General features: G+C 76.9%; 38 protein-coding genes. 6 read left to right on the top strand and 32 right to left on the bottom strand.

Translation table 11 applies throughout. From position 1 onward, the window contains the following. Positions 1 to 1,406 precede the first annotated feature (1,406 nt). The 8 genes from ACFCX4_RS02770 to ACFCX4_RS02735 form a co-directional block, all read right to left on the bottom strand. Positions 1,407 to 1,565, bottom strand: coding sequence for a DUF6760 family protein (locus tag ACFCX4_RS02770; RefSeq protein ID WP_376138285.1), 159 nt, complete (start codon positions 1,563 to 1,565; stop codon positions 1,407 to 1,409). Continuing rightward, complete coding sequence (locus tag ACFCX4_RS02765) at positions 1,562 to 2,056, bottom strand: hypothetical protein (RefSeq protein ID WP_376138283.1); 495 nt, start codon at positions 2,054 to 2,056, stop codon at positions 1,562 to 1,564. Before ACFCX4_RS02765 ends, ACFCX4_RS02770 begins: the two co-directional genes overlap by 4 nt. After that, entirely contained in the window at positions 2,053 to 2,493 is a 441-nt protein-coding gene (locus ACFCX4_RS02760; RefSeq protein ID WP_376138281.1) for a phage tail protein, read from the bottom strand. Before ACFCX4_RS02760 ends, ACFCX4_RS02765 begins: the two co-directional genes overlap by 4 nt. 62 nt (positions 2,494 to 2,555) lie before the next feature. After that, positions 2,556 to 4,115: a phage tail sheath family protein gene (locus ACFCX4_RS02755; protein ID WP_376138279.1), complete on the bottom strand. Its 1,560-nt coding sequence runs from the start codon at positions 4,113 to 4,115 to the stop codon at positions 2,556 to 2,558. A gap of 267 nt (positions 4,116 to 4,382) precedes the next feature. Then, positions 4,383 to 6,491 (bottom strand): ATP-binding protein, encoded by a 2,109-nt coding sequence (locus tag ACFCX4_RS02750; RefSeq protein ID WP_376138277.1) that lies wholly within the window; start codon positions 6,489 to 6,491, stop codon positions 4,383 to 4,385. Then, the gene (locus tag ACFCX4_RS02745) at positions 6,488 to 7,192 is read right to left on the bottom strand and encodes a DUF4255 domain-containing protein (protein WP_376138275.1); all 705 of its coding nucleotides are present in this window, start codon (positions 7,190 to 7,192) and stop codon (positions 6,488 to 6,490) included. Before ACFCX4_RS02745 ends, ACFCX4_RS02750 begins: the two co-directional genes overlap by 4 nt. Then, positions 7,189 to 10,515 (bottom strand): hypothetical protein, encoded by a 3,327-nt coding sequence (locus ACFCX4_RS02740; protein WP_376138273.1) that lies wholly within the window; start codon positions 10,513 to 10,515, stop codon positions 7,189 to 7,191. The genes ACFCX4_RS02745 and ACFCX4_RS02740 overlap by 4 nt, the downstream gene beginning before the upstream one ends. Positions 10,516 to 10,656: 141 nt before the next feature. Then, positions 10,657 to 11,412: a LuxR C-terminal-related transcriptional regulator gene (locus ACFCX4_RS02735; protein ID WP_376138271.1), complete on the bottom strand. Its 756-nt coding sequence runs from the start codon at positions 11,410 to 11,412 to the stop codon at positions 10,657 to 10,659. 167 nt (positions 11,413 to 11,579) lie between these two features. On the opposite strand from ACFCX4_RS02735, the gene ACFCX4_RS02730 reads away from it, so the two are divergent. The 3 genes from ACFCX4_RS02730 to ACFCX4_RS02720 all read left to right on the top strand — a co-directional run bounded on the left by ACFCX4_RS02730 (position 11,580) and on the right by ACFCX4_RS02720 (position 14,903). Continuing rightward, positions 11,580 to 12,992, top strand: a complete 1,413-nt coding sequence (locus tag ACFCX4_RS02730) for a hydrolytic protein (protein ID WP_376138269.1) — start codon at positions 11,580 to 11,582, stop codon at positions 12,990 to 12,992. A 394-nt stretch (positions 12,993 to 13,386) separates the two neighbouring features. Then, positions 13,387 to 13,971: a cysteine hydrolase family protein gene (locus tag ACFCX4_RS02725; RefSeq protein ID WP_376138267.1), complete on the top strand. Its 585-nt coding sequence runs from the start codon at positions 13,387 to 13,389 to the stop codon at positions 13,969 to 13,971. After that, positions 13,968 to 14,903 (top strand): GlxA family transcriptional regulator, encoded by a 936-nt coding sequence (locus ACFCX4_RS02720; RefSeq protein ID WP_376138265.1) that lies wholly within the window; start codon positions 13,968 to 13,970, stop codon positions 14,901 to 14,903. Before ACFCX4_RS02725 ends, ACFCX4_RS02720 begins: the two co-directional genes overlap by 4 nt. Before the next feature lie 346 nt (positions 14,904 to 15,249). On the opposite strand, the gene ACFCX4_RS02715 is transcribed toward ACFCX4_RS02720, so the two are convergent. From ACFCX4_RS02715 to ACFCX4_RS02700, 4 genes are all read right to left on the bottom strand, one after another. Further along, positions 15,250 to 15,759: a helix-turn-helix transcriptional regulator gene (locus ACFCX4_RS02715; protein WP_376138263.1), complete on the bottom strand. Its 510-nt coding sequence runs from the start codon at positions 15,757 to 15,759 to the stop codon at positions 15,250 to 15,252. Then, entirely contained in the window at positions 15,752 to 16,174 is a 423-nt protein-coding gene (locus tag ACFCX4_RS02710; protein ID WP_376138261.1) for a VOC family protein, read from the bottom strand. Before ACFCX4_RS02710 ends, ACFCX4_RS02715 begins: the two co-directional genes overlap by 8 nt. A 103-nt stretch (positions 16,175 to 16,277) precedes the next feature. Next, complete coding sequence (locus tag ACFCX4_RS02705; protein WP_376138259.1) at positions 16,278 to 17,432, bottom strand: hypothetical protein; 1,155 nt, start codon at positions 17,430 to 17,432, stop codon at positions 16,278 to 16,280. Between the two features lie 115 nt (positions 17,433 to 17,547). Continuing rightward, complete coding sequence (locus tag ACFCX4_RS02700) at positions 17,548 to 18,900, bottom strand: alkaline phosphatase (RefSeq protein WP_376138257.1); 1,353 nt, start codon at positions 18,898 to 18,900, stop codon at positions 17,548 to 17,550. A gap of 439 nt (positions 18,901 to 19,339) precedes the next feature. Between ACFCX4_RS02700 and ACFCX4_RS02695 the strand changes: the two genes are divergently transcribed. Then, the gene (locus ACFCX4_RS02695; protein ID WP_376138255.1) at positions 19,340 to 19,948 is read left to right on the top strand and encodes a DNA-binding response regulator; all 609 of its coding nucleotides are present in this window, start codon (positions 19,340 to 19,342) and stop codon (positions 19,946 to 19,948) included. Here ACFCX4_RS02695 and ACFCX4_RS02690 read toward each other — a convergent pair. Further along, positions 19,932 to 20,924, bottom strand: coding sequence for a Rieske 2Fe-2S domain-containing protein (locus ACFCX4_RS02690; RefSeq protein WP_376138316.1), 993 nt, complete (start codon positions 20,922 to 20,924; stop codon positions 19,932 to 19,934). The genes ACFCX4_RS02695 and ACFCX4_RS02690 overlap by 17 nt on opposite strands. A gap of 39 nt (positions 20,925 to 20,963) precedes the next feature. Between ACFCX4_RS02690 and vph the strand changes: the two genes are divergently transcribed. Next, entirely contained in the window at positions 20,964 to 21,830 is an 867-nt protein-coding gene (gene vph, locus ACFCX4_RS02685) for a viomycin phosphotransferase (protein WP_376138253.1), read from the top strand. On the opposite strand, the gene ACFCX4_RS02680 is transcribed toward vph, so the two are convergent. From ACFCX4_RS02680 to ACFCX4_RS02605, 16 genes are all read right to left on the bottom strand, one after another. Next, entirely contained in the window at positions 21,821 to 23,224 is a 1,404-nt protein-coding gene (locus tag ACFCX4_RS02680) for a KamA family radical SAM protein (RefSeq protein WP_376138251.1), read from the bottom strand. The two genes, vph and ACFCX4_RS02680, sit on opposite strands and share 10 nt — an antisense overlap. Then, positions 23,221 to 25,014: a non-ribosomal peptide synthetase gene (locus tag ACFCX4_RS02675; RefSeq protein ID WP_376138250.1), complete on the bottom strand. Its 1,794-nt coding sequence runs from the start codon at positions 25,012 to 25,014 to the stop codon at positions 23,221 to 23,223. Before ACFCX4_RS02675 ends, ACFCX4_RS02680 begins: the two co-directional genes overlap by 4 nt. A 29-nt stretch (positions 25,015 to 25,043) precedes the next feature. Then, entirely contained in the window at positions 25,044 to 25,244 is a 201-nt protein-coding gene (locus ACFCX4_RS02670; protein ID WP_376138248.1) for an MbtH family protein, read from the bottom strand. Then, a complete protein-coding gene (locus ACFCX4_RS02665) occupies positions 25,241 to 26,593 on the bottom strand; it encodes a condensation domain-containing protein (RefSeq protein WP_376138246.1) in 1,353 nt (450 codons plus the stop codon). The genes ACFCX4_RS02670 and ACFCX4_RS02665 overlap by 4 nt, the downstream gene beginning before the upstream one ends. Next, positions 26,590 to 27,510 (bottom strand): ornithine carbamoyltransferase, encoded by a 921-nt coding sequence (locus tag ACFCX4_RS02660; protein WP_376138245.1) that lies wholly within the window; start codon positions 27,508 to 27,510, stop codon positions 26,590 to 26,592. The genes ACFCX4_RS02665 and ACFCX4_RS02660 overlap by 4 nt, the downstream gene beginning before the upstream one ends. After that, positions 27,507 to 28,616: a hypothetical protein gene (locus ACFCX4_RS02655; protein WP_376138244.1), complete on the bottom strand. Its 1,110-nt coding sequence runs from the start codon at positions 28,614 to 28,616 to the stop codon at positions 27,507 to 27,509. Before ACFCX4_RS02655 ends, ACFCX4_RS02660 begins: the two co-directional genes overlap by 4 nt. A gap of 16 nt (positions 28,617 to 28,632) precedes the next feature. Further along, the gene (locus tag ACFCX4_RS02650; protein ID WP_376138243.1) at positions 28,633 to 29,787 is read right to left on the bottom strand and encodes an acyl-CoA dehydrogenase family protein; all 1,155 of its coding nucleotides are present in this window, start codon (positions 29,785 to 29,787) and stop codon (positions 28,633 to 28,635) included. Continuing rightward, positions 29,784 to 31,418 (bottom strand): condensation domain-containing protein, encoded by a 1,635-nt coding sequence (locus ACFCX4_RS02645; protein ID WP_376138242.1) that lies wholly within the window; start codon positions 31,416 to 31,418, stop codon positions 29,784 to 29,786. Before ACFCX4_RS02645 ends, ACFCX4_RS02650 begins: the two co-directional genes overlap by 4 nt. Continuing rightward, positions 31,415 to 32,230: a thioesterase II family protein gene (locus ACFCX4_RS02640; RefSeq protein ID WP_376138240.1), complete on the bottom strand. Its 816-nt coding sequence runs from the start codon at positions 32,228 to 32,230 to the stop codon at positions 31,415 to 31,417. The genes ACFCX4_RS02645 and ACFCX4_RS02640 overlap by 4 nt, the downstream gene beginning before the upstream one ends. A 15-nt stretch (positions 32,231 to 32,245) precedes the next feature. Further along, entirely contained in the window at positions 32,246 to 35,515 is a 3,270-nt protein-coding gene (locus ACFCX4_RS02635; RefSeq protein WP_376138239.1) for an amino acid adenylation domain-containing protein, read from the bottom strand. Between the two features lie 26 nt (positions 35,516 to 35,541). Further along, positions 35,542 to 38,802: an amino acid adenylation domain-containing protein gene (locus tag ACFCX4_RS02630; RefSeq protein WP_376138237.1), complete on the bottom strand. Its 3,261-nt coding sequence runs from the start codon at positions 38,800 to 38,802 to the stop codon at positions 35,542 to 35,544. Then, positions 38,799 to 40,115 (bottom strand): MFS transporter, encoded by a 1,317-nt coding sequence (locus ACFCX4_RS02625; RefSeq protein ID WP_376138236.1) that lies wholly within the window; start codon positions 40,113 to 40,115, stop codon positions 38,799 to 38,801. Before ACFCX4_RS02625 ends, ACFCX4_RS02630 begins: the two co-directional genes overlap by 4 nt. Next, positions 40,112 to 41,266, bottom strand: a complete 1,155-nt coding sequence (vioD, locus tag ACFCX4_RS02620) for a capreomycidine synthase (RefSeq protein ID WP_376138234.1) — start codon at positions 41,264 to 41,266, stop codon at positions 40,112 to 40,114. Before vioD ends, ACFCX4_RS02625 begins: the two co-directional genes overlap by 4 nt. Next, positions 41,263 to 42,348 (bottom strand): arginine beta-hydroxylase, Fe(II)/alpha-ketoglutarate-dependent, encoded by a 1,086-nt coding sequence (gene vioC, locus ACFCX4_RS02615; protein ID WP_376138232.1) that lies wholly within the window; start codon positions 42,346 to 42,348, stop codon positions 41,263 to 41,265. The genes vioD and vioC overlap by 4 nt, the downstream gene beginning before the upstream one ends. Next, a complete protein-coding gene (locus ACFCX4_RS02610; RefSeq protein WP_376138230.1) occupies positions 42,345 to 43,484 on the bottom strand; it encodes a cysteine synthase family protein in 1,140 nt (379 codons plus the stop codon). Before ACFCX4_RS02610 ends, vioC begins: the two co-directional genes overlap by 4 nt. A 72-nt stretch (positions 43,485 to 43,556) precedes the next feature. After that, positions 43,557 to 50,033, bottom strand: coding sequence for an amino acid adenylation domain-containing protein (locus ACFCX4_RS02605; protein ID WP_376138229.1), 6,477 nt, complete (start codon positions 50,031 to 50,033; stop codon positions 43,557 to 43,559). Between the two features lie 393 nt (positions 50,034 to 50,426). Here ACFCX4_RS02605 and ACFCX4_RS02600 point away from each other — a divergent pair, with 393 nt between their 5' ends. Next, positions 50,427 to 50,969 (top strand): EF-hand domain-containing protein, encoded by a 543-nt coding sequence (locus tag ACFCX4_RS02600; RefSeq protein WP_376138228.1) that lies wholly within the window; start codon positions 50,427 to 50,429, stop codon positions 50,967 to 50,969. Between the two features lie 4 nt (positions 50,970 to 50,973). On the opposite strand, the gene ACFCX4_RS02595 is transcribed toward ACFCX4_RS02600, so the two are convergent. Genes ACFCX4_RS02595 through ACFCX4_RS02585 form a run of 3 tightly spaced genes read right to left on the bottom strand, consistent with a single transcriptional unit; the run spans position 50,974 to position 57,520 of the window. After that, positions 50,974 to 54,486 (bottom strand): helicase HerA-like domain-containing protein, encoded by a 3,513-nt coding sequence (locus ACFCX4_RS02595; RefSeq protein WP_376138227.1) that lies wholly within the window; start codon positions 54,484 to 54,486, stop codon positions 50,974 to 50,976. Next, on the bottom strand, positions 54,474 to 55,730 hold the full coding sequence (locus tag ACFCX4_RS02590; RefSeq protein WP_376138226.1) for a hypothetical protein: 1,257 nt from the start codon (positions 55,728 to 55,730) through the stop codon (positions 54,474 to 54,476). Before ACFCX4_RS02590 ends, ACFCX4_RS02595 begins: the two co-directional genes overlap by 13 nt. Further along, positions 55,727 to 57,520 carry a dynamin family protein gene (locus ACFCX4_RS02585; RefSeq protein WP_376138225.1) on the bottom strand — a complete coding sequence of 598 codons (1,794 nt, stop codon included), beginning with the start codon at positions 57,518 to 57,520 and terminating at the stop codon, positions 55,727 to 55,729. The genes ACFCX4_RS02590 and ACFCX4_RS02585 overlap by 4 nt, the downstream gene beginning before the upstream one ends. Between the last annotated feature and the right edge of the window lie 151 nt (positions 57,521 to 57,671).

The following is a 57,671-nucleotide window of genomic DNA, read 5'->3' as shown; positions in this document are numbered from 1 at the left end:
GTTGCACGGGAGTCTCGTCCGCGCCCCGAACGGGTGTGCCGGGCCGGTCGGGGCCGGTCTCCGGCTGTCGCCGGACGACGGGCATGGCCGGTGCCGCTGCCGGCGTCGGTTCCGGGGCGGGCGCGGGGCCGATCAGGTCCGTGGGTGCGGCGGGTGCCGGGGCTCCGGTCGGGGGAGTGCCGAGCGGGGGTGCCTGTTCGGCCGCGCGTCGCACGGGTGCGGCCGGGGACGGTCCGCCGATGTGTGCCGGGGGGACGGCGGGGCGTACGGCGGGTACCCGGCGACGGGGAGCGGCGGGTACCCGGGCGACGGTCAGTGACCGGCCGACAGGACGGGTCCGCACCACGGTGTGCGCCGTTTCGGCGCGGTCCGCCGGAGAGTCTTCGCCGGGCCGGCCCGGACGGGTGCCGGCCGGGGCCGTCCCCCGCTCCGGTCGCCGGCCGGTGGCGGCGGGGAGGGGCGCGGCTCCGGCGGCGCTCCGCTGAACGGGCCGGCCGGCGGGGGGCGCCGCCGGGGCCCCGCCGGAGGCGCCGGGGACCACGGCGATGCGGCGGACCAGCGGGAACAGTGCGGGCGCCGGTGTGCGGCCGGGCCCGGCCGGGGACGCGGCGGTCGCTTCGGCCGGCCGGACGGCGGGAGCGGCGTCCGCGCCGAGCGCGTCCGGACCGCGCAGCACCGCGGACCGCTCGGCCGGGCGGCCCCGGGTGGCGGGCGCATCGGCCGCCTCCCCGGCCCCCGAGGGGTCCCCCGGCCCGCTGCCGGGCGGATCCGGGCGCTCGCCGGTCCTGTCGGTCCTGTCGGGCCGCGAGCCGTCGGGTCCGGTTCCGACCGCGGGCGCGGCCTGTACGGACACCCGGGCGCCGGTCGCCGGAGCGGGCGCACCCGGCACCCGCGCACCGGGCCGACCCGGCCCCGGCCGCCCGGCGGCCGGCGCGCCCGGGGCGGGAGGCGCCTCCGCCCCCGCCTCCGCCTCCGCCCCCGCCCCCGGCGCGGCGTCCGCGGCGGACGGGAGCAACGCCCTGAGCAGCAGCGGGCCGCCGCCGCCGTGGGTGGGGTGCGCGGTGGCGGTGCGGGCGATGCCCCGGACGAGGCCGGTCGGGGCGGTCGGCAGCAGGGCGTGGGCGAGGCCGGTGTCGAAGGACGGATCGCGCCAGGCGGCCAGCCCGTCCCGGAAGGCGAGTCCGTCACTGACGCCCATCGGCTCCCGGGACACGGTCAGGGGAGCCGGCGCCGTGCGGCGCCAGCCGCCGTCCCAGTCCGCGGGCAGGCCCGGACCCCGCCCGGCGGGGGCCTCCTGGGCCGCGCCCGCCGCGCCCGCACCTGTCCCGCCCGCACCCGCCCCGCCCGGGACCGCGGCGGCCGGCACGGCGGCGCGCCGACGCACCCTGTCCCGCCATGCCACCTGCTCAACCCCCCTCGTTCATCCGTGAGTTGATCCGAGCGATCTCGGTGACCCACTGCCGGCGTTCGTCGTGGGTCAGGTCGAGGATCTCGTCGCGTTGCCAGTGGAAGTGGTAGGCGACGTACGCGATCTCCTCCCTGAGCCGGGGGAGCGCGTACGTCACGATTCCCCCAGGCGCCCACCGGAGAGGTCGACCTCGAAGCCGCCCTCGCAGTGCGGGCAGGTGACCGCCGCCCGGGTGTGGCCCTCGCTGTTGACCCGCCGGTAGAAGTCCTGGAGGAACGCGACGTCGGTCGCGTACATCCGCTCCACGACCCCGGCGTGCACGTCGGTGACGGTGCCGAGCCGGGTGATGACCTGGCTGAGGAGCACCACGCTCAGGTAGGCCGGGTTCTCCTTGACCCGCAGGTCGATCTGGGGCCGGAGCTCGTCGCGGGCGGTGGCCAGGCGCATCGAGCCGTGCCGGTGCAGGGTGCCCGCCTCGTCCACGTACCCGCGCGGCAGTTCGAACTCGAACTCGGTGCGCAGCGCGTGCTCCTCGCGCCGCGCCGGAGCGCCCGCGGAGGGTGCCGCCGGCGCTGCCGGGGCCGGGGCGGGCGCCGTGACCTGGAGGATCTCCTCCAGGCTGCCCGCCGTCACCGTACGTCGCCTCATTCGACGATGATCTCCTCGAACACGATGGTCACGGACTCGGTGGCCGCGGCGGACTCGCCGGCCTTGAGGGAGGGGCCCTCCCACTTGGAGGCCCAGCCGTTCATCAGCTGGATGCGCCGGACGGTCTCGCCCGTGGAGTCCTTGATCTCGATGGTGAGGTTCTGCCGGGCGGTGTCGACGGCCCCGTTGTTCAGGGTCTCCTTGATCCACTTGGTGAACTCGCTGCTCTTGTCGAGTCCCCGGGTGATCGTGACCTCGCCGGCCTGGCGGGCGCCGGGCTGCTTGCGGATGATCTGCTTGCCGTCCTTGCTGACCTGCCGGACCTCGACGACCTCCTCCTCGACGGTCAGGCCGCTGATCTCCTGGACCGACTCGACCAGGTAGCCACCGAGCTGCACGCCGAAGATATGGGTGGAAAGAGCATCGCCCTCTGCCATGACTGCCTCTCACCTTTCCTTGCTGCTCGTGCCGGCGTCCCCGGGAGCGCCGGACCTGCGGGTCACTCGTCGATGAGGCTGGTGCTGTCGGAGAACTGCGCCAGCCGGAACACCACGAACTCGGCCGGCTTGACCGGTGCCACGCCGATCTCGCAGATCACCCGGCCCTGGTCGATCGACTCCTGCGGGTTGTTGTCCCGGTCGCACTTGACGTAGAACGCCTCCGCGGCCGTCCGCCCGAACAGCGCGCCGCCCCGCCACTCCTCGGTGAGGAACGCCGTGACGTTTCGCCGGATGCTCGACCAGAGCCGGTCGTCGTTCGGCTCGAAGACCACCCACTGGGTGCCGACGAGGATGGACTCCTCCAGGTAGTTGAAGAGGCGGCGCACGTTCAGGTAGCGCCAGGCCGGATCGGAGGAGAGGGTGCGGGCGCCCCAGATCCTGATGCCCCGGCCGGGGAAGGCCCGGACGCAGTTCACCCCGATCGGGTTGAGCAGGTCCTGCTCGCCCTTGCTCAGGCGCAGTTCGAGGTCGACCGCGCCGCGGATCACCTCGTTGGCCGGGGCCTTGTGCACCCCGCGCTCGGCGTCGCTGCGCGCCCACACGCCGGCGACGTGGCCGCTCGGCGGGACGGTGGTGTTGCGCCCGGTGGCCGGGTCGAAGATCCGGATCCACGGGTAGTAGAGGGTGGCGTAGCGCGAGTCGTAGCCCGCCTCGTCGTTGCGCCAGGTCCGCACCTGCTGCGCGGAGAGACCGGACGGGGTGTCCAGGACGGCGACCCGGTCGCCCATCTGCTCGCAGTGCGAGATCACGGCGAGCTGGACGGTGCGCGCGCCCTCGGCGTCGATCTCACCGCGCCGGTGGGAGCCCATCAGGTCCGGCACCGCGACCATGGTGATCTCGTCGATGGCCTCCAGGCCGCCGAGCCCGGTGCGGGCCGCCCCGTCGCCGATGTACTCGGCCGGGTCGAGCCGGGCCGCCGCGCCCGGTCCGGCGTCCGCGGCGGGCGCGGCGGCGGGGGCGTCCGGCAGGGCCGCCGTCCGGTTCGCGGGCCGGCTCTGGGCGGCGCCGCGCTGCTCGGTGACCTCGATCAGCGCCGAGCCGCGGGCCTGGGTGACGAGGTAGCCCTTGACGTTGCGGCGGGCCGACACCTCGAAGGTCTCGGCCACCGCCCCGTCGTGGTGGACCAGCAGCCTGAACCGGTCCTCGGGAGGGTTCTCGCCGCCCGCGTCGGCGATCTCCACCGAGACGCCGGTGACGCCGGGCCGGGCGGCGAGCAGGAACCCGCCGAGCTCGACGGGTTCCGCCGCGCCCTGCCCGGGGTCCGCGGCCGCGGCGGGCGCGGAGCCGTCCGGGTCCGGGCCGCCGATCCGGACGATGTACGCGGCGCCGCCGCCGTTGGCGAAGTACCCGTGGACCGCGTGGGGCAGGTGGGCGCCCTCGGTGAACCCGCCGAAGTGCCGGGTGTACTGGTCCCAGCCGGTGACGAGCGTCGGCTCGTGGAACGGGCCGGTCCGGGCGAACCCGAGGAACGCGGCGACGGCGGTGCCGACCCCCTCGATCGGGCGGGCACCGGACTGCACCTCCTCCACGTAGACCCCCGGGGTGAGGTACGTCGGCATGCTCGCTCCTTCGTGTCACCGGACTTCGGCGGACGTCTTCGGCGGATCTGCGGCCGGGCTGGGCGGACGGCGGACGGCGGAACGCCGTCGGCGGACCCGGCTCGCGCGCCGTCGCGCTCCGCCCCCAGCCTTTCCGGCGGGCCGTCGCCGGCGGGAGGGACCGGGGGACCTGCCCGGGGGCAAGGGCGCTGCCCTCCCCGGCCCTCCGCCCGGCGCGCGCCGGCCCCGGGCCCGACCCCCGGCGACGGTCCGCCGGGCCGTCCCGGCTCAGACCCCGGCGATCCCGCCCGCGTACGGTCCGAACTCGCCCTCCAGCACCAGCCGGTCGAGCTTGCGGTACTCCTGCATGACCGCCGCCACCGTCTGGGCCATCGTCAGCGGCCCGCCCGACTCGGCGGCGAGGTACGCGGCGGTCACCGCGCAGGCCCGGATGGAGCCTCCGGCCAGGTCGAACCGGTCCGCGCAGAACCGGAGGTCGAGGTCGTCGCCCCGGGGCAACCGGTCGCCCAGACAGCGGTCCCACAGGGCGAGTCGCTGGTCGGCGTCGGGCACCGGGAAGTCCGCGACCACGTCCAGACGGCGGGTGAAGGCCTCGTCCAGGCTGGCGCGCAGGTTGGTGGTCAGGACGGCGATGCCGTCGAAGGACTCCATCCGCTGGAGCAGGTACGCCGACTCCATGTTGGCGTGCCTGTCGTGGGCGTCCCTGACCTCCGAACGCTTGCCGAAGATCGCGTCCGCCTCGTCGAACAGCAGCACCGCGTTGACGGCGGAGGCCTCGGTGAAGATCCGCTCCAGGTTCTTCTCGGTCTCGCCGACGTACTTGTCGACCACCGTGGAGAGGTCCACCACGTACAGGTCCATGCCCAGGTCGGCCGCCACCACCTCGGCCGACATCGTCTTGCCGGTGCCGGACGGACCCGCGAACAGCGCGATCACCCCGCGCCCCCGCCCGCCGCCGGGCCGCATGCCCCACTGCCCGAGCACCTGTTCGCGGTGCCGGGCGCGCACCGAGAGCTCCCGCAGGCTGCGGTGGGTGGGGGCGGGGAGCACCAGGTCGTCCCAGCCCACCGCGGGTTCGACCCGGCGGGCCAGGCGGGCGAGCCCCGCGCCGTTCTGGGCCCGGACGGCCGTGCGCAGGTCGTCGGGGGAGACCGGGCGGCCGTCGAGCGCGGCCGTGCGCACCGCCGTGCCGGCCGCCCTCCGCAGCTGGCCGGCGTCCAGGCGGTGCGCGGCGACGGACCGGGCGAGCGCCTCGGCCCCGTCCTCGCCGGTGCCCTCGCGGCCGCTCCCGCCGGGCCGCTGGCCGGCCCGCTCCAGTGCGTGCCGCCAGCGGGCGGCCTGCCGTTCGGGGGCGGGGGCCGCCACCGGCAGGGTGACGGGCGTGTCGGCCGCCCAGGCGGGTTCCCAGCCGCCGGTCCCGTGGGTGAGGAAGGGAAGGCCGCGCAGCGCGTCGCACAGCGTGCGCAGCACCCGGGCCCGCTCGTCGGGCCGGTCGGGCAGGTCCTCCAGCGGCCCCAGCAGGACGCCCGCGCCCAGCAGCCGGGCCTCGCGGGCGACGGCCCGGGCGACGCCCGGCAGGCCCCTGAGGTCGCCGGCCAGCGCCGCCGGGGCCAGGGCCAGCGGCACCAGCCCGCCCGCCTGCAGGGCGGCGACGCCCAGCCCCTCGGGATCGCCGCCCCGGTTGCGCAGGTGGACGTGGCCGGTGCCGGTCCGGGCCGCGGCGGCGGCCAGGCGCAGCTCCGCCGGGTCGACGGCCGGATCGGCGGCCGGACGCCCGAGCACACCGGTCAGGAGGGGGTCGGGTGCGGTGTCGCCCAGCAGGTGCGCGGTGACCCGGTCCGGGACGCTCAGCACCCGGGACAGGGGCGGCCGTTCGGGCTCGGTGACCTCCAGCAGACCGCCGGCGACGAGCGGCGCGGAGGGCGCCAGCCGGAACCGGGCCGCCGCCGCCCCGCGGTGCCCGCACAGTTCGAGGGCGAGCCCGACGGTGGGCCGGCGGCGCGTCAGGTCGTCGTTGAGGTAGCCGTAGAGCCGCTCGAAGCGGGCGTCGAGGTCCGGCGCCAGCGCCACCAGCAGCAGGTCCAGGTCCAGGGGGGCCAGGGCGAAGCGGTCGGCGAGCACGGCCAGCGGCGAGCCGGGCGGCGGCGCGTCCGGACCGGGCAGGGCGGGCGGGGCGGGCCGCGGCCCCCCGTCCAGGACCCGGGCGACCGCCTCGGGGGTGAGGACCTGGCCGCGGTACGGGTCGTCCGGGTCGGGATCGAGCGCGCGCCGGGCCGCGACGGCCTCGCGCACCCGTTCCTCGACGACCCGCAGCCGCGTCCACAGGTACGCGGCCGGGGCCGGGGCCGTGGTCGCGGGTTCCAGGGTCCGGGTCACGGCTGCCGCTCCCCGCGCCGGCGGCGGGCGGGGGCCGGCCCCCGCTCCCGGGAGGCGCCGAAGCCCTCCGGACCGGGCTCCGCCACCTCCGTGTAGCGCAGGCGCCGCGCGGCCCCCGGCTCCTCCGGCGCGGTCCCGGCCGCGCCGCGGACCACGAGCCCCTCGGTGACGGGCGGGGCGACGGCGACGGCGGCGCCGGCCAGCGGCGCCCTCACCCGCAGCCCCAGCGAGGGCTTCAGCTCGCCGCCCAGCGCCGACCACACGTCGGAGGCGGCGGGCGCGTCGAGCCCGGTGCCGCCGCCGTCCAGCCCCACGATCAGGCCGAGTTCGGCGAGCGAGCCGGTGAGCAGGCGCGGGGGCAGCGCGTCGGTGGACACCAGGCACCTCAGCACCTGGGAGAGCAGCCGGTGCTCGTCCTGCGGCCGGCCCGCCCAGGCGGTGACGAGGTAGGTCAGCTCGAACCAGCGGGCCGGGGCGCGGCGCGCGGCGAGGAAGCCGTCCGCGTCGTACACCTCGCCCCCGCCGCTGGCGCGCCGGGTGTGGTCCTCCCGGACGTCGTACAGGAACGCGCACACCGTCGGGGCGGTGCGGCGGGCCGCCCAGTCGCGGGTCGGCGCGTCGAACACCACGTCGACGCCCGACGCGTCCAGGCCGGACTCCGCGAGCAGTCGGCGCAGCCCCTCGTCGACCTCGTGGATCATCGGCGGATCATCTCGTTGGGCGGCTGAACGGTGCCGCCGACCACCAGGAAGCCGGTCCGCACCGGGGAGAAGCCGGGGCCCTCCGCGATGATGACCCGGGGGCCGGTCCGGTCCTTGGCGAGGATCAGCAACTGGCCGGCGAACCGGCCGTCCGGCCCGGGGACGGTCGGCGCCGCCGCGGCCGTGATGCCCGGCTGCCAGGTGAACCGCACCGGCGCACCGGGCGGGAAGTCCTCACCGCGGACCGAGGTGACGAAACCGGGCTTGCCGATCGGTGGGACGGCGACGATCCGCGGCTGGAGGATCCGCAGCTGCTGACGGGCTTCGTTGTCCGAGGGGTCGGCGTCCGTGCCGGTGGTGGTCAGCGAACCGGTCACCGTGCCGGTGAAGGCCCGGTCGGGGCTGAGGACGACCTGGACGACGGTCCGGGCGCCCGGGGCGAGGTCGGGCAGCGCGCACACCCAGGCCCGGTCGCAGCCCGGCGGCGGCCCGTCGTGGGGCACGTCCCCGGGCAGGCCGACGCGGAGCCGCAGACCGGTGGCCAGCCCTTCACGGCCGTTGCGGACGGTGTAGGTGAGGACCACGCGGCCGCCCACGTACCCGGGGTTCGGCTGCGCCGTGAGGCTCAGTCCGGGGCCGGCGGCCGGCGGTGCGGGCGGCAGCGGCAGGGGCGGGCCGGCCGGCGGGGGAGCCGGCGGGGCGGGGGCGGGAGCCGGGGGCGGCGCCGGGAGCGGCGGCGGATCCTGCGTCGGGGGCGCCGTCGGGGTCGGAGCCGCCGTCGGGGTCGGGGTCGGGGCCGGGGTCGGGGTCGGAGCCGGGGTCGGAGTCGGCGTCGGCGTCGGGGGTGGAGTCGGCGTCGGGCTCGGGGTCGGTGCCGGACGCACCGGCACCACGGTCCGCCCGGTGTTGTCGCTGGGGCGGGGATCGAGGACGGCACCGGTGACCGACCAGTCCAGGGGCCGGTCGCCGGGCTCGACCCCGGTGACGGTGACCGTGACCGGCACGGTGGCGCCCGGGCGCACCACCCCCAGGGCGCAGACCAGCGCCGCCGCGTCGCAGGTGGTGCCGGGCGCGGCGAGGCCCGTGACGGTCAGTCCGGCCGGGGGCGCGACGGTCAGGACCGTCCCGGGCGAGGCGGCCGGACCGTGGTTGACGACCTCCACCCGGACGGTCCCGGAGTCGCCCGCGGTGAGCGGCCCGGCCGTGCCGGGCGCCCGGACCGCGAGGTCCACGGACTGCTGGACGGCCGGTTCCTTCTGGCGGCCCGGCAGCCCGGCGGTGAGCGGGGTGCGGGCCCCGGAGTCCACGTCCACCAGGGAGAGCTTCTCCGGGCTGTTGGCGGCCAGGGCGGCCCGGGAGCTGATCACCAGCGTCCCGCCGTCGGAGCTCCAGGCGGCGTCGCGGGGCTGGAAGGGCCCGGTGGAGGTGGTGTCGGGCAGCTCCCGGCCGCAGGCCCCCGGCCGGTCGCGGGCCGCGTCGGGCAGCAGCACCCGGCAGCCGCCGCCCGCCGCGGCGACCAGCAGGATCCCGTTGCGCTCGTCGGTCCGGCCGGCGCCGTTCTTGCGGTTGAAGGCGATGACGGTGCCGTCCGGGGAGAAGGCCGGGCTGTCGTCGATGACCTCGCAGGCGCCGGGGCAGTGACCGGCGCTCAGGTCGCGTTGCCGGTCCAGCTGGTCCACGGGCACGGTCCACACGTGCTTGTTGCCCCCGCCGCCGTTGATCACCTGGTTGCGGGTGAACGCCAGGGCCGATCCGTCGGAGGACCAGGTGGGCTGGGCGTCGCCGCCCCGGAGCTGTCCCTCGGGCGGGACGACCGCGCCGCGGAGCGCACCGGTGGCGGCGTCCGCGATCAGGATCCGCCCGGGCCCGGCGGCGTCGCCGGACCCGCCGGGGGAGGTCCGGGTGAAGGCCAGCAACCTGCCGTCCGGGGAGAAGGCCGGATCGGTGTCCCAGTCCCTGGGGCCGCGGCCCGCCAGCGGGAGCGCCGTCGGGTCGGAGCCGTCGGCGTCCGCGAGCCAGATCCGTTCGATCCGGCCCGCCGGCAGGCCCGGACCGGCCGGCGCGTCCTCGAAGCGGGTCACCACGATCCGGCGGCCGTCGGGCGTGTAGCTCTGTCGCTCGGTCCACGGGTCGTACCCGGCGGAGGGCCGGAAGAGCGGGTCCTTCTCCGGGTTCGTTTCGGTGTCGGCCTTCGGATCCTCCTTGAGGACGGTCCGGTTGAGGTCACGGGGGTCGGAGCCGTCCGGCCGGACGTCCTGCAGGGTCACCGTGTGCGGGCCGTCCGCCGAGACGCGTTCGACCACCGCGCCGCCGCCCTGGAGCGGGCCCAGCCAGGTGGCCGGTCCGACCTCGCGGTCCTCGCTGAGCACCACGGACGGTTCGTCCCCCGAGAGCGCCGTCACCCGGAAGACGTGGTCCCAGTCGCCCTCGCAGCTGCAGGTCCGGTCCGGGCTGAGGAAGAGCAGGCCGTACCCGTCGGGCAGCCAGCTTGCCCCGTGCGTGCGCCACTGTGCCCGCGCACCCGCCAGCAGCGGCCCGCCGGTGCGCCCGTCGGTCCACCGCAGCCGGGGCCCGGCCGCTCCGGTGGCGGTGTACGCGATCCGGTCCCTGGTCCCGTACCCGTCCACCGGGTTCCACACCGGCTCGGTGCCCGCGCCGTCGGCGGGGTCGGAGACCCGGGTGGCGGGTCCGCCCCGCAGCGGCCGGACGTAGATCTGCCGGCCGGCGGCCCGGTCGGTGTCCGAGGAGTACGCGAGCCGCGCGCCGTCGGGCGAGACGGTGGGGTGTTCCTCGTTCGCGGGGGTGTCGGTCAGGCGGGTCAGGCCGGTGCCGTCGGTGCGCACCGACCACAGGTCGCGCTGGGTGCCACCGGCCCCGGCGGGCCGGGCCGCGTCGAAGACGACCGACCGGCCGTCCGGCGCCAGCCGGGGGTTCGCCGCGTCCAGACCGCTGGTCAGGCGGTGCACCGAGCCGTCGGCGGAGCGCAGGTAGATCTGCGGGGCCTGCTCGTCGCGGCGGCTCGCGAAGACCAGCTGGTCGCCCAGGGCGGCGGGCTGGACGTCGAAGTGCGCCGGGCCCTCACCGAACAGCGGGGGGCTCGTGGTGTCCGACGCCACCCGGCCGAGGCTCCGGTGGCGGGTACCGGCGTACGCGATCCGGCTCTCCCCGGCATCGGCGGCCGCGGCCCCGGCGGCGGGGAGCCGGTCCCCGGCGCCGGCCGGGCCGGCGGCCGCCGTCACCGCGAGCAGGGGTGCCAGCAGCAGCAGCGCCGCACCGGCCCTGCCCCAGCGGTGTCGCCGACGGCCGGAGCCACCCGTGCCCATCACGGTCCACCTCACAGTCCGGTCCAGCATCCGTGTCCGACGGTGTCACCCTGGCGCCCCGTGGGCGCGGGGTGCCAGGGCCCCGGGGCCGCGCCCGGGGGAAGCACCGGCTGCGCTTTCGGGCAGCCGGTGCCGGTCCGGTCAGATCAGCCCGTTGCGCAGCGCGTAGCCGACGGCGTGCGAGCGGTTGCGCAGCTGGAGCCGGGTGATCACCTCGTGCAGGACGTTCTTGACGGTCCGTTCGGAGTACGAGGTGTTGCGCGCGATCTCCGCGGTGTCCAGGCCCTCCGACACCAGGCGCAGCATGTCCGCCTCGCGCGGGGTCAGCGTGGACAGCGACGCTGCGTGCGGGTCGAGGGCCGCCCGCTGGAGGCTGCCGACGTGGTCGAGGAGCTTCGCGAGCAGGTCGCCGGGCAGGACGCCCTCACCGTTCGCCATCGCCAGGACCAGCTGCAGCAGCCGGTCCTGGTCGGCCTCCGCGCGCCGCAGCACCGCGGTGACCCCGCACTCTATGGCGCGCTGCAGGGCGTCGCCCGAGTCGAAGGTGCCGACCACGAGCCCGGTGCGGGTGGCGGAGTTGTGGCGCAGCCGGTACAGCAGGGCGGCCGTCTCGTCGTCCACGCTGTCCACGGCGACGAGCGAGACCCGGGCCCCGTGGGCGTCGGTGTCGTCGACCAGTTCCACCTCGGGCCGCTGGCGCAGCTGTTGGACGATCCCTACGTGCAGGACCGGGTCCGAGGCGTACACGGCCACGGTGACCCGTCCGGCGGGCTCGCCGGCCGCCGGGCCGTGGGCCGGGCCGCGGCCCTGGAGCGGGACGGTCGGCCGCGTGGCGGTCGGCCGCGTGGCGCCGGTGCCGGACGGGTGGACGGTGCTGATGGGCTCGGTGTGGAGCATGAGGCATACCCGTTCCATGATGCGTCTGAGGGGTGCACGTGCGGGATTCAGGGGCAACAGGTGTTACGGACAGGGGAGTTGGAGGAGCTTGCGGGGGCATGGCGACTGCCCGGGGACTTGCCCCCGCGTCCGTGGAAGGGCGCGGGGCGGCGGCGTAGCGTCGCGGCGTGACGACTCCAGCAGCCACTCCCAGCCCTGGCGCGCCCGGCCTGGGCATCCCGTCGGTGACGGTGACGGCGGGCGGCACCGCGACCACCAGCCTGACGGTTCGCAACGACGGCGACATCGTCGAGGCGTACCGCCTGGAGGTCGTCGGCGACTGCGCCGCCTGGACGACGGTCGAGCCCGACCGCCTCTCCCTCTACCCCGGGACCTCGGAGACGGTGACCATCCGGCTGGCGCCCCCGCGTTCGTCGCGGGCGCGGGCGGGCGAGGTGCCACTGGCCGTGCGGGTCCTGCCCACCGAGCACCCCGAGGCGGTGAGGGTCCCCGAGACCACCGTCCGGGTCGAGGGGTTCCGGCAGCTCCGGGCCGAGATCGCTCCCGGGCGCCGCCGCGGCCGGCGGCGCGGCCGCTTCCGCCTCGCCGTCCACAACGAGGGCAACCGCCCCGTCCGGGTGGGGTTCACCCCGGCCCAGCCCGGTGAGGACCTGAGGTTCGACCTCCGCCCCGCGGCTCCGGAGCTGGAGCCGGGCGAGTCGGTGGAGGTGGCGCTGGGGGTCCGCGCCGGGAGGCTGCTGTGGTTCGGGAAGCCGGCCGGCCGGCCGTTCACCGTCGCCGTCGCGGAGACCGCGGCGGCGGCCGGGACGGCCGCCGGGGTGAAAGCCGGGGCCCCGGCCGACGACGCCGGTGAGGACGACCGGGAGCGACCGCGGCCGGAGGCCGAGTTCGTCCAGCTCCCGGTCTTCCCGGCCTGGCTGCCCGCGGTCCTGGCGGCGCTCCTCGCGCTGCTGCTGGCCTGGTTCCTGCTGGTGCGCCCCGCCGTGCGCAGCACCGCGAGGGAGGCCGCCGACCAGGCGGTCCAGCAGCAGGCGGCCGCCGCCGAGGCGCCGGCCGGCGGTCCGACCCAGGCGGCGGGCTCCGCGCAGCCGGGCTCCGGGCGGCCGGGCTCGGTGGCCGGGAGCACCCCGCCGCCCGGGGCGGGCGCCGGCGGTACCGGCACGGGTACCGGCACCGGCACGGGGAGCGGGACGGGAAGCGGCACCGGGACCGGTCCGGAGGGCGGGCAGCAGGGTTCGGCCACCGTCGACCTGACGGCGGCCGGCGGCGAGACCAAGGTCGGCACCTACACCGTGCCCGTGGGCAAGGCGTTCGGGATCACGGACATCGTGGTCGCCAACTTCCAGGGCGACGAGGGACTCGTGACGATCGGGTTCGGCGACCGCAAGATCACGACGATCGCGCTGGAGACGTTCCGCAACCAGGACTACCACTGGGTCACCCCCATCAGGATCACTGAGAACCAGACCGTGACGGTCCAGGTGACCTGCGCGAAGCCGGGCACCCCGGCCACCGGCGTGCAGGCCCAGGAGTGCCACGAGGTCCTCAACGTGAGCGGTGTGCTGAGCGACCTCAGGTGAACAGATGCCACACGCATGGTCCGCCAGGTTGTGCCGTGAGCAAAGGGGTACCCGAGCCGTTCCGGCCGAAACCCGATGGTTCGGAGGCCGGTTAGGCACCCTGTCCCTGACCGTACATTCTCATTTCGGCGGCCCTGGACGGCCCCGGCCCGGTGTTCGAACATGAATCTGACGGTCACTCAAATACGGCTGGATCCGTTCGCTCCCCGCGCCCGCGCGCGTGTTCGGAAGCCGGCGCGCGCACGGATCGGTGCGCCTGCGGGCCGCGTCGCCGACGGGACGCCCCGCCGTGCCGGCCCGGCGCGCCCGAGGAGGGCCACGGGTGACCGGATCGGTCCGGATCCGGGCGTGATGGGGTCTTCGTTCGGGGGCCGGGGGCGGTCAGGATCGGGGCATGACCAACGCACTCCTCGTCATCGACGTCCAGGAATCCTTCCGCCGGCGCGAGAACTGGGCGGCCGTGTCCGATCCCGGGATCGCCGGGAAGGTCGGGCGGCTCGTCGAGCACGCCCGGGCCGGGGGCGATCTCGTCGTCTGGGTCCTGCACGCCGAGCCCGGCAGCGGGACGGTGTTCGACCCGGCGCTCGGGCACGTCCGGCCCTTGGAGGGGCTGGTGCCCGCGGAGGGCGAGCCCGTCCTCACCAAGACCTCGCACAACGCGTTCACCACCACCAATCTGCAGCAACTGCTCACCCGGCGGGGGATCCGCGGGCTGGTGGTCAGCGGCATCCGCACCGAGCAGTGCTGCGAGACCACGGCCCGGGTGGCGGCCGACCTCGGCTACGACGTCACCTTCGTGGTCGACGCGACCGCCACCCATCCGATCGAGCACCGTGACGCGCCGCCCGGGCGCAGCCTCGACGAGATCCTCGCCGATCCGCGCACGCTCCCCACGGAGGCGGTCATCGCCCGCACCGAGTACGCTCTGGCGGGCCGCTTCGCCACCGTCACCACCGTGAAGGAGCTGACCGGATCGTGACCCGCGTCGTCTTCCTGCTGGTCCCGCAGCTGCACCTGCTGGACCTCGCCGGGCCCGCCCAGGTGTTCTCGACGGCGGCCGACCACGGGCTCGGCCACGAGGTCGGGTACGTGGCCGAGCAGGAGGACGTCCCCACGGCGCAGGGGCTGGTGCTGCGGGCCCGGGTCGAGTGGCCGCCGCTCGCGCCGGACGACCTGGTGGTGGTCCCCGGCTGGCGGGCCCCGGCACTGCGGGCGCACGGGGCGCTCACCCCGGCGACGCTGGAGCGGCTGGCCGCGCACCACGCGGCGGGCGGTACGGTCGCCAGCGTCTGCGCGGGCGCGGACGCGCTCGGCCGGGCGGGGCTGCTGGACGGGCGCCGCTGCACCACCCACCACGACCTGCAGGACGAACTGGCGCGCCGCCACCCGCGGGCGGTCGTGGTGCGCGACGTCCTGTACGTGGTGGACGATCGGGTGGTGACCTCGGCCGGCATCGCGAGCGGCATCGACCTCGCCCTGCACCTGGTCGCCGTCCGCCACGGGCCGGCGGCCGCCGCCCGGATCGCGCGGGAGATGGTCGTCTACGCCCGGCGCAACGGCGACGAGCAGCAGGTCGGTGCGATGCTCCGGCACCGCGCCCACCTGGTCGACGCCGTGCACCGGGTGCAGGACCTGATCGACGCCCGCTTCACCGCCAGGCTCGGCCTCGCCGAGCTCGCCGGCGCGTCGGGCGTCAGCGAGCGCACCCTGACCCGCCACTTCACCGGGGCCACCGGGCTCACCCCGCTCCGCTACCAGCAGGAGCTGCGGGTCGAGCGGGCCGAGCACCTCATGGCGCACGGCGCGACCACGGAGGCCGCCGCCCGCGCGGCCGGGTTCCAGGACGCCCGCATGCTCCGCCGCCTCCGCGCCCGCGCGGCGGCGAAGTCCGCCGCCGCGCAGGCGGGTTGAGGGGAACCGGCGTCCCGGCCGCGCCCGGCGGGGACGGGCCCGGGACGGGGACCGGGGCGGGGGCGGCGTCAGGACGGGGCGGCGGCCTCCCGGACGGATCCGTCCGCGTCGGTGAAGGCCTCGGCGGCGCCGGCCAAGCCGTCGACGGTGGCCGGCCCGGCGACCGTGGGCGCCGGGGTGGAGCCGCGGAACCCGGTGGACCCGGACCCGGACTCGCGCAGGCGCAGCTACCCGTCCACGCCGAAGGCGCCGTGGCAGCTACGGGCGGCGGCGAGGCAGGTCGCCTCCGGGGTGACGGACGAGAGGGCGGTGACGGCCGGGGCGGAAGCGGTGGCTGCCGTGGCCGTCACGCCAGGGGCCGGGCGGCGGTCCTGGCTTCTCGATTCCCGACCGGTTCCGCGGCCTGCCGCGCGACGCACGCGGGCATGCCGGACAGCGCGACCGCCCCGACCGCCCCGTCCGCCCCGTCCGGCGTGCCCACCGAATCCGCCGCCCGCTGCCGGAAGACCCCGGGCGGCACGCCGACCAGTTCGGTGAACCGGGCGGTGAAGACGCCCGGGGACGCGCAGCCGACCGCCAGGCGGACCTCGGTGACGCCGAGGCCGCCGTGGCGCAGCAGCGCCGCCGCCCGCTCGACGCGGCGCGTCGTCAGGTACGCGTACGGCGACTCGCCGTACGCGGCCCGGAACTGCCGCCCCAGCCGACCGGCGGCCAGGCCGGCGTCACGGGCGAGCGCCGCCACGTCCAGCGGCAGCGCGTACTCCCGGTCGATCCGGTCGCGGACGCGGCGCAGCCGCGCGAGGTCGGCCAGGTGCTGCGCCCGGACGAGGGCCTGCCGCCACTGCGGACTACACACCGGAGCCCCGCAGCTCCTGGATGCGGATCAGGTTGCCGGCGGGGTCGCGGAACGCGCAGTCGCGGATGCCGTAGGGCTGCTCGATCGGCTCCTGGACGACCTCGGTGCCGCCGGCCTGGACCTTCTCGAACACGGCGTCGAGGTCCGGGGCGGCCAGCAGGATCCAGCCGTAGGTGCCCTTGGCCATCATCTCGGCGATGGTCCGGCGCTCGGCCTCGGTGACGCCGGGGTCGGAGGCGGGCGGTGCCAGCAGGACGGACGTGCCCGCCCCGCCGGCCGGGCCGACCGTGATCCAGCGCATCCGGCCCTGACCGACGTCGCCGCGCACCTCGAAGCCGAGGACGTCGCGGTAGAAGGCGAGCGAGGCGTCGGGGTCGTCGTGCGGAAGGACGGCGGTGTGAACGGTGATATCCATGGCGATCAGGCTAGGGGCGGCACCGTGCCGGCGGCTTCTCGGTTCCTGACCGATCCGGGCGCGGGGCCGCCCCGGGCCCCGCGCCTCCGGTCCCGGCGCGGGTTCAGCCGGCCGCGGTGAGCAGGGACTGCCCGGTGAGCCAGCGGGCGCAGTCCGCCGCCCCGGCGGGCACGGGGAGTTCGTCGCCGGGCGCCGCGGCGGCCACGCCCTGGAGCCACCCGCGCACGGCGGAGGGGAACGCCCGGACGGCGCCGTGGGTGGCCACGTGCAGCCCCCGGTCCGCGGACAGCCACAGCAGGGGCGCCGCCGACCGGACCCGGACCCGGGCGGGTGCCCCCGCGGGCGGTGCCGCGTCCGGTGCCGCGCCCTTCATGCCCAGGGCGGACGCGCGGGCGAGCACCCGCGCGTCGTCGTGCTCCGGGCCGAGCCCGGCGAAGTCGCGGTAGCGCGCCGGCCAGTCCGCGGGGACCTCGCCCCGCGGGCCGCCCGGCAGCGCGAGGCCCGTCGTGGCGTCGTCGAAACTCCCGGTGTACGAGGCGATGTTGATGGACAGGGACGGCTCGGGCGACTCGCCGACGTGCCAGATCCCGCTGTGCCAGAAGAAGCACTGGCCCGCGCTCGCCGTGAGCCTGGTGCCGAGGGGCAGCACCTCCCGGGGGTCCAGCTCCGGCAGGTAGTGCTCCAGGGTTCCCTGGAGCGGCTCCTCGTCCCGGCGCACCCGGGTGCCGGCGGGGATCCAGTCGTCGCCGCGCCACATGTGCATGAACTTCCGGCCGGCCAGGACGAGGTGCTGGTTGCTGCAGCCCTCCCGGTGGATGCCGCCCGGGGTGACGGTGTAGTGGCCGTAGAACATCTCGCTCTCGACGTCGCCGCGGGGCAGCCCGAATCCGGTCAGCCGCGGGGCCAGGCCCTCCAGCAGGACCTCGTAGAGGCGGCGGTGGTGCTGCTGGAGGCCCCGGGCGTAGAAGAGCACGGCCGTGGCGTCCGGACCGGCCACCCTGGTCCGCCACCGCTCCGGGTCGCGGTCGGCCTCGTGGGCGCCCGGCCAGTCGTCGGGCTTCCAGAGCAGGGTCCCGTCGCAGATCACCTTCACGAGGTCGTCGGCGCCCCTGGACGCCTCCTCGCGGGAGGCCGCGATCCCGGCCTCCCAGACCAGTGCGGCGTCCAGTGCGGCGAAGTCCCACGGGAGCACGGTCCAGTCCGCTCCGGGGGCGGCGGCGATCGGGTCGGTGATCGACGGCCGCTGGGTGACGTGCATGATGGGCTGTCCTTCCTGCCGGTGCGGTGGTCGGTGTCGTGGCCGGTGTCGGCGTCGGTTCGTGGTCGGTGCCGTGGCCGCTCTCGTGGCCGGTGCCGGGGGTTCCGGCCGGGGCTCAGCGCAGGGCCAGGGCCGTACGGATCGTGGTGAACAGCTCGGTCTGGTCGGTGACGCCGAGGACGCGCCGGGCCAGCGGGCCCTGGGCCGCGATGCGGACCTGGACGCCGCTGTGCTCCTGGCCCTCCTCGCCCGCGTGGGTGCCGTAGCCGACCTTCATCAGCCCGCCCTCGTCGGTGATCAGGGTCGAGGAGAGCCCGGCGGGCCTGGCCGCCAGCGGGACGATCTGGCTGCTGTGCCCGTGGTCGGCGGTGGCGACGACCAGGGTGCCGGGGTGCCCGGCCGCGTAGTCGCGGGCCGCCCGCACGGCCCGGTCGAACGCGACGGTCTCGCCGATCTGGCCGCACGGGTCCGCGTCGTGGTCCGTCTTGTCGATGGAGGCGCCCTCGACCTGGAGGAAGAAGCCCTTCCCGGCGCGCCCCGGCCGCTCCAGCAGCCGGAGCGCCTGACGGGTCATGGTCTCCAGGTCCGGGGTGCCGGCGGAACGCCCGGGGCCGGCGGTGACGCACCGCTGGGGGGCGGTGCCGCCCTGGACGGCGGGTGCGCCGGTCCACTCCAGCGGCAGGGTCTCCGGTGCGAACAGGCCGAGCACGGGCCGGCCGGGCCGGGCCGCGGCCAGCTCCCGGGCGTCGGTGACGATCCGGTGGCCCCGGCGGAGCGCCAGCTCGGTGACGGTCCGGCCCCGGTCCGGGCCTTCGGTGACGGTCTGGTCGAACCGCTGCCGGCCGCCGCCGAGCAGCACGTCGACGTCGTGGGCCACGCTCTGTTCGGCGATGGAGCCGGCTCCGCCCCGCTCCCGGGTGTCGCCCGGGCAGTCCCGCATGTCGGCGGGGCCCTGGCAGGAGCGGTCGGCCACGTGCGCGACGAGCGCGGCCGGGGTGGCGTCGGTGAGCTCGGCGGTGGTGACGCTGCCGGTCGACAGGCCGTTGTTCCGGGCGAGTTCCAGCAGGGTGGGGAGCGGGCGGTCGGTGTCGGGGGTCTTGGAGATCCGGCCGTTCACCGTCTTGTGGCCGGTGGCCCAGCCGGTCGCGCTCGCGGCGGAGTCGGTGACGTAGTCCGGCCGGCCGTCCTTGTCGACCGCGTACGTGGTGTAGCTGCCGGTCATCGGGAACCGGTCGAGGTGGAGGCGGCCGCCGGCGCCCACGGTGTAGTTGCGGGCGAGCGTGATCTCGGAGTCCCCCATGCCGTCGCCGATCAGCAGGATGACGTTGCGGGCGGCGCCGGCCGCCTCGCCGCCGGCCGCCGCCGGGGCGGAGGTCCCCGCGGCGGCCGCGGAGGCGGCCAGCAGGAGCAGCGCGGCGCCGAGGGCGCGGTGGCGGTGCGGACGTTTGCCGGTTGCCCATGTTCGCACGGTGTTCGAACTCCTTCGCTGTGTGACGTGCCGTCAGTTGCAAGTAATGTGCTACTGCTTGGTGGTGGCAGTTATTCGCCATCCGGTGCCGGCGCGTCCGGGGGCCGGGGTGCGCCGGGGCATGCCCGCCGAGCAGGCCGTCGACCGGTGGTGGCGGGTGCGCGAGGGGCGCAGGGCGCGGCCGGGGCCGGTGTCGGTTTCCGGTCAACCGGTAACCGGGCGAACGAGTTCAAAGAGAGTTTGCGTTCTAATGAACATGTCATTGCGGTCAAATGGCGTGGGTTGTTCCGGGAAGCCGAGTGAAAGGGGAGACATGAGTGGTGCCGATGTGTCGCCCGGGACCCCGTCCCGTTCGTTCGGACGGGAACGGGTCGTTCGAATCCTCCTCGCGGAGGACAAGGACGTGTTCCGGAACGGGCTGAGTGTGCTGCTTTCCCAGATGTCCAGGGCCGAGATCGTCGGTACGGCCACCGGTCGGGACGAACTCCTGGGGAAATCGGTGTCCCTGGTGCCGGACGTTCTCGTGGTCAGTGCCTCCCTGCTGACCGCGGACGGCTTCGAGGCGGTCGGTATGCTGCCCGGTGGCATCGAAATAGTGATGGTGGCCGAGTACGACACGGACGAACTGCTGCGGGGCGCGCTCGCCGCCGGAGTGCGCGGCTACCTCCCGCTCGACTGCCCGCAGAGCGACTTCCACGCCGCCGTCCGTGCCGTCGTCAACGGCGGCGCCTTCCTGCCGGCCCGCATCACCCGCAGGCTCTTCGGGAACTTCCACCTGGTGCCGCGCCGTTCGGACGAGCCGGCCGAACTGCGCGTGCTCAGCCGGCGCGAGCGGCAGGTCCTGCTGCTCATCGGCGGCGGCCGCAACAACCGCGAGATCGCCCGCAACCTCTCGCTGAGCGAGGCCACGGTGAAGAGCCACGTCTCGCGCGTGCTGGCCAAGTTGAACCTGCGGGACCGGGTGCACGCGGCCCAGCTGGTGTGGCGGCTCGGGCTCGACGCCCCGGGCCCGCCCGGCGGCCCCGGGCGCTTCACGAGTGCTCCTTGAAGCTCTCCAGGAGCTCCCGGTAGACCTGCCGGTAGGTGAGGCTGAACCGGTCCGCGGCCGTGTGGACCTGCGAGTGGAGATCGAGGGGCGCCTCGGCCGGCCGCTGGTTCTCCACGATCGGGTGATCCTCCTCGAACACCTGTTGTTCGAAGGCGAGCACGTCGGTGATTCCGGCGCCCCCCGCGGCGGTCACCGGATCGATGCCGACGAGCCAGAACTGCCGGACGCGCATTCCGTCCGCGCTGACCGGAACGGCCAGTTGGGCCACCAGCCGGCGGCCGCCGGAAGGGGAACGGACCCTGATGGAAGCGAACATCGGAAGGGTGATGTGGTAGTCGAGCCGGTGATCGAATTCCGCCGCGAAATCCGCCGGGACGCCCTCGGAACCCAGCGGGGCGGACCAGCCCAGTTGCCAGCCGTCCCGCGATATCCGGTACGGGTCGACCACTTTGGACACCTCACCCATGGTGTCGGCGTGCACGAAGGGAAAATGGGCCTTGTCCCGGAAGTTCTCCGTCAGTTGGCGCATTCCGCAGTTCAGGGTGTACGGCTCGCCCGCGGCCAGCTGCCAGGTTTCGTCGACCTCGGCGGGCAGGGCGGGAAAGGGATGGCGGGGTTCCGCCAGACAGGTCCACACCAGGCCGTAGGCGGTGCGGGCCGGAAAGGTCCGCAGGGCGGCCCGCGGGCGGTCCTGGTCCGCCGGCAGCGAGGGCACGCGCGTGCACCGCCCGCTCCCGCCGGCGAACAGCCAGCCGTGGTACGGGCACTCCAGTGCCCCGTCGCGCGTGCGGCCCAGGCGCAGCGCGACGCCGCGATGCGGGCAGAAGCCCTCCGCGACCGTCACGTCGTGCCCGTCGCCGTACACCACCAGGTCCTCGCCCAGCAGGGCGCCGCCGGCGACCCCGTCCCGGAGGTCGGCGAGCCGGGCGACCGGGAACCACATGTGCCGCAGCATTTCGTACTCGACCGGATCCATCGTCACACCCCGTCCGTCACAAAGGAGAGTTCACCCGTCATGGAGATCCTCGACACCCACCGCGCCCTGCTCGCGAAGCTGCTGCCCGGCGACGCGCCGGACGACCTGGCCGTCCACCAGGGGCAGTTCCACCACGTGGTGATCGGCACGGAGCGCGTCGTCTGCTTCGCCCGGACGCCCGCCGCGGCCGAGCGGCTCCCCGACCGGGCGGCGCGCCTGCGCGCCCTGGCCGGGCTCGGCCTCGGCTTCCGCACCCCCGAGCCGCTGGAGGAGGCCGCCGCCGCGGGCCCGGACGAGCCGGCCTACCTGGTGCTCACCCGGGTCCCCGGGGCGCCCCTGGAGGAGGACGCCCTGGAGAGCCCCGAGGCGGCCGAGGCGGTCGCCGCCCAGTACGCCGCGCTGCTGTCGGGACTGGCCGCGGCCGGCGGCGACGACCGGGCCCGTGCGGTCCTCCCGGACGCCCCCGAGGGGGAGTGGCGGGAGTTCGCCGACGGTGTCCGGGCGGAGCTCTTCCCGCTGATGCACGACGACGGCCGGGCGCGGGCCGGGCGGGAGCTCGCCGCCCTCGACGGCCTGCCCCACCTGCGCTCCGCCGTGGTGCACGGTGACCTCGGCGGGGAGAACGTGCTGTGGGAGACCGTCGACGGCCTGCCGCGGCTCAGCGGCGTGGTCGACTGGGACGAGGTCACCCTCGGCGACCAGGCCGAGGACCTCGCCGCGATCGGCGCCAGCTACGGCGAGAAGCTGCTCGACCGGGTGCTCGCGCTCGGCGACGGCGCGCCGGGCGGTGACGTCGCCGACCGGATCAGCGCGATCCGCGGCACCTTCGCCCTCCAGCAGGCCCTCTACGCCCAGCGCGACGGCGACGAGGAGGAGCTGGCCGACGGGCTCACCGGCTACCGCTGAGCACATGCCGCCCGCTCCCGCGCCGTGACCGTCTCCTCCCACCACCGCCGGCCGCTCTCGGGCAGCGCGGACAGCGGGTCGTAGAAGGGGAACCGGCGGTTGAGCGCCTCCGGGTCGTCGAGTTCGAGCCGGGTGCGGTAGTTCTTCGTCCAGTACGAGATGCCGCGCTCCCGGTCGTACTCGACGGCCTGGTGCACCCAGCGCTTGCCCACGTACGGCACGTCGCAGACGATCCTGGGCGTGGCGTAGCCGGGCAGGTAGCCCATGACGGCGAGCTGCAGCTCCTGCGCCTCGGCCAGGGTGGTCCGCCAGTGCTCGGCGCCGGGCACCATGTCGCACATGTAGAAGTAGTAGGGCAGGATGCCGGCCTCGCCCTGGAGCGCGAAGCACAGGTCGAGCAGGTCGTCCGCCGTGTCGTTGACGGACCGCATCAGCACCCCCTGGTTGCGGACGTCGCGCACCCCGGCCGCCAGCAGCGCCCCGGCGGTCTCGGCCACCAGGGGGGTGACGGAGCGGACGTGGTTGGCGTGGGTGTGCACCGCGAGGTGCACACCCCGTCCGGCGGCCGTGCGGGCGACGCGCTCCATCCCGGCCAGCACCGCCGGCTGGAGCCAGTGCTGGGGCAGTCCGACCAGCGCCTTGGTGGCCAGCCGGACGTCGCGCACGGAGTCGATCTCCAGCAGGCGGGTGAGGAACGACTCCAGCCGGGGCCAGGGCACGTTCGCCACGTCCCCGCCGGAGACCACCACGTCGCGCACCTGGGGGGTGCGCCGCAGGTGGTCGAGGATCGCCTCCTGCCGGTCGGCCGGCCGCAGCCGCAGCCGCTGCTTGCCGACGGAGGGGGTGGAGCCGCCGACCAGGTCCATCCGGGTGCAGTGCCCGCAGTACTGGGGGCAGGTGGTGACCAGCTCGGCGAGGACCTTCGTCGGGTAGCGGCTGGTCAGGCCGTCGACGACCCACATCTCCGCCTCGTGCAGGGAGTCCCGGGAGGACATCGGGTGGCTGGGCCACCGCGGGTCGCGGTCGGAGCGGACCGGGATCATGTAGCGGCGCACCGGGTCGGCGTAGAAGTCGTCGGTGAAGCCCTCGGCCTCCGCCGCGGTCAGCGGCGCCATGGTGTTGAGCATCTGCGGCGACACCAGCATGGCCATCGTCGCGTGCCGCTCCTGGTCCTCCGCCAGGTCGGCGTAGAACTTCTCGTCGAGACCGGCGCCGACCACGGCGCGCAGCTGGCGGGCGCTCTTCACGCTGTGGGCCCGCTGCCACCGGGCGTCCCGCCACTGGGCGGCGGTGACGTCGCGCCAGCCGGGGAAGCGGCGCCAGTCGGGTTCGGTCAGCTCCCGGCGACGGTAGAGGTAGGGCTGGGCCGGGGGAGGGGGCGCGGGGACGGTCACCGGGGGTCACCCCCTTCGCCTTCGAGCAGCCGGGCCAGCTCGCGCGGGCTCCCGTGGTCGAACACGTCGAGGAAGGTCAGCTCGACGCCCGTCTCCCGGTACACCTGGGAGATCAGCCGGGTGACGGTCAGGGAGTCCCCGCCCAGCGCGAAGACGGAGTCGTCCGGACCGCACGGGCGGCCCAGGATCCGCCCGCACAGCTCGGCGATCCGCAGGACCGCCGCCGGTGCGCCGCCGTCCTCCCCCGCGGCCGCGGCCGGGGTGGCGCCGGCGGGCGGCAGGGCCTCGACGGCCGCCCGCAGCGCCGCCCGGTCGACCTTGCCGGTGCGCAGCAGCGGCAGCGCGGCGACCGCCACGACGCGGTGCGGCAGCAGGGCCCGGGACAGCCGGTCCGCGCAGTGGCCGGCGACCTCGGAACCGGTGGCCGGCGCGGACGCGGACGGCACGAACACTCCGACGAGGCGCGGCTGTCCGCGGTCCTCGCCGACGGTGAGCACGGCCGCCGCGGCGACCCCGGGGCAGGTCCCGATCACCCGTTCCACCTCCGCGGGTTCCACCCGGACCCCGCGGATCTTCAGCTGCCGGTCGGCCCGGCCCGCGTGGGCGAGCGCGCCGCCGGGCAGCGCGCGGACCAGGTCACCGGTCCGGTAGCCGCGCGCGCCGGCGCCGTCCGGCTCCGGCGGGAACGCGGCCGCGGTCAGCGCGGGCCGGTCCGCGTACCCCCAGGCCACGCCCGGGCCGCCGATCCACAGCTCGGCCGCTCCGTCGGGGCCGGGCACCAGGGCCTGGCGGACGTGCGGCAACGGGTATCCGATCGGCACCGGGTCGTCGTCGCCCAGCGCCCGCCCGGCCGCGCCCCCGATCTCGGCGGCGTGGGTGACCATCGCGGTCTCGGTCTGCCCGTAGGTGTTGAGCAGCCGGACGCCGTCCGGCACCCGCTCGGACCACCGCCGCACGGTGCGGGCCTGGGCCGCCTCGCCGCCGATGACCACCAGCCGCAGGCTCGGCGGCAAAGGCTCGTCGCCCGCCGCCAGGTGGTCCACCAGCTCGTTCCACATGGCCGTGGGCAGGTCCACCACGGTGACCCGGTGCTCCCGCAGGACGGCGAGCAGGGCCGGCACGGAGCGCGCCTCGACCCGGTCGTCGACGACGAGCGCGGCGCCGCGGCCGAGCGCGGGGTAGATCTCCTCGCCGCTGGTGTCCCAGAGCAGCGAGGTCCAGTGCAGCACCCGGTCGGCCGGGCCGATGCCGAACAGGTCGGCGAGCGAGGCGGTGGCGGCGGCCAGGGCGCGGTGCGGCACGAGGACCGCCTTGGGCGTGCCGGTCGAGCCGGAGGTGAACATCGCGTACGCGAGGTCGCCGGCGGCCGGCCCCGGCCCGGCGGCCGCGCCCGGCTCCGGCACCGCGGCGTCGGCCGGCACCGCGGGCACGCCGGGGAGGGAGAGCCGGGCCAGCGGCTCGGCCCGCCCGAGCACGGCGGCCGGGGCGATGCGGGTGACCAGGTCGTGCAGCCGCTCCGGCGGGTCGGCGGGATCGAGGGGGACGTAGGCGGCGCCGGCCCGCAGCACCGCGAGGAGGCCGGCGACGGCCTGCCAGGAGCGGTCGGCGAGCACCGCGACGAGGTCGCCCGCGCCGATGCCGCGCCCGTGCAGCGCCCCGGCCAGCCGCTCGACGTGGGCGTCGAGCCGGCCGTGGCTGATCATGCCCTCCCGGGTGACGACGGCGGGCGCGTGCGGGGTGCGCCGGGAGGCGCCCGCGAGCAGTTCGGTGACGGTGGGGGGTCCGGTCACGAGCGGGCCGGTGCCCACGGCGGCGGCGCTCATGAGCGGCGGGCGCTGAGCGGGCGGAGGTCGGTCCAGACCGTCTCGATGCGGTCCAGGCACTCCTGACGGGTGCCGGTGGTGCCCTCGGGCCGCCAGCCCCCGGGCAGGGGCCGGTCCAGGGGCCACAGCGAGTACTGCTCCTCGTCGTTGACGACGACCTGGTGGGCGGTGGTCCCGGGGCTGCTCTGGCTGGTCATGCGGGCTCCTCGGGGGAGAGGTGGGCGGGGGAGCGGGGGCTCGGGGCGGGCGGGGCCCCGCGCAGGAGGTCCCGCAGGCGGTCGAGGAAGTCGCCGGCCAGCCGGCCGGCGCCGGCCGCCGTGAAGAGGTCCGTGCTGTACTCCAGGAAGCCGGTCAACCGGTCGCCCTCCCGGCCGAGTTCGAGTTCGAGGTCGAACTTGCTGGTGCCGGCGGGGACGTCCCAGAGGGTGCCGTCCAGGCCATCGAGGGCCAGGGTGTGCTCGTCGAACTCCTGGAAGCTGAACATCACCTGGAACAGCGGGGTGCGGGAGAGGTCCCGGGCGGGCCGCAGTTCGTCCACCACGTGCTCGAAGGGCACGTGACCGTCCTGGTAGGCGGCCAGGGCCTGCTGCCGCACCCGGCCGAGCAGCACCTCGGGGCCGGGCTCGCCGGAGAGGTCCAGCCGCAGGACCACGGTGTTGGTGAAGAGCCCGATCAGGGACTCCTCGGCCGGCCCCGAACGGCCGGACACCGGTGTGCCCACGCTCAGGTCGGTCCCGCGGCCGGCCCGGCGCAGCGTCGTCGCGAACGCGGCGAGCAGCAGCATGTACGGGGTGACCCGGTGGCGGCCGGCGGCCTCCCGGACGGCCCGCAGGTCCCCGGCGGGCACCACCAGCGGCACCCGGGCGCCGCGGCCCGAACGGACCGGCGGGCGGGGGAGGTCGGTGCGCAGGTCCAGTGCGGGCGCGCCGGCCAGCCGCTCGCGCCAGCGTGCCAGCGCGGCCCGGCCCCGGGGCCCGGCGGCCCGCTCGGCGCGTTCGGCGACGACCTCGGCGTACTGCGCCGCCAGCGGCGGCAGCGCCGTCGCCGGGGGCCGGCCGGAACGGGCCGCCCGGTACAGGACGGCCAGTTCCTCGCCCAGGACGGCCAGCGAGAGGCCGTCGCAGAACATGTGGTGCACCGCGCACACCAGGACGTGGTCGTCCGGGCCGAGCCGTACCAGCAGGGTCCGCAGCGGGTCCTCGGCCGCCAGGTCGAACGGGCGCAGCGCGAAGCGGGACACCTCCGCGGCGGCGTCGCCCGGGCGGTGCGCGAGGTCCAGCCGGTGCAGGCGGGCCGGGCCCGCCGGGCCGACGATCTGCCGCGGTTCGCCGTCGACCAGGTCGACCCGGGAGCGCAGGGCCCGCTGGCGGCGGACCAGCTCCGTCAGCGCGTGCTCCAGGGCGGGCACGTCCAGCGGGCCGCGCAGCCGGTGCGCGAACGGCTGGATGTACGCGTCCGACGGCCCGTCCAGCTGCTCCAGGAACCAGAGGCCGTACTGCGCCGAGGAGAGCGGCGCGATCACCTCCGCGGTGGCCCGCCCGGTCATCCGGCGGTCCATTCCAGGACGGCCATCGCGCCGGCCGCCTTCATCCGGGCCTGGGTCCAGGCCAGCGAGGACTTCCCGTCCAGCACCTCGCCGGAGACCTCCTCGCCGCGGTGGGCCGGCAGGTCGTGCAGCAGGACGGCGCCGGGCCAGCGGCCCAGGACGGCGGCGTCCACGTGGAACGGGCGGAAGGCGTCCCGCCAGGAGGCGTCGGCCTTGCTGCTCCCGGTGGTCTGCCAGCGCGAGGTGTAGACGGCGTCCACGGGGCCGGTCACGGCCGCCGGGTTGTCGCACTGGGTGACGGAACCGCCGCCGCGCCCGGCGTCGGCCGCGGCCGCCGCGAGGACGGGGGCGGGCAGCCCGTACCCGCGGGGGCAGGCGAACACGGTGTGGCAGCCGGGCTGCCGGCTCAGCGCGCGGGCCAGCGCGACGGCGGTGTTGTTGCCCTCGCCCAGGTAGAGCACCCGCACGCCGTCGAGCCCGCCGAAGTGGTGGGTCAGCGTGGCCAGGTCGGCCAGGCCCTGGGTCGGGTGCTCCTCGGCGGACATCGCGTTGACGACGGGCAGCAGGCCCCCGCCGGAGAGCTCCCGCAGCTCGCGCACCGGGCCCGCGGTGCGCACGACGAGCACGTCCAGCATGTCGGCGAGCATCCGGCCGGTGTCGGCGGCCGACTCCCCGGTGTTGGTCTGCAGGTCGGCCGGACCGAAGGTGACCGGGTGGGCGCCGAGCCGGACGGCCCCGGTGGTGAAGGCCGTCCTGGTGCGGGTGGAGGTCTTGGTGAACAGCATCCCGGCCAGTCGGCCGGCGAGCGGCCGGTCGTGGGCGTCGCGGTCGGCGTGGAGGTCGATGGTGCGGCGGACGATGCGCCGCACGGCGCCGTCGTCGAGGTCCGCCAGCGAGTAGAGGCCCGGGCGGCTCACCGGTCCGCGCCGATCAGGTCGAGCCGGGTGCCGAGCCCCTCGGCGGACGCCCGCGCGAAGACCCGCTCCAGCAGCCCGACGTCCAGGACCGCCATGCCGAACGGATTGCTGACGACCACCCCCCGCCCGGGGCGGCGGGCGGGCACCGTGCCGGTGAGGACGTCGCCGAGGGTGCCGCTCAGCACCGTCGCACCGTCCGCCCCCGCGCCGGCGCCGGGCGGCAGGACCCGGCCCTCCGCCATCAGCCGGCCCAGGACCCGGCGCGGGTTCTCCCGCACCAGGGTGACGTCGTCGACGAACACCGCCTCCGCCCGGTCGAACACGTCCGGCCGCAGGTCGTCCAGGGACACGTGGGCGACGAAGCTGCCGGGCCGCAGGGCGGACGCGTCCAGGTAGCCCGCGTCCGAGACCGTCACCGTGATCACCACCGGGCTCGCCGCCGCGGCCCGCTCCGGCCGCTCGTGCGCGGTGACGGTGAACGGCAGGCCGCTCGCCCGGACCCAGTCGGCGAAGGCCGCGGTGCGCGCCGGGAGCAGGTCGTGGACGTGCAGGGCGCGGACGGCGGGGAAGTACCGGGCCAGCAGCTCGGCGTGGCTGCGGGCCTGCGCCCCGCAGCCGATCAGCGTCACCTCGGCGAACTCCGGCGGACCGAGGTGGCGCAGGCTCGACATGGTGTACGCGGCCGTGCGCAGCGCCGACAGGTAGGCGGCCTCGGCGAGGACGACGGGCCGGGCGGTCTCCGGGTCGAAGAGGAAGGTGCAGCCGCCCGCCCGCTCCCTGCCCAGACCGGGGTTGGAGGTCGCGGCGTTGATCAGCTTCATGCCGTACGCGGTGGACCCGGGGCCGCCCACGGCGCCGAGCATGGCGATCGAACGGCAGTACGCGCCCTCGGCGTTGGTCCAGGGCAGGTAGCCCTCGGCGGGCAGCCCGGTGTGCCCGGCGGCGTGCGCCCGCAACACGGACTCCACCGCCTCCACCGGGTCGATGGTCCCGGCGCAGGCCCGGACGGCCGCCCGGTCCAGGAACAGCAGCCCTTCGGACGGCGCGGCGGGGTCGTGGCCGGAGCCCGCCCCGGGGGCGGTCAGCGGCGGTACGTACGAGGTCATGCTCGTCGCCCTTCGGTCAGTGGTCGGTGGTCAGATAGGCCGTGATCAGGTGCAGCAGCGCCTCGTCGGCCCCGCCGGCGAGGGCGCCGGCCCGGGCGTCGCGCCAGGCGCGTTCGACGGGTCCGCCGTCCAGGTAGCCCTCGCCGCCGTGCACCCGCAGCTGCGCCTCGGCGGCCTCGCGCTCCAGCCGGGTGGCCCGCAGCTTGGCGATGCTCGCCTGCCGCAGGGCGGGCCGGTCCTCCTGGAGCAGCCGGAAGACCTCGCCCGTGTACTGCTCGACCAGCGCCAGCTCGGCGTCGAGTTCGGCCAGTGCGAAGGAGACCGCCTGGTGCTCGGCGAGCCGCCGGCCCAGCACGCCGCGCTCCCGGGCCCGGCCCAGTGCCCCGGCCAGGGCCCGTTGGGCCCGCACCGCGGCGACGGCGGCCAGGAAGGCGCGCTCCCGGGTGAACACCCGGCTCAGCCACTCGTAGCCGGTGCCGGGCTCGCCCAGCACGTACTCCCGCGGCACCCGCACCCCGGTGAACTCCAGGCTCCCGTGGTCGCAGGCGCGGTTGCCGAGCTTGGCCCCGTAGCGTTCCCGGACCACCCCGGGCAGGTCCGCGGGCACGACGACGAGCGCCAGCGAGTCGAGGCCGGTGGCGGCCGTGTCCGCCGCGGTCAGGTGGCAGAGCACCACGGCGAAGTCGGCGACGGACCCGTGGGTGATGTACGCCTTGCGGCCGTCGAGCACGACCTCGTCGCCGTCCGGAACGGCCGTGGTCCGCACGGCCGCCAGGTCCGAGCCGCCGCCCGGCTCCGTCGCCGCCAGGGCCGCCACCCGCTCACCGCGCACGGCGGGGCGCACGAACTCCTCGACGACGCGCCCGGAGCCGGCCGCGGAGAGCAGCGGCAGCACGATGTCGGTCTGGACGGACAGGCTCATCGCGGGCGAGCCGGCCGCGAGCCGGCCCAGCTCCTGCGCCCAGACGTAGGAGTAGCCGAGGTCCAGGCCGAGCCCGCCGTGCCCGGCCGGCAGCGTCAGGCCCAGCAGGCCCTCCCCGCCGAGCCCGCGGTACAGCTCGTGCACGGGCATGGCGCCCGCGCGTTCCCACTCGTCGACGGCGGCGCACTCGCGCTCCAGGACGGACCGCACGGAGGTGCGGAACAGTTCGTGCTGCCGGGTCAGCCTCATGCGACGCCTCCGGTCACCGCGCCGGTGACCCTGTCGAGGGCGAGCAGGTACTGCTCGGCCCATGCCTGTACGGTCGGGCGGCGGAAGAGCGACGGCCGGTAGGTGACGGTCAGCGACGGCCGGGCCGCGCCGCCGCCCGACAGGCCGAACGCGAGGTCGAGCTTGCTCTGCCGCTCCGCGGGGTCCTCCTCCACCCACCGGAAGCCCAGCGAGGGGTCGGGTCCGGGGCTCCCGGCGAAGTCCTGCACGGCGAGGGAGACCCGGGCCAGGGGCATCCGGGTGCCGTCCCGGGCCGCCCCCAGCAGGGACACCAGCCGGTCGAACGGATAGGTCTGGCACTCCAGCGCCTCGGCGGCCTCCAGGCGCACCCGGGCCAGCAGCTCGCGGACGTCCCGCACCCCGGCCAGCCGCACCCGGGCCACCGCCGTGTTGACGAACAGGCCCACCGTCCGCTCGTCCTCCGGCCGCACCCGGCCGGCCATCGGCACGGCGACCAGCACGTCCTCCGCGCCGCTGATCCGGTGCAGCAGCACGCCGAGGGCGGCCAGGCCCAGCGTGAGCCGGGTGTGACCGGTCTCGGCGCCGGCCCGGGCCAGTGCCCCGGCGAGGGCGCCGGGCACCGGCAGCACCACGTCGTCGCCGTCCGCGTGCGGGTCCACCGGCAGCGGGTCCTCGGGCAGCGGGAGCGTCTCGGGGCGGTCGGCGAACCGGCGGGCGACCCGCTCGGCCAGCGCGGGCCAGCGCGCCGACTCCTCCTCGCGCTCCCAGCGCACGTGGTCGGAGAACCGGGGCCCGGGGTCCGCCGGCCCGCCCGCGCCGGCGGCGGCGGCGCGGTAGGCGTCCAGGAAGTCGGCCACCAGGATGCCCAGACTCCACCCGTCGCAGACGATGTGGTGCACCACCAGTTCGAGCCGGTAGCGGGACACGGCGGTGCGCACCAGCACGACCCGGGACAGCGGCCCGGTGTCCAGCGGCAGCGGTGTGCCGCGCAGCAGCCTGACCCGCTCGGCCAGCAGCCGTCGGCCCACCTCCGCCGGCAGCGGCGCCACGTCCAGGTAGCCGAACCCGGTGAGCGGCCCGGGCTCCACGACCTGGACCGGCTCGGCGCCCTCCCCGTCCGGCAGTTCCAGCCGGACCCGCAGTGCCTCGTGCCGCTCGACGACCCGGGTCCAGGCCGCCCGGGCGAGGGCGGGATCGAAGTCGCCGGTCACGTCGAAGGAGGCGGTGACCAGGTGGTCCAGGCGGTCAGCGTCCACGGCGTGCAGCAGCCAGACGCGGCGCTGCGCCGCGGACAGCGGGAACCGGCGCGGTCCGCCGGCCGCCGTGCCCGGGTCCTCCCGCCGGCCGGCGGCGGGTGCGGGGGCGGGCCCGGCCGGCGGCCCCGCGGCCGGGCCGGTGGCCGCCAGGTGACCGGCCAGCTCCTGCGCGGTCGGGTGGTCGAGGACGGCCGTCGCGGGCACCCGCCGCCCCAGCGCCCGGCTCAGCCGCCCGGCCACCCGCACGGCGAGCAGGGAGTTCCCGCCGAGCGCGAAGAAGTTCGCCCGCGGCGGCACCTGCGGGACGTCCAGGACCTCCCGCAGGGCGGCCGTCGCGGTTCCCAGCAGGCCGTCGTCCACCGGTGCCGGGGTCATCGGCCACCCCCTTCCGCCGCCGTGCGGCGTGCGTCCAGCGCCTGTTCGAGGTCGCCGGAGAGATCGGTCAGGAGCTGATCGCGCCGCTCCCGGAGGTAGAAGTGGCCGCCCGGATAGCCGCGCCGGACACCGGCCGCCGAGGTCAGCTCCGTCCAGCCGGCGCACCCGGCCGCGGGGGCGGCGGGGTCGTCGTCGCCGCTGATCACCACGAAGGGCGTGGCGAGCGGCGGCAGTTCGCGGTACCGGTAGGCGTCGTGCAGCCGCAGGTCGCCGCGGAGCGGGCGCAGCACCATCTCCCGCCACTCCGGGTCGTCGAGCAGCTCGCCCGGCCCGTCCGCGTCGAGGCGGCGCATGTACGCCAGCAGCTCGTCCGTGCCGCGCGGCGCCGGGGCGGCGGGGAGGTCCCCGGCCGGCATCCGCTGCGGCGCGAGGTGCGCGGACGCCACGAACAGCACCGGGTCCGGCAGTCCGCGCCGGCGCAGCTCCCGCAGCAGCTCGAAGCCCGTCAGCGCGCCCATGCTGTGGCCGAACACCGCCAGCGGACGGTACGCCAGGTCGCCGAGTGCGTCGGCGATCAGGGTGACCAGGGCGGCCCAGTCGGTGACCGGCTCCTCCTCGAACCGGTCCTCGCGGCCGGGCAGCCGCACCGCCACCGGCTCGAAGCCGCCCAGCCCGTGCCACTCCCAGCCGGCGAAGGACAGGGCGCCGGCGCCCGCGTGGGGCAGGCACAGCAGCACCGGGCCCCCGCCGTCGCGCCAGTCGCCCGCACAGGGCCGCAGCCACCGCGGGTCGGTGCCCGCCGGTCCGGACATCACGGTTCCCATCCCTCAGCCCTCGTCCCCGCCGGTGCCGGCGGCCAGTTCGGCGAGCGCGGCCCGCCAGAGCGCGGCGGGTTCCGCGAGGACGGCCTCCGGCAGGTCCCAGCCCGTCAGCCGCAGCCGCAGCCCGTCGGGGCCCGCCACCACCGTGAACTGCACGGCCCCGGACATCGCCGGGTCCGGCGCGGTGGGGCTGTCGTGCTCCGTGATGCCGCCGGGGCCCGGCCCGGGCTCCGCGCCCTCCACCGCGACCACGAAGGAGCCGGTCAGCGGCGCCCGCCGCCCGGGCCAGCGCAGTGCCAGCTCCGGGCAGTGCGCCAGCACCGCCGCCGACCAGTGCGTGAACGGCTGGGCGCGGCGGGCCCATTCGCCGATCGCCGAGCGCAGCGCGGCCGGCCCGCCCGCGCCCGCCTCCACCAGCAGCGGGGCCGTGTCCGAGAGGTTGGCGACCGGATCCCCCGCACCCGGCGGGCCGGCCGGGCGGCCCTGCCGGGGCAGCGTCACGGGCACGGTCGCCAGGCCCAGCCAGCGGTGCGCCGCCAGCGCGGCGGCCGCGACCAGCCGGGGCTCCCACTCCCCGGCTGCGCCCGGCGGCAGCACCTCCGGGGGCAGGGCGCCGAGCTCCACCACGGCGACCGTGCCGTCGTGGGTGACCAGCGGGCCGAGCCGGCGCTGTGCCTCGCGCTCGGCGTCCAGGAAGGCGCCGACGTGCGGTCCGGGCCGCATCCGGCTCGCCTGCCCGGCGAGCGCCGCGAGCCGTTCCGGCAGCGGGACCGGCGGCGCGGGGGGCCCGGTCAGCGCGAGTCCGGCGGCGAGTTCGGCGGTGATCCGGCGCAGCGCCGGGCCGTCGACCAGCAGGTGCCGCACGGCCAGCAGCAGCCGCGGGCCGGTGGGCAGCCGCAGCAGCGCGGCGGCGACCGGCAGTCCGTGCCGCAGCCCGGTGCGGGCCGTCAGCAGGGGGCGCACCGCGTCGGCGAGCGCGGCCGATCCGCCCTCCAGGACGGGCAGGTCGAAGCGGTCCACCCGGATCTCCCGCAGCGCGGGCCGCGGGCCGCCGAGGTCCAGCCGGGAACGCAGCAGCGGGTGACGGGCGATCACCCCGGCCAGGGCGAGGCGCACGGCCTCCGGCTCGCAGCCGACGGGCAGCCCGAGGTCGAGCACGGCGTGGTCGCCGGTGTCCTCGGTGTCCCCGCCCAGGAGCGCGAGTTCGGTGGCCGGGGGCAGCGCGAGGAGCGGACCGCGGCCGTCCGCGAGCTCGTGCCGGGGCACCGGGAGGACCGGCGCCGCGGCGGCGGCCGGGACGGCGGGGCGGCCCCCGGCACCGGCCGGGGCGTCCGCGGCGTCCCGGGGCCCCGTCGTCGCCCGGGCGGCCAGCGCGCGCACGGTGCGGGCCTGCAGCAGGTCGGCGGCGCGCAGGACGACCCCCTGGTCCCGGAGCAGGGCCACCACCCGGAAGGCGAGCAGCGAGGAGCCGCCGCGGGCGAAGAAGTCGTCGTCGGCGTGGACCGCGGGCAGCCCGAGTACCTCCGCCCACGCGGAGGCGATCGCGGTCTCCACGGGGCCGTCCGGCTCGGCGCCCCCGGTGCCGGCGTCGTACCCGGCGACCAGCCGGACCAGGGCGCCGTCGTCCACCTTGCCGTTGCCGGTCAGTGGGACCTGCGCGACCGGGGCGATCACGTGCGGGACCATGTACGCGGGCAGCCGCTCGGCGAGTTCCGCGCGCACCCGCTCCGGCGCCAGGTCCTCGGCGACGTAGCCGCACACGAGCTGGGCCGCCGGTTCGGTGCGCAGCACCACCGCGCAGCCGGTGACCCCCGGGACGGCGGCCAGCGCGGCCCGGACCTCCTCCAGTTCGATCCGGTACCCGGAGACCTTCACCTGGCTGTCGGTGCGGCCCTGGAATTCGAGCACCCAGGTGCCGTCGTGCTCGACCAGGCGGGCGAGGTCCCCGGTCCGGTAGAGCCGTTCGGTCCCGCCCCGGCCGGTGGCGGCCTCGTGGAAGGCGCGCCGGGTGGCCTCCTCGGAGCAGTAGCGCCGCGCCAGCCCCGCCCCGGCCAGGTGGAGTTCGCCGGTGATGTGGGGCGGGCAGAGGGCGCCGTGCCCGTCCAGCACGTACGCGCGGTAGTTGGGCAGCGGGACCCCGATCGGCACCTGCCCCTCGGTGGTCACCGGGTCGACGAGGAACTCCGTCGCGTTGACGGTCGCCTCGGTGGGCCCGTAGACGGTGTTGAGCCGCGCGGGCGAGTCGACCACGCGGTGCCACCGGTGCGTCTGGTGGAAGAAGTACGTCTCGCCGCCGACCACGATCCAGCGCAGCGCGGGCAGCGCGGTGCGCTCCCTGCGCGCGGCCACCTCCAGCAGCTGGAGCCAGTGCGGGGTGACGATGTCCAGGTGGGTGATCCGTTCGGCGGCCAGCCAGTCCAAGAACTCGCCGCCCTCGCGCTGCACCTCCTCGGGCACCACCACCAGGCAGGCGCCCGCCGTCCAGGCGGGGAAGAGCTGCTGGACCGACGGGTCGAAGGTCAGCGGCGCGGTCTGGGCGAGCCGGTCGTGCGGCACCACGTCGTGCCGTTCGGCGTACCAGTCGCAGAAGTTGAGCAGCGCCGCCTCGTCGGTCACCACGCCCTTGGGGGTTCCGGTGCTGCCGGAGGTGTAGATGACGTACGCGGTCCGCCGGGGCGCCGGGGCGGGCGGCGCGGGAGCGGGCCCGGCATCGGGCAGGGGATCGGCGTCGGGCAGGGGATCGGCGGCGATCCAGCCCGGCGGGGCGGCGGCCGGCCCGCCGGTGCTGATCCGCACCCGGAGCCCGCCGCCGACGGCCGCCAGCGCCGCCGCCGCCCCGGCCTCGGCGACCAGGGCCACCGCGCCCGAGTCGGCCAGCACGAACTCCTGCCGCGCGGCGGGCGTGTCGGGGGCCAGCGGAAGGTAGGCGCAGCCGGTCTTGAGGGCGGCGAGCAGGGCGGCGTAGTCGGCCAGCCGGCGGGTCGCGGCGACGGCGACGGTGTCGCCCCCGCCGACGCCGTGCCGGGTCAGCAGCGCGGCGAGGCGGTCGGCCTCGGCGTGCAGCCGCCGGTAGGTCCAGGTGCCGTCCAGCGCCTGCACGGCCGGGGCGTCGGGGCGGCGGGCCGCGGTGTCCGCCAGCAGGGCGGCCAGGGCCGGTCCGTCCGGCCGGGCGGTGGCGCGGTCGTTGAAGGCCAGCCAGGCGGCCCGCTCCTCGGGGCTCAGCGGGGCGTCCGCGAGCGGGCCGGGGGCGGCCGGGGTGTCCGGGACGGTCGTCATGGGGGCGGTGGTCCTTCCTGCGGGGGTCACGTCGGGTCCTGGGTGGCCGGCCGGTCGAGCGCGCGCCGGATCTCCCGGGCGAGGAGGCCGGCCGTGGCGGCGTCGACCTCGCCGGGGTCGTACTCCAGCCGGCAGTGGAAGCCGCCCCCCTCGCCCTGGTGGCAGACGAGTGCGACCGGCTCCGAACCGGTCTCCCGCCACCACGACCCCGCCGCCGCGCGCCGCAGCGGCGCGGGCCCGGCCGGGGCGTCGGGGTGGTTCTGGAAGACGAAGCCCGCCGCGGGGTCGCGCACCGCGGCCGGCAGGCCGTCGAGCACCCGGTCGGGATCGGCGGCGTCCTGCGCCAGCACGGCCGCCAGGCCCGCGTGCACCCGGGTCAGCCGCTCGCGGTGGTCCCCGGCGAGGAGGACGGGGACCGGCAGGGTGCGCGCCAGGCAGGCCACCGCGCCCTCCACGCCCGGAAGTCCGAGGTTGCGCCCGGAGGACACCACGCCGACCGGGAAGGCGCTCTGCCGGCACACCCGGCCCAGTGCCTCCGCGTACGCCAGCAGGTACCCGGCGCTCGGCGTGCAGCCGGCCGCCGCCGACGCGGCGCGCAGGGCCGCGTCGGTGCCGGGCGGGACGGACCACTCCAGGTGGGCGCGGTCCCCCGCGGCGCGCCGGCCGGGCGGCAGGGACAGCGGCTCCACCGCGCGCAGGCCGGCCAGCCAGGCCTCCTCGGGCCCGGGCGGGGCCGTCCGCGCGAAGTGCCCGGCCAGCTCCCGCCAGGGCAGCGGCGGCGCGGGCAGCGGGCGGAACCGTCCGCCGCGCAACTGCGCGTACCAGGTGTCGAACTCGTGCTGCAGCAGGTCCCAGGACCAGCCGTCGGAGACGAGGTGGTGCAGCGTCCAGGTCAGCGCGAAGCCGGCCGGCCCGAAGTCGAACGCGGCGACCCGCAGCAGCGGAGGGGCGGACAGGTCGAATTCCTCGCGCAGCGCGGCGTCGGCGTGCGAGCGCACCACGGCCGTCCGCCCGGCCGCGTCCCCGGCGAACCGGTGCACCACGAGCGGGACGGTCACCTCCTCGGCGGTGCGGCCGAGGAAGCCGTCCGGACCCTGCGCCACGCCCGTCCGCAGCACCTCGTGGCGTTCGGCCAGCAGGTCGAGCGCGCCGCGCAGCGCCCCGGCGTCGAACTCCTCCTCGTACACGGTGGTCTCCTGGACCAGGCCGGGCTGGGGGGTGCGGTCGGACAGCAGCGTCGCCACCGCCAGCCGGCGCTGCGCGGGCAGCAGCGGGAGCGGGCCGCCGGCGGGCCGTCCGGCCGCGTCCGGGGTGTCCGGCGCCTGTGCGGGGGCGGGCCGGGCCGCCCCGGAGCGGTCCAGGTGGTGGGCCAGCCGGCGCGGGGTGGGATGGCCGAAGACGTCCGTCGCCCGGAGGGACAGGCCCGCCCCGGCGCACTCCCGGCGCAGCCTGATCGTGGCGATGGAGTCCCCGCCGCTGCGGAAGAAGTCGTCGTCGGGACCGAGGTCCTCGCGGCCGAGCACCCGGCGCCACAGCGTCACCAGCCGCCGGCAGGTGGCGGTCACCGGCCGGTCGGCCGGACCGTCGTCCTCCGCCGTGTCCGCGAAGTCGCGCACGAGGGCGGCGCAGGCCCTGCGGTCCGCCTTGCCGTTGGCGGTGCGCGGCAGGGACTCCACCACGAGCAGCCGGGCCGGGACCATCGCGGCGGGCAGTTCCCGGGCCAGCGCCGCGCGCAGGGCCGCGCCGGTCACCGGCTCCCGGACGGTCACGGCGGCGGCCAGTTCGTGCCGGCCCCGGCCGTCGTCGAGGACCACCGCGACGGCGTCGCCGACCCGGGGGTCGGCGCACAGCGCCCGCTCCACGGCGGGCAGTTCCATCCGCACCCCGTGCACCTTGACCTGGTCGTCCCGGCGGCCGGTGAACAGCAGTTCGCCGTCGGTGGTGCGGCGCACCAGGTCGCCGGTGCGGTACCAGCGTCCGTCCGGCCGGGTGACGAACCGCTCCTCGGTCAGGGCCGGGTCGCCGAGGTAGCCGCGTGCGACGCCGATCCCGCCGAGGTACAGCTCGCCGTCGGCCTCGACGGGGCACGGGTGGCCGCCGGCGTCCAGCACCAGGGCGCGCAGGCCGGGCAGCGGACGGCCGATGGGCGGCGCCCCGCCGGTCACCGGGCCGGTCACCTCGTGGCTGGTGGCGTCGACGGTCACCTCGGTGGGGCCGTAGATGTTGAACAGCCGGTGCCCCTGCTGCCAGGGCCGCCACTGGTTGACCCGGGCCGCCGGCAGCACCTCGCCCGCCAGCAGCACGGCCCGCAGCCGGGGCAGGACCCGCTCGCCCTGCGCCACGCGCCGGGCGCAGTGCTCCACGACCGGCGCCCACAGCGAGGGCACCGAGTCCCAGTGCGTGACGCCCTCCTGCGCGAGCCACTCGTACAGCAGCGCGCCGTCCACCCGCACCGCCTCGGGCACCGGGAGCAGCGTCGCGCCGGCCGCCCAGGCGGAGAAGATCTGCTGGACCGAGGCGTCGAAGTGCAGGGAGGCGTTCTGGGTGACCCTGCTGTCCGGGCCGATCCCGGTCGTGTGCTCCACCCAGCGCGCCAGGTTGACGGCGCCGCGGTGCTCGACCAGGACGCCCTTGGGGGCGCCGGTGGAGCCCGAGGTGAAGACGGCGTAGGCGACGTCGCCCGGCCGCGGGCCCGGGAGCGGGCGGGGCCCGGGGTCCGGCAGCGCGTCGAACTCCGTGAGGGCGCCGGAGGCGAGTCCGGCCCGCTGGAACGGCAGGGCGCGGTCGGTGAGCAGGGCGGGGGTCCCGGACAGGCCGAGCCCGGCCCAGCCCTCGGCGTCGGTCACCACGGCGGCGAGCGAGGCCCGCCGGGCGGTCTCCCGCAGCCGGGCCGCGGGGGCGGACGGGTCGAGCGGCACGTACGCCGCGCCGGCGGCGAGCACCCCGAGCAGGGCCGGGTAGACCGGCAGCGTCCGGTGCGCGACGACGCCGATCCGCAGGCCGTCGTCGCCGTTCGTGCCGTCGCCGTCCGCCCCGGCACGGCTGCGCAGGGAGGCGGCCCAGGCCGCCACGCGGGCGGCGTCGCGGGCCAGTTCGCGGTAGGTGAGCCGCCCGCCGCCGATCCGCACCGCGACGGCGTCCGGCGTCCGCGCGGCCCGCTCCAGGACCAGCCGGACCAGGGTGGTGTCGTACTCCCAGGCGGGCTCCGGGCCCGTCAGGGCGGCGGGGGAGGAGCGCCGCTGTTCCTCGGTGCGCAGGTCCCAGGTGGTGTGGTCGAGATCGGTCATCGGTCGCTCCGTGGCCGGGTCAGCAGGGGCAGGTCGGTGGACGGTTCCGGGGGTGCGTCGCCGTCCCCGGCGGACGGTGCGGGCTTCTCGCGCAGGCCGCGGCCGACGAGGGAGTAGCAGGCGAGGGCGATCAGGACGCCCTCGAACACCAGGAGGGTGCGCCAGGCGCCGAACCGGTCCAGCAGCACGCCGGTGAGGGCGTAGCCGAGCGGCAGGCTGCTCCGGGAGAGGAAGGTCATGAAGCCCTCCACCCGGCCGAGCCGGTCGTCGCCCACCTGGCTCATCAGGTACTTCATCTGGATCACGTTCAGCACCGCGACCTGCCCGGCCACCAGGCCCCACACCGCCCCGATGCCCCAGGGCGGCAGGCCGAGCAGCAGCAGCGGGAACAGCGCGGCGGTCAGCCAGTGCTTGCCGACGACCGCCGTCCGCAGCCCCAGCCGCAGCTCGATCCGCGGCGCGAGCGCCGCACCGAGCAGACTGCCCACCCCCGCCGCGGTGAAGACGGTGCCCACCTGGGGCCCGGAGGCGCCGCTGTCCTTGGCGAGCACGATCAGCAGCAGGCCGATGCCGGCGAACAGGAAGTCGCCGAGGGCGGTCAGCGCGGTCAGCGTGCGCACCAGCGGCAGCCGGGCGGTGATCCGCATGCCGGCCGTCAGCTCGCGCCGCCAGCGCAGCGGGGCGGGCGTGCCGTCCGGCCCGAGCCGGGAGCGGATCGCGAGGATCGCCGCGGTGATGGCCAGGAACGACAGCGCGTCGAGGAGGAACGGCGCGGCCGGGCTCATCGACTCGAACATCAGACCCGCCAGCGGCGGGGCGACGAGCGCGGAGGTGCCCCAGATCGTCTCGCTCTGGCTCGCGGCCTCGCCCAGCCGCTCCCGGCCCGCGATGCCCGGCAGCGCCGCCGTGTTGGCGATGCGGTAGACGGTGGCGGCCAGGCTGCTGACGAACGCCACGGCGTAGAGCTGCGGCAGGTGCAGCTCGCCCAGCAGGTGGGCGACGGGCACCGTGACGATCGACGCCATGCTCAGCAGCGACGCCCCGACCATGAGCAGGCGCCGCGAGACGCGGTCCACCAGCATGCCGATCGGCAGGCTCAGCAGCAGCGGGGGGATCGCCTCCACGCTGCCCACCAGGCCGGCGTGCAGGGGCGAGGAGGTGAGCATCAGGACGAGCAGCGGCAGGGCCACCGCGGTGACCTCGTCGCCGACGGCGCTGGCCATCGTCCCGGCCCACCACAGCCGGAAGTCCCGGTTCCGGCGCAGCGGCGCGGGTTTGCCGCCGGCCGTGCCCGGGGCGGCCGGCTCGCTCACCCGGCACCGCCCCGGACCAGCGCGCCGGGCAGCTCCGCGAGCTCGGCGGAGATCGCCCCGAGGCCCTGCCGCAGCTCGCCCTCCGGGCAGGAGAAGCCGATCCGCATCCGGTCCGGGCGGCCGAAGCAGTCCCCGGGGACGACCAGCACGCCGTGGCGCTCCAGCAGCCGCTCGCACAGCGGCCTGGTGTTCCCGACGCCCGGGAACCGGGGGAAGGCGGTGACCCCGCCGCGCGGCACCGGGCACTCCACCGCGCCCCCGCTCGCCGCCGCCCACTCCAGCAGCAGGTCCCGGTTGCGGCGGGCCTCGGCCAGCCGCGGACCGATCAGCTCGTCGGCGTGCTCCACGGCGACCGCCGCCAGCAGCTCGGTCAGCGGGGACAGGCTGAGCGTCAGGTAGTCGCGCACGCGCACCAGCTCGGGGGCCAGCGCGGCCGGCAGCACGCACCAGCCGACGCGCAGCCCGGGCAGGCCGTAGGCCTTCGACAGGGTGCCGAACGACAGGCTGCGGCCGATGTCCCGCGAGGGGTCCGGCAGCGGCGGGTGGTCGTACACCAGGTCGGTGAAGGCGCCGTCCCACAGCAGCGTCGCGCCACTGGCCCCGACCAGCTCCAGCAGCTCCGCCCGGCCGGCCGGGTCCACGCAGGCCCCGGTGGGGTTGTGCGGGAAGTTCACCACCACCAGCCGGGTGCGGCGGGTGAGCACCGCCCGCAGGTCCGCGAGGTCCGGCACGAAGCCGTTCTCCGGCCGCAGCGGCCAGCGCCGCAGCACCGCGCCCGCCGAGGCGGCCAGCACCGACAGCGAGTGGTACGACGGATCCGGCACCACCACCTCGTCCCCGGGCCGCAGCAGCGCGGCGAAGGCGAGGAACAGCGCCTCGCTCGACCCGTGGGTGGTCATCACGACCTGGCCGGGCCCCGGGCGCACCCGGGCCGCGACGGCCGCGCGCAGCCGCTCCGCCCCCAGCGACGGGCCGTCCCGGAACACCAGCGAGTCCAGCTCCCCGTCGCGCAGCCCGGGGTCGAGCGCGCGCAGGTCGCCCAGGGTGTGGTTGTGCACCCCGCTGCTGCTGATGTCGTGCTCCGCCCGGAAGTACCGCTCGCGCAGCCAGTCCTCCAGCGCGGCGGCCGGCACGTCCGGCAGCCCGGTCACCGCCCCGCTCCCAGTACCCGGGACTCGGCACTGGCCCGCACCACGCGCGAACGGCGCAGGTCGCTGGTGACGTTGATGCGCTTGAGCCAGCGGTCGCGGCCGTCGTAGCGGGGCTGGAAGGACCGCCTGCCGTGCACCGCCCGGCGATTGTCGATGAACGCCGCGTCGCCGGGGCCGAGCACCAGGTCGTACAGGGCCGCGTCGACCCGTTCCCGCAGGAGCCGCAGGACCCGGGCCGCCTCCTCGTCGCCCGCCGCCGGGGCGCTGAAGTCGCTGTCGACCCGCAGCTGGGGCGCCGCCCGGTGGCCGGTGAGGATCGGTACCGGCACCGGGGCGCGCACCGCCCGGGCGATCTCCTCGAACTCCCCGTCGTCCGGCCGCTGTGCGGAGTTGTTGGCGGGGAGGTGCGAGTGGTCCGGACGGATCAGGAAGCGCTCCTGGAAGAGCACGTCGATCGTGCGCTCGTCCAGGGCGTCCAGCGGCGTTCCCGCCAGCGTCGTGGCCACCCCGTCCGGGTTGCGCAGCGACAGCAGGCCCACGTAGTCGGCCCGGTAGGGCGAGAACGCGTCCTCGGTGTGCCAGCCCAGCTCCTGGCGGCTGCTGGAGCTGACCAGACTGTCCTCCGAGCCCCGGGTCGGCAGCACGTCGGTGACCACTCGCCCGTCCTGCTGGGTCGCCCAGCCGAAGACGTCGCCCAGCAGGCTCGCGTAGAGCACCAGTAGGAAGCCGAACGGGCGCGAGCCCCGGGTGCGGGCGCTGCGCCAGTGCTCCGGGGTGGGGCCGAGCAGCTCGTCGTCGACGCTGTTGCCGCGCAGCAGCAGCACGTGCGGGCGCTCGTCCAGCCGGGCCCGGTCGAGGAACGTCCGCACCCGCCGGGGGAGTTCGTGGGCGATCACGGGCGCGTCGGCGAGGAAGGCGGCGGCGTCCGAGCCGGGGTAGTCGCGGGCGCACGCGCCGGCCAGGGCCAGGGCGCCCGCCGCCTCCTGGGCGGACAGCGTCAGTTCGGCGTACGGGCCGGGCGGGCCGCCGCCCGCGGGCGGAGCCGCCCGGCCGCCGTCGTGGGTCGTGCGGGAAGCGGTCATCGCGGTACGTCCTCCTCGGATGGCGCGGTGGGCACCGCCGCCTCGTCGTCCGGTACGGGGTGCTCGGGTGCGTCGGCCCGGAAGCCCGGGCAGGCGGCGCCCGTACGGTGCCGCAGCCGGCCGGCGTCGGCGGGCAGGCCGATCCGGTCGAGCCAGGCGGGGTGGTACACGGTCGGGGCGTAGTTGTCGCCCAGGTCGGGGCAGAGGCACAGGGCGTGCCGCACCTCGGGATGCCGGTAGAAGTACTCCAGGGCGCCGGCCAGGACGGCGCCGCTGGAGCCGCCGACCGCGATCCCGGTGTCCGCGCGCAGCGTGTGGCAGCAGGCCACGGCACGCCGCTCCTCGACCAGCAGGACCGCGTCGCAGTCGGTGCCGTCCAGGAACGCCGAGCGCCGGCTGGCGCCGATCCCGGAGAGCGCCCGCGGGCGCGGCACCCCGCCGAAGACCGTCGAGCCCCGCACGTCCACCGCGACGATCCGCAGGTTCGGCCGGGCGTGCCGGAAGTACCGGGACAGCCCGGCCAGGGTGCCGCCGGTCGACACCCCGGCGAACAGCACCTGGGCCTCCGGGCCGGCCTGCGCGTCGAGCTCCGGGGCGGTCCACGACTCGTGGACGCGCCAGTTGGCGTCGTTCTCGTACTGGTTGGGCCAGACGGCGTGCGGCAGGTCCCGCACGAGTTCGCGCACCCGGGCGATCCGGTCCTGGAGGTGGGTGGCGGCGTCGTCCGGGGTCTTGACCCAGTCCAGCTCGCCGCCGTTGTCCTCGATCGCCTTGCGGAGCACCGGCGACTGCCGCTGGTCCACGACGGCGATGAACCGCAGCCCGAGGTCCCGGCAGATGGCCGACAGCGCGAGTCCGAGATTGCCCGAGGTCGACTCGACGACGGTGGCCCCGGGCACGGTCAGGTCGTCCGCCACCGACCGGACGAGGCTGAGCGCCGTGCGGCCCTTGACGGACCGCCAGGGCGAGTGCCCCTCCAGCTTGAGCGTCAGGGTGCGGGGGATGCCGGCGATCTCGGTGTGCACGGTGCGGACCGGCACGACCGGGTAGCCGTCGACGGCACGCCGCACGTAGTCGAGCACGGGATTGGTGGTTTCGGTGGTGGCCGCGGTGACCGGCGGCGTTGTGGGTGACAACTCCTCGCCCTCGTCTCAGTCCGGTGGGTCCTGTGGGTCCTGTCCGTTCCGTCCGCCGGCGCCGCCGGCCCGTCAGTCCCCGAGGTCCAGGGGGGCGTCCCCGCCGCCCAGCAGGCCCAGCAGCACGGCCTCCCAGCGGTTCCTGACGCGGTTCACCAGGGCGCGGTCGAAGCGCCCGGGCCGGTGCTCGAAGACACCGACCAGGCCCTCCGGGGTGTCGAACACCTCCAGCAGCAGGCCGAACTTGGCGCTGCCGCCGAACCCCGGCTGCTCGGGCGTCACCTCCAGGCCCGCCAGCCGCAGTGGCGTCCGGGAGTCCAGGTAGGAGAAGGCCACGTCGGCGGCCGGGACACCGCCGTGGGACCGGCGCCCGCCCAGGTCGGCGACGATCGTGTCGAAGGAGACCCGGGCGTGCTCCAGCACCCGGCGCCAGGCCGCGTCGACCTCGGCCACCGCCTGCCGGCCGGTGGCCCCCGTCCGCCGGCGCACCCGCAGCGGCACGTGGTTGACGAACAGGCCCACGAGGTCCGCGGTCCGCGGATCGTCCCGGCCCGCCAGCTCCACGCCGATCAGCCGCTCGGCGGGCCCCTCGGCGGTGACGGCGAGCGAGAACGCCGTCAGCGTCAGGACGAACGGGCTCACCCCCGCGGCGGCCGCCACCTCCCGCAGCCGCGCCGACAGCTCCGCGCCCAGCGGCACCGTCCGGCTCTCGCCCCGGCGCTCCGGCGCCGCACCGGCGGCCGCGGGCTCCGCGGGCAGCCCCGCCAGCTCGTGCCGCCAGAAGTCCAGATGGGGCCGGTCGGCACCGGCGGCGACGCGCTCGCCCTCCCACCACGCGTAGTCGGTGAAGGAGAGCGCGGGGGGCGCCGGCCGCTCGCCCCCGCCCGTCGAGTGGACCCGGTAGAGCGCCTCCAGCTCGCGCCACAGCACGTCGAAGGACCAGCCGTCCACGACCAGGTGGTGGGCGGTGAACAGGAACAGCCACTCGTCGTCCGCCACCCGCGCCAGCACCGTCTCCACCAGGGGGCCGTCCAGGTCGAAGACCCGCCGGCCGACGGCGTCGAGCAGCTCGCGGGCCCCCGCCGGGCCGGCCCCGCGCACGTCGGCCCGGCGCAGGCCGGCCGCCGGGGCGGCGGACACCGCCAGCTCGGGGTGCTCCCCGCCCACGACCCGGGTGCGCAGCGCGTCGTGGCGCAGCAGCAGCTCCGCCACGGCGGCCTCGAAGGCCCGCTCGTCCAGCGGACCGCGCAGCCGGAACGCCTCCGGCACGGTGTAGGCCGGGGTGCCCGGCCAGAGCTGCTCCTCGATCCACACCCGGCGCTGCGCGGCCGACAGCGGCGCACGGTCCAGGCCCCGGGGCCGCAGCCCGTCACCGGGGTCCGCGCCCTGCGGCGGCGGCCCGGCGGGCAGCGCCGCGGCCAGGTCCCGCAGCACCGGGTGGCGCAGGAACAGCGTCAGCGGGACCCGCACCCCCAGCTCGGCCCGGACCCGGGCGGACAGCGTGGCGACGAGCAGCGAATGGCCGCCCAGCGCGAAGAAGTTGTCCCCGGGAGCCACCTCGGCGACGCCGAGCAGCTCCCGCCAGATGCCGGCCAGCATTTGCTCGGCCGGCCCGTCCGGCTCCCCGCCGGCCGCCCCGTGCGGCCGCCCCGGCGCCCCGGCGGGCCCCGCGCCGGCCGGGTCGGGCAGCGCGCCGCGGTCCAGCTTGCCGTTGGCCGTCAGCGGCAGGGCGGCGAGGGCGACGACGGCCGCCGGCACCATGTAGCCGGGCAGCCGCCGGGCCAGCGCCTCGCGGAGCTCCGGGACGGCGACGCCGTACGGGCCCCCGTCGGTGACCGCGTGGACGACCAGGTGCGCCGCCTCCGGGCTCTCCGCCCGCCGGACCACCGCCACCGCCGCGCTGACCCCCGGCTCCTCGCACAGCACGCTCTCGATCTCGCCCAACTCGATGCGGTGCCCCCGCAGCTGCACCTGGAAGTCGCTGCGCCCCTGGAAGTCCAGCAGCCCCTCGGCCGTGAACCGGCCCAGGTCGCCGGTGCGGTACATGCGCGTGCCGGGCGGCCCGAACGGGTCGGGCAGGAACCGCTCGGCGGTCAGGCCCGGGCGGCCCAGGTAGCCGCGGGCGACCGGGTCGCCGGAGACGTGGAGCTCGCCCACCACCCCCAGCGGCACCGTCCGCAGCTCCTCGTCGAGCACGTGGACCCGGGTGTTGGGGAACGGCCGGCCGATGGGCAGCCGCTCGGCGCCGGTGCGGCCGCGGCAGTCCAGGTCGGTCATCTCCACCGTGGTCTCGGTGGGGCCGTACATGTTCCGCAGCTCGGCGCCGAGCAGGGCCAGGCAGCGGCGCGCGGTCTCCACCGGCAGCGTCTCGCCGCTCGTCATCACCTGGCGCAGGCTCGGGCAGCGGCCCGGACCGTCCAGCGTCTCCAGCAGTACGTGCAGCATGGCGGGCACGAAGTGGACGACGGTGATCCGCTCGCGTTCGATCACCTCGACGAGGTAGTCCGGATCCGCGTGCCGGCCGGGCTCGGCCACCACGAGGGTGGCCCCGGTGCAGAGCGCCCAGAACACCTCGCGGACCGAGACGTCGAAGGAGAGCGGCGACTTCAGCAGCAGCCGGTCCTCGCCGGTGAGGGTGAACGCCTCCTGGAGCCGCTCCAGGTAGTTGACGACGCTGTGGTGCTCGACCATCACCCCCTTGGGGCGGCCGGTGGAGCCCGAGGTGTAGATCACGTAGGCGAGGTCGCCGGGGAGCGGCGGCGGCCCGGGCGGGGCGGTGGACGGGGCCGGGGGTGTGGTCGGGGGTGTGGTCGGGGGTGTGGCCGTGGACGCGGCCGGGGGTGCGGCCGGCAGCGCGTCGGGGCCGTCCACGAGGAACAGCGCGGGCGCCGCGTCCGCCAGCGGCCCCGCGAGGTCGCGCCGGGTGACGACGAGCGGGGCGCCGCTGTCGGCGATCAGCCGGGCGATGCGCTCGGGCGGGTTGTCGGGCTCGACCGGCACGTAGCCGCCGCCCGCCTTGAGCACGCCGAGCACGGCGGTGAGGACCTCGGTGCCCCGCGTGAGGCACACCACCACGGGCGTGTTCGCCCGGACGCCGCGCTCGCGCAGGGCGTGCGCCAGCCGTGAGGAACGTTCGTCCAGCTCGGCGTAGTCGAGGCTCTCGCCGCCCGCGCCGGAGGTGACGGCGACCCGGTGCGGGGTCAGCCGGGCCTGGCGGGCGAACAGCCCGGTCAGGGTGCCGCCGGCGGGCAGCGGCCGGGCCGGGCCGGTGCCCAGCGCGAGCACCTCCCGCCGCTCGGCGTCCGGCAGCAGCGCCAGCCCGCCCACCGGGGCGTCCGGGTCCCCGGCCGCCGCCGACAGGAGGGTCGCCAGTCGGCCGGCCCACCGCCGCACCGACTCCGGGGCGAAGACGTCGGTGCTGAACTCGACGCTGACGGGCAGCCCCTCCTCGCCCGGCGGGCGGAAGGTGAACAGCGCGTCGCTCTGCGCGGAGCCGTCGTCCGTCTCCAGCGGCCGGACGTCCAGCCCCGGGAACCCGGGGGTCTCGGGGAAGTCATCGTACAGGGCGATCACCTGGAAGACCGGGGTGCGCCGGGGGTCGCGGGTGACGCCGAGCCGCTCCACCACCCGGGCGAACGGGGCGGCGGAGTGCTCCATCGCCCCGAGCAGGCTCTCGCCGGCGCGCTCCACCACGGTCGAGAACGGCGTCCCGGGGCCGAGCCGCCAGCGCAGCGCCACCGAGTTCAGGCAGAGCCCCACCAGGTCGTCGACCTCGGCGTCGAACCGGCCCGCGACGGCGCTGCCGATCACCACGTCGCGGTGGCCGCCGCCGCGGTGCAGCAGCACGCTCAGCCCGGCCAGCAGGATCACGAACGGCGTGGTGCGGTGCCGGGCGGCCAGCCGGCGCACGGCGCCGGCCGCCTGCGCTCCGAGGTCCAGCCGCAGGGTGGCGCCGCGTCCGGTGCGCTGCACGGGCCGGGGGTGGTCCAGGGGCAGCGTCACCTCCTCCGGGGCGCCGCGCAACTGCTCGGTGAAGTGGCCGAGGTGGCGTTCGGTGACGCCCTCGCGCTCGTTGCGGCGCTCGATCGCCACGTACCGCTGGTAGCCGACCCGGGGCCGTTCCGGCACGGCGGGGCCGGTGGTGCGGGCCCGGTAGTGGGTGGCGAGGTCGTCCAGGATCAGTTCGGTCGACCAGCCGTCGGAGACGATGTGGTGCAGGACGATCACCAGCAGGTGCGCCGGGGGCGCCGGGGGAGCGCCGTCCGTCAGCGGCACCAGCACCGGCCGGAAGAGCGGCCCGGCGGCGAGGTCCAGTCCGGCGATCCCGTCGAGGGCCGTGCGCCGCAGCACCCCGTCGACGTCCCCGGCGGGCGCGGGCGCCGCCGTCCGCAGCCGCAGCGCCGCCGCGGGCACCTCGGCGCGCACCGGTGTGCCGTCGCGCTCGGGGAAGCAGGAGCGCAGCGAGTCGTGCCGGGCGACGACGGCCGCCATCGCGGCGGTCAGGGCCTCGGTGTCCAGCGGGCCGGTGAGGTGCAGCGCGAGCGTGATCGCGTACTCGGCGGGGGTGTCCGTCATCTGGGCCAGCAGCCACATCCGGTGCTGGGCGGCGGACAGTTCGGTCTCCGGCACCTCGGCGGCGGCGTCCCCGGCGCCGTCCTGCTCCGGGCCGCGCAGGGCCGCCGCCAGGAGCGCCGGGGTCTGGTGCTCGAAGACGAGGCGGACGCCGATGCCCGGGTCGAGCTCGGTGCGGAGCCGGGCGACCAGCCGGGTGGCGTGCAGCGAATTGCCGCCCAGGCCGAAGAAGTTGTCGTCCGGAGCGATCCGCGGTCCGCCCAGGACGGCCGTCATCGCCTCCAGCACGGTCCCGAGCACGTGGTCCCCGGCCGTCCGCGGGCCGCCGGGGCCGCCCGCCGGCGGCGGGGCGGTGTCCATCGCGGCCAGCGCCGCCCGGTCGATCTTCCCGTTGGGGGACAGCGGCAGTTCGCCGAGCCGCTGCAGCCGGGCCGGCACCAGCGCGGCCGGCAGACGCCCCGCGAGGAACTCCCGCAGCGCTCCGGGCTCGGCCCGCTCGCCGGTGAAGTAGCCCGTCAGCACGGCCTGTTCGCCCTCGCCCGTGACCACGGCGGCGGCGTTGCCGACCTCGGGGAAGGCGTTCATGGCGGCCTCGATCTCGCCCGGCTCGACCCGCCGCCCGTGCAGCTTGATCTGGTGGTCGATGCGGCCGAGCAGCAGCAGGTCGCCGTCGTCGGCCAGGCGGCCCAGGTCCCCGGTCCGGTACAGTCGGCTGCCGGGCGGGCCGAAGGGGTCGGGGACGAAGCGCCGGGCGGTCAGCACCGCGCGGGCGTGGTAGCCGCGGGTGACGCTGGCGCCGCCGAGGTAGACCTCGCCCTCGGCGCCCGCGGGCACCGGACGCATCTCCTCGTCCAGCACGTGGCAGGTGGCGCCCGCCATCGGCCGGCCGACGAGCACGGGTGCGTCCGGGCGGTCGCGCGGGGCGGTCCACCAGGTCGAGTCGACCGACACCTCGGTCGCCCCGTAGAGGTTCACCAGTTCGCCCGGCAGCCGCTTGTGCACGGCCTCCACCAGGGCGGGATCCAGCGCCTCGCCGCTGACGAAGATCCGGCGCAGCCCGGTGCAGCGCTCCGGGTCGAGTCCGTCGGCGAAGGCCCGCAGCAGGGACGGCACCATGTGCAGGGAAGTGACCCGCTGTTCCTCGATCAGTTCGCTCAGGTAGCGTGCGTCGGTGTGACTGCCGGAAATCGGCAGCACCGTGGCGCCGCCGGTCAGCAGTGGAAGGAATATTTCGTAGACGGAGACGTCGAAGGAAAGCGATGTCGCCTGGAGCATCCGGTCCCCGGGACCCATCGGGAAATGGTGCAGCATTCCCCGCAGATAGCTGACGATCCCGCGGTGCTCGACCATGACGCCCTTCGGCAGCCCGGTCGACCCCGAGGTGTAGACGATGTACGCCAGGTGCTCCGGCCGGGGCACCGGCAGCGGCGGCGCGTCCGGCGCCGGCGCGAAGGAGTCCTCGTCGTCGACCTCCACCACCGCGGGCCGCGGCCCGGTGCCGGCCGGGACCCGGTCGCGCAGGGCCCGGCGGACCAGGACCACCCGGGCGCCGGAGTCGTCCAGCATGTGCCGCACGCGCTCCGCGGGGTAGGACGGGTCGACGGGCACGAAGGCCCCGCCGGCCTTGAGCACCGCGAGCAGGGCGACGATCAGCTCGGAGTCGCGGTCGAGCATCACGGCGACCGGCGTCTCCGTGCCGACTCCGCGGGCCCGGAGCCCGTGCGCCAGCCGGGTGGCGCGCTCCTCCAGCCGCGCGTAGGCCAGCTCCCGCCCGTCGTGGACGACCGCCACGGCGTCGGGCGTCGCGGCGGCCTGCGCGGCGACCAGGCCGGGCAGCGTCCCCGGCGCGCCGTGTCCGTCGGGCCGCGCCGTGCCGGATTCCGTGACCCCGGAACCGGCGGCCGGCGCCGGTTCCGGTGCTGTTTCGCTGCGGGCCGCCGAGGAATCCGGCGGGGAAATGTGGCGTACGGCGTCCATAGAGGGAAACTCCCCAATGATCTCGTCGTGCGGCGGTGATTCCATGATGAGGTCATCGGGAAGCGTCGATCAATTCTCCTTTCGGCCGGGTGATACCTCAGCCCGGGGGAGGCCGCCGGGCGCACCGCCGGGGGGACGGCGGCTCCTACGGGGGGATGAGCGTTCCCCCGACCCCGGCCGCATGCCGGGCCGCACCGGACGGCGCGTTGCGGACGGCCCGTACCCGGCGCGCCGGCGCCCGGCCGGTAGCACGGCCGGGGCCCTCGTGCCGGTGCTTCCGCCGAAGTCCGGCACGGTCCCCCGCGCCGCACCTATCGTCACCAGTCCGCCGCCGCGCGCTCCGGCGGGGCGACGCGGTGGTCCGGTCTTTCGGCACGGAGGAGGGGACCGTTGATGGCCAGTGGGTTCCAGCGGCGCAAGCTGCGCGAGGTGTTCACGGCGTTCGACACGGACGGCGACGGGTGTCTGCGGAAGGGGGACTTCGAGGCGCTGGCGGAGCGCTGGAGCCGGCTGCCGGCCGTCCGGCGGGACCCGGCGCTGAGGGATCGGGTCGAGGCGCTGATGACGGGGTGGTGGGACCATCTCCTCGCGGTCGCCGACACCGACCGCGACGGCACGGTCGACCGGGAGGAGTTCCTGGCGCTGGTCGACCGGCTCCCCGCCCTGCGGGACGTGGTCACGGCAACCGCCGACACCGTGTTCGACGCGGTGGACGAGAACGGCGACGGCCGGATCTCGCGGGACGAGCACGCGCGTCTGGTCGACGTCTGGCACGGCCGGAGCGTGGACACCGCCGACGTGTTCGAGCTGCTCGACCTGGACGGCGACGGGTATCTCGGCCGCCCCGAATTCGCCCTCCTCTGGGAGCAGTTCTGGATCAGCGCCGACCCGTCCGAGCCCGGCAACGCGATGTGCGGCCGGGTCCCGGAGCGGTGACGTCCTACGGCGCGCCGGGGGCGGTGCGCAGTGCGGCGAGGGTCTCGGCGAGCGGGCCCGCAGCCGCGGATGCCGGGGCGGCCGGGGCCGGGGAGCCGGCGGTGGCGGTGACGGTCATGCAGTAGAGCAGGGCGGAGCGGGCCCGCGGACCCGGCGGCAACAGGGCCCCCGCGTCGGGCAGGTGCTCGCCGGCCAGGGCGTCCAACTGGCGCAGACGGGTCGGCAGCGGGACGGGGCGGGTCGCGCAGGAGGCCACGGCGGTCGCGAAGGAGGCGGCCGCCGGGGCGACCAGCGGACGCAGCCGGCAGCGCATCGGGCACTCGGCGCAGCCGGGCAGCTCGCGGGGCGGGGCGGACGCGATCAGCCCGGTCAGCCGGGCCCGGGCGGTCTCCAGGGAGAGCAGGGCCGCGTCGTCGAGCCGTTGGGCCGTCAGCCAGTCCGCGCACAGCCGGGCGAGGGCGCGATCGGCCCGGTCCCGGGCCAGGAGGAGCCCGCCGCGGTCCTCGGGCGCAGCCGCCGCCGGCGCCTGGGGGACGGGTGGGAGCCCGGGGTCGGGACCGAGCCGGGTGCCGAGCCAGTGGTGGGCGGCCTGGGCGAAGGTGCAGTAGGTCAGGCCGGGTTCGGCGGCGGGCGCGGCCGCGCGCCAGGCCGTCCAGCTCTCCCACAGCCGCTCCGGGGCGCTGAGCAGCAGGCCGTCCAGGAACGGTGTGAGGGCGTGGTCCGCGGCGGCGCGGGCGGCGGGGCGCTCCACCCGGTGGAGGACGGTGCAGGGGCGCGGGCAGTGGCGGCAGCCGCCGTGCCGGTGCAGGTAGCCGCGGTCGGTCGCGGCGGGCCCGGGCCCGGGCGCGGGCGTGCTGGAGGCCGGTGCGTCGGGGCGCCGGACGCCGACCAGGACGGCCGAGCCGAGGCGTTCGTCGTGCACCACCGCGACCCCGGGCGGCAGGGTGCCGAGGTGGCGGCTCTGCGCCTCGTCGAGGTTGACGGCGGCCGCGACGACGGCCCGGTCGTCCGCCGCGACCAGCCGGTGCAGGATCTTGACGCTGGAGTTCTTCACGACGTCCGGGGCGAGCTTGGTGGGCACCTGGTCGGCGACGACGAAGCCCTCGCCGTAGGCCCGCATCTCGGCCAGCATGTCGGTGAACATCGCCACCGCCTTGGCCTGCGGGTCGGCGCTCTCCCCGCCGGACGGGGCGCGGGAGGCGCGCAGCAGCCGGTGGGCCTCCTCGATCAGCGTCAGGTGCCGCAGCCGCTCCTCGCCGCCGTCCTGCCCGCCCCGGCTCTCGGCGTACTCGTACAGCTGACAGAGCAGCAGCGCCATGACGAAGGACTTCTCCTCGTCGTCGCCCAGGTTGCGCAGCTCGATCACGGCGGGGCGCTCGAAGAGCTCGGTCAGCGGGACGGAGCGCCGGGTGTCCAGGGCCATGCCCTTGGTGCCGACCGTGAGGCTGCCGATCCGGGAGCGCAGGGCCGCGCCGAGGTTCTGGTGCACCTCGCGGCCGTAGCCGCGGCGCTCCAGGACCGTCTCGATCCGCTCGTGCAGGTCGCCGATCGAGGGGACGAGCGCCGCGAGGTCGGCCGCGGACGGGCGGGGGCCCAGCAGGTCGTTGGCGGAGGTGTGGAGGTCCCAGCCGCGCTCGGTGTAGACCTCGATCATGGCGTCCTCCAGGACGTACGACATCCCGGCGAACATCGGGAAGGAGGCGTTGAAGACGGCCTTCAGGAGGTCGACGTGGCGCGAGAGCGGCACCCCGGCGACCGGGACGAAGGGGTTGATCCGCAGCGGCAGTTCCGCGTCGGGCCCCACCCCGTAGACCCGCAGGCCGCCCCGGAGCGCGGGGTGGTCCGCCAGCCGCCGGTACTCCGCCTTGGCGGGTTCGATCACCAGGAACGGGACGCCGAGGTCGGTGTGGGCCTCCAGCAGCAGGTTCTTGGCGGTGGTGGTCTTGCCGTAGCCGGTCATGCCGGTGATGAGGACGTGGCGGTTGAGCGCCGCGCCCGACAGGGTGACCGGCTGGTGCTCGCGCCCCCGGGCGTCGCGCAGCCGGCCGACCGTCACCGCTGCGGGCCCCGGGGCGGGGACGGCCAGCGCGAACTCGGCGACCTCGCGCACCGGCAGGCCCGCCACCGGCCGGCGGGGCGGTCCGACCAGGACCGCCAGCTCCGCGGAGGTGACGTTGGTGGCGAGGGCGTCGAAGACCTGGCCGAGCGGGTGGCCCGCCCCGCCGTCCGCCGGCGTCAGCCGCAGCACCCGCCCCGACAGCGCCGCGCCGCGCAGTCCGGCGGGCGGCAGCCGCAGCACCCGCAGCGGGTCCAGCGCGGTGGCCTCGCCGGCGCAGATGCCGCGCAGCGCCCCGGCGACGGCCTCCAGGGTGCCCTCGCCGTCGGCGGCCAGGTAGACGGCGGTGCGCCACCAGCCCTGGGCCCGGGCGGACTCCAGACGGTCGATGTGCTGCTGCAGCACCCGCTCGCAGGCCTCGGCGGTGGCGTCGAGCAGGTCGGTGCTGCGGGTGCGGGAGCTGGAGGTGCCGGTGGTGCGCTGGACCGAGGTGCGGGGGCCGCCGACCTGGGCGGCGAGCCGGCCGGCGGGCATCGCGTACCCGGCCACCGGGGCGAGGCCGGGGAGGGCCCCGGCGACGGCGCAGAACAGGGCGACCTTGGTGAGCAGGGCGGGCAGGCCCTCGGGGTCGTCCCGGAACTCCGTGACGGAGCCGGAACTGTTCTCGCCCTGCTGGTCGCTGACGGTGCCGCGGACCAGCCCGTGGATCTCGCCGCGCAGCCGGCGGCAGTGGTCCAGGGTGGCGTCCAGCTCGGCGGCGCCCAGCGGCTCGGCCGCCACCACGACGGCGTACCGGCGGTCGCCGACGGCGGCGGCGAGGCGGTCCATGGACTGGAAGGGCGCCGGGTGGCGGCCGTGGGCCGGGGCGGGGATCCCGGTCATCAGGGCGAGCGCGGGCGCGGTGCGCAGGAAGGCCGTCAGCTCGGCGTGGCCCTCCTCGTCCGGGTGGCGCGGCGGTCCGAGCTCCAGGCCCGGCACCTGGGCGCGCAGCGCGCCGGCCTGGCCGTGCAGGTAGTCCTCGGTGGAGCCGCTGGAGACGCCGACCAGCCGGCGGCCGCCCCAGTGGAAGCGGTGCCGGGTGCCGTCGCCGTGCACGGCGACGCTGAGCAGGTGGCCGCCGCCGTGGCAGGACGTCAGCGCGCGCGGCAGCGCGGCGCCCCACTCCTCGGCGGGGTCCGGCCGGCCCAGGGCGAGGACCTCGTGCAGCAGCGGCCGGGGGGCGGCCGGGGTCGGGTCGTCGATCCGCCAGCGGGCGGGGTCGAAACCGGTGAGGTAGCGGCGTTCCAGCAGGCTCAGCAGGAGCTGCGGCATGTCCGGCGGGAGCCGGTCGCGGGCCGGTCCGGCCTCCCGGGGGCCGGTGCCGGTCGCGGACCCGCCCCCGCTCCCGGCCGTGGATCCCGGAATGCCGGACCGGGCCGGGACCAGGGGGCCGGTGGCACCGGCGGGGCTCAGCGCTGCCATGGCGGGATGTCCTCCGCGGAGAGTACGGGGTCGGGGTCGGGGCGGTCGGACGGCGTGCGGCCGGGGCCGGGGCCGGAACCGGGGCCTGGGCGGTCGGGCCGGGGGGCGTCGGGCGCGACGTCGTGGGACCCGCTGTCGTGGTGCGCGGTGCCACGGGCCCGGGTCCGGGCCCCGGCCGTCCCGGAGCCGAGGCGTTCGGCGCCGGCGCTCCCGGATCCGGGCCGGGGGAGCGGCGCGGGGGCCGGCCGGAACGCCGGGGCCGGGCCGAACCGGTCGCGCAGCGCCGGCCACCAGGCGGCGCCGGCCGCGAGGTCCAGGGCCGGGTCGCTGCTGCGCCACACCGGGGCCACCGCGCCGAGGGCCGTGTGCGGGAAGGGCCAGACGGCGCCGCTGCCGCCGAGCAGGACGAGGTCGGGCGCCGCCGCGACGGCGTGCCGGCGCACGGCGTCGACGGTCTCCAGCACGGCGGGGCTGCGGGCGAGTTCGTCCCGCCACACCACCAGCGGCGGGGAGAGGCGTTCGGCGAGCGGCCCCTGCCAGGGGACGGAGGCGGCGAGGTCCAGCCGGGAGGCGCATTCGAGGGCGCCGTCGAGCAGCGCGAGCAGGTCCCGGGCGGGGGTGCCCTCGCCGGACCGGGCGAGCACGGCTCCGGCCAGCAGCTCGGTCCAGGCGCCGGCGCCCTCCGGCCGCAGGACCGGGGGGCCGCTGCGCACGGCGGTGGTGCGGCCGTCCTCCTGGACGAGGCGGTACGAGCCGAGCGCGGTCCAGCGTTCCGCGCACACCACGGCCAGCACGGTGCCGCCCCGGGGCAGCGGCTGCGGTTCGGCGAGGCGCCGGCACAGCAGCGCGTCGGTGGGCGTGACGCGGGCGGCGGTGCCGAGCCCGGCCTCCTCGCAGCGCCGTTCGGCGTCGTCCGGGGTGTCGGGTCCGGCGCAGACCACCGTGCGGTAGCCGTGCGCGGGCGGGTCCGCGGACAGTCCGAGGTAGCGGGCCGACCGGTCGCGCAGGCCGCGCAGGAACTCCGGCGACCACGGGTCCCGGCGCCAGGCGAAGAGCCGCTCCGGGGTGGCGGGGCCGAGGCCGAGCACCTCCTCGGCCGCCGGGCTGCCCCAGGCGCCGCCGGGCAGCACCGCGTTGGGGATCAGCGCCCGGTGCCCGTCGCGCAGCGGCACGGCGGCGCCGGTCTCGCGCAGCGCCGGGACGGTGTGCGAGTACTGCACGTCGAGGCCGAGGACGCCGCTCATCGCGGGCTCCGCCCGGGGCCGCCGTCGCCGGTGCGCTCGGCCTCGGCGGTGAACCGGGCCAGCAGGGCGCTGAGTTCGTCGAGGACCGCGAGCGGCGCGGGGTCGGGTGCGGCGGGGGGCGAGGTCAGCGGGCGGCACCGTTCGAAGATCAGGGCCAGCACCGCCTCCCGCCGCCCGGCCGCGTGCCGGACCGCGGCGGCCGCGGCCTCGCGGACGTTGGCCTGGGTCCGCTCGCGGTCCGGGACGGCGGTCTCGGCCGCGTCCCGGGCGCGCTGCACGGTGTCCGCCGCGGAGTTCACCGCGCTGTCGATCGCCCGCAGGGTCTTGGCGGACAGCGAGGGCATCATCGAGCCGAGCCGTCGGCTGACGGTGCCGCCGAGCCCCGCCGAACGGACCTCGGGGAGGCGGCCGCTGAGCTTTCCGGGGACCTCCACCACGGCGTCGAGCGGGCGCAGGAGCATCGCGAGCCGGCCGGCGGCGGGGCCGTCCAGGGGGCTGCGGCCGGTCCGGTCGGCGTGCCGGGAGACGGCGGCGGCCAGCGCCGTGCAGTGGTCGTGGGAGGCCGTGCGCAGCAGCCCGGTGAGCTCGGTCCCGTAGCCGCCGTCGCGGATGACGGGGCCGGCGGCCAGCCGGGCGACGACCTGGTCGGCGCACGCGCGGGTGCGGGCCGGCCAGGCCTCGGCGGACCGGTCCAGCTCGCTCTCGACGGCGGCGCGGAACCGTGCGGCGGCGACGGCGAGTTCGGAGCGGACGGCCTCGGCCTCCGCGGCGACCTGGTCGAGCCGGGCACGCTCGCCGCGGGCCCGCAGCGCGGCCTCCTCCGCCAGCGGGCGCAGCAGCAGGGCGGCCCGGTGGCGGCGGGCCGCGTCCGCCCGGTCACCGCCGCCGTCGGTGAGCCGGGCGACCAGCGCGCGGGCCTCCGGGCCGCCGTAGTGCGCGGGGTCGGCGAGGGCGGCGCGGGCGCTGACGAAGGCGAGTTCGGCCGGCAGCCGGCCGCCGAGGGCCTGCTCCAGGCGCTGCCGGTGCAAGTGGGCCCGGTGGTCGAGGAAGTGCTGCCACCGTTCGGGGGTGTCCTCGGTGAGGAAGACGTTGACCAGGACGGCGACCGAGTCCGGGCCGTGGCGTTCGCGGTACTCGTGGAGGAAGTCCTCCTCGACGGTGGACAGCGGCTGGCGCGAGTTGACCACCCAGACCAGGACGTCCGCGCCTTCGGCGGCCTCGGCGGCGCGGGCCGTCATCTCCGGCAGGTCGTTGATGCCGGGGGAGTCGGTCCAGCGGCTGCCCGGCGGCAGCGGTGCGTCGGCCAGCTCGATGAGCACCCGGCGGGGCCGTTCGAGGTCCGGCAGGCGGTAGGAGCCGTCGGGGGTCAGCAGGGTGACGGCGTCGGCGATCGCCTCGGTGGTGCAGGGGAGTTCCCGCACCGGCCCGTCCGTTCCGCGGCCCGCTCCCGAGGGATCGGCGCCGACGGTGACGCGGTCGGCGGCGCCGCGCCGGATCACGCAGGCCACGCCGGTCTCCGGGAAGTCGCTCACCGGGAGCAGCGGGCGGCCGATGAGCAGGTTCAGCACGCTGGACTTGCCGGCGCTGAAGTGCCCGCCGAAGACCACCGTGGCGGTCGGCCGGGCGAGGGCGGCGGCGGCTTCCTCCAGGCCGCTGCGGACGAGGGCGCGGTAGGCGCTCCCGTGGTGGTGGGCCAGCCCGCGGGCCAGCTCCACGGGCAGTTCGAGCGGTGCGGACGGGACCGGGGGCGCCGGTGGCCTCGGTGGGCCGGGCAGGGGTCTCGGGGTCACGGGTGATGTCCCTTCGTGGCTCGCGCGTCGGTGCGCGCGGACGCTCCGGCCGGCCGGGCGGCTGTTCGGTGCACTAACGCCCGCCGGGGGTGGTGGGTGGCGGAGACCCCGGCCGGAAAATATTGTTGGCGGTGGAGATGGGCATAAGACT

The organism is Kitasatospora sp. NPDC056327 (genome assembly GCF_042261735.1).
Lineage (GTDB): Bacteria > Actinomycetota > Actinomycetes > Streptomycetales > Streptomycetaceae > Kitasatospora.
Note: the sequence above shows the minus strand (reverse complement) of the source record. Positions and strands in the feature narration are given on the sequence as shown.

What these genes read in the sequence shown, in the direction of transcription:
- vioC (WP_376138232.1), bottom strand. Translation starts at nt 42,348, where the DNA reads ATGACCGCTTCCCGCACGACCCACGACGGCGGCCGGGCGGCTCCGCCC.
- ACFCX4_RS02630 (WP_376138237.1), bottom strand. Translation starts at nt 38,802, where the DNA reads ATGACCGATCTCGACCACACCACCTGGGACCTGCGCACCGAGGAACAG.
- ACFCX4_RS02695 (WP_376138255.1), top strand. Translation starts at nt 19,340, where the DNA reads ATGTCCAGGGCCGAGATCGTCGGTACGGCCACCGGTCGGGACGAACTC.
- ACFCX4_RS02725 (WP_376138267.1), top strand. Translation starts at nt 13,387, where the DNA reads ATGACCAACGCACTCCTCGTCATCGACGTCCAGGAATCCTTCCGCCGG.
- ACFCX4_RS02605 (WP_376138229.1), bottom strand. Translation starts at nt 50,033, where the DNA reads ATGGACGCCGTACGCCACATTTCCCCGCCGGATTCCTCGGCGGCCCGC.
- ACFCX4_RS02645 (WP_376138242.1), bottom strand. Translation starts at nt 31,418, where the DNA reads ATGACCCCGGCACCGGTGGACGACGGCCTGCTGGGAACCGCGACGGCC.
- vph (WP_376138253.1), top strand. Translation starts at nt 20,964, where the DNA reads ATGGAGATCCTCGACACCCACCGCGCCCTGCTCGCGAAGCTGCTGCCC.
- ACFCX4_RS02745 (WP_376138275.1), bottom strand. Translation starts at nt 7,192, where the DNA reads ATGATCCACGAGGTCGACGAGGGGCTGCGCCGACTGCTCGCGGAGTCC.
- ACFCX4_RS02650 (WP_376138243.1), bottom strand. Translation starts at nt 29,787, where the DNA reads ATGAGGCTGACCCGGCAGCACGAACTGTTCCGCACCTCCGTGCGGTCC.
- ACFCX4_RS02755 (WP_376138279.1), bottom strand. Translation starts at nt 4,115, where the DNA reads ATGCCGACGTACCTCACCCCGGGGGTCTACGTGGAGGAGGTGCAGTCC.
- ACFCX4_RS02765 (WP_376138283.1), bottom strand. Translation starts at nt 2,056, where the DNA reads ATGAGGCGACGTACGGTGACGGCGGGCAGCCTGGAGGAGATCCTCCAG.
- ACFCX4_RS02590 (WP_376138226.1), bottom strand. Translation starts at nt 55,730, where the DNA reads ATGAGCGGCGTCCTCGGCCTCGACGTGCAGTACTCGCACACCGTCCCG.
- ACFCX4_RS02655 (WP_376138244.1), bottom strand. Translation starts at nt 28,616, where the DNA reads ATGACCTCGTACGTACCGCCGCTGACCGCCCCCGGGGCGGGCTCCGGC.
- ACFCX4_RS02670 (WP_376138248.1), bottom strand. Translation starts at nt 25,244, where the DNA reads ATGACCAGCCAGAGCAGCCCCGGGACCACCGCCCACCAGGTCGTCGTC.
- ACFCX4_RS02735 (WP_376138271.1), bottom strand. Translation starts at nt 11,412, where the DNA reads ATGCTCCACACCGAGCCCATCAGCACCGTCCACCCGTCCGGCACCGGC.
- ACFCX4_RS02690 (WP_376138316.1), bottom strand. Translation starts at nt 20,924, where the DNA reads ATGGATCCGGTCGAGTACGAAATGCTGCGGCACATGTGGTTCCCGGTC.
- ACFCX4_RS02705 (WP_376138259.1), bottom strand. Translation starts at nt 17,432, where the DNA reads ATGCACGTCACCCAGCGGCCGTCGATCACCGACCCGATCGCCGCCGCC.
- ACFCX4_RS02710 (WP_376138261.1), bottom strand. Translation starts at nt 16,174, where the DNA reads ATGGATATCACCGTTCACACCGCCGTCCTTCCGCACGACGACCCCGAC.
- ACFCX4_RS02635 (WP_376138239.1), bottom strand. Translation starts at nt 35,515, where the DNA reads ATGACGACCGTCCCGGACACCCCGGCCGCCCCCGGCCCGCTCGCGGAC.
- ACFCX4_RS02740 (WP_376138273.1), bottom strand. Translation starts at nt 10,515, where the DNA reads ATGGGCACGGGTGGCTCCGGCCGTCGGCGACACCGCTGGGGCAGGGCC.
- ACFCX4_RS02665 (WP_376138246.1), bottom strand. Translation starts at nt 26,593, where the DNA reads ATGACCGGGCGGGCCACCGCGGAGGTGATCGCGCCGCTCTCCTCGGCG.
- ACFCX4_RS02600 (WP_376138228.1), top strand. Translation starts at nt 50,427, where the DNA reads ATGGCCAGTGGGTTCCAGCGGCGCAAGCTGCGCGAGGTGTTCACGGCG.
- ACFCX4_RS02760 (WP_376138281.1), bottom strand. Translation starts at nt 2,493, where the DNA reads ATGGCAGAGGGCGATGCTCTTTCCACCCATATCTTCGGCGTGCAGCTC.
- ACFCX4_RS02640 (WP_376138240.1), bottom strand. Translation starts at nt 32,230, where the DNA reads ATGTCCGGACCGGCGGGCACCGACCCGCGGTGGCTGCGGCCCTGTGCG.
- ACFCX4_RS02595 (WP_376138227.1), bottom strand. Translation starts at nt 54,486, where the DNA reads ATGGCAGCGCTGAGCCCCGCCGGTGCCACCGGCCCCCTGGTCCCGGCC.